Below are 55,172 nucleotides of genomic sequence, written 5' to 3' on the forward strand. Positions count from 1 at the left end.
GTGCTCGCGCAGGAAGCCGGCAAGTTCGCTCTCGGCGATCGCGAAAGCGAAACTGGCATCGCCTTCCTCCCCGCGGGTGATCGCCGAATTGACTCCCATCACGCGTCCGCAGCGGTCGAGCAGTGGCCCGCCCGAATTGCCACGCGAGATGCTCGCGCTGTGGAGCAGGACGTTGATGCCTTCGATATTGCGGCTGGCCGACAAGGATCCTTCGGAGCGCACCGGCGCCAGCGGCTTGATGTAATCCGCCGCCGATTGCGCGGTCGCCAGGTCGACATTGCCCGGATAGCCGAGCGAGACGAGGCCCATGCTGTCGTCGGGCGCGCCGGTGTACAGCGTCGCCACCGGCAGCGCGGCGCCGGTGATTTCAATCAGCGCCAGGTCGCGCTTGGCATCGATCGCGACGACGCGGCCCTGGTACGATTTGGATCCCTCAGAGGGCACCACACCGATGACGACATTGTCGGGATATTTCTGTGCGAGCTCGACGACATGCGCGTTGGTGACGATCCGATTGGGTCCGACCGCGAAGCCCGAACCATGGCCGAATCCAACCACTTCCTGATCGACGATCGCGATCGTCACGACGCGGACGACGCTACGCGAGGCCGCCGCGATGTCGTCGGCCATGGCGAGCGACGGAGCTGCAACCCAGCCAAAGGCCGTCAGAATTACCAGCAGACGAAGCAAACGAACCATAGGCCTGCCCTTCCACGAAACGCGCCGCGCTTCAATGCGCGATCGGCGGTTTGTTTTCCGGCGCTTCCGGCGATCTGTTCTCGTTCGCTAGCTCTGCGACGCCTCGCTCTTGTCGCTTTTGCTAGACTCCAGCGCTTTCAGCGCTTCGTCGATCTTGCCCGCGTCGATCGCCGTCACCGCGTCGAGCGCGGTGTTGACCGAGCCGGCGCGATGCGGGCTATAGGCCACCGGCAGCAGCGCCAGCCGGGCGCGCTCCTTCTCCCCGCGATGCAGCAGGATGATCGCCGCGTTCATCCGCAGCTCATAGGCATAAGGGGCGTCGGTATAGGCCGACAGCAGCCCGTCCTCGGCATTGCTGGTCGGCTTGGCGTGCGCCTGGAAGAAGCTCTGGTAATAGAGGGTCAGCGGCTCGGGATTATCGGGGTCGAGATGATTGGCTTCGATATAGCCGTGCCGTGCGGTGCGCCAATGCGATGGGTCGCGATCTTCGGTCTTGGCCAACTCGGCGCACATCACCATGCTCTTGTAGATCAGCGCGTGGATCGACTTGGGATCGGCGGCCAGCGCGCGCTCGACCGCCGCCTTGGCCGTCGGCAAATCTCCTGCGTCGAATGCGGCTTCGGCCAGCTCGTTCTGCGCGCCGGCGTCATTGGGGAATGGGGCCGCCAACTTGCTTGCCAGCGCGGCGACCTCGTCCGCGCTGGACGCGTCGACACCGCGGGTCGAGCGCAGGCGTGCCGGCATCACCGCTGCCTCGCCGGGGGAAAGGACGCGCAGCTTGATCTCGCCGATCGGCAGCGAACTCGCCTTCAGCGTAGCGACGGTGATCCTCGACCGCATGATATAGGCGGTCATATCGCTATCGAGTTTCTTCAAATCGCCGAACGCACCGGTCGCTTCCTCGACCTTCTTGCCGGCATTGATCGCGTCCATATACTTCGCCAGCTGTCCTTTGCGAGACTCGTCGAAGCTCAGATAATGCAGCAACAGCCAGCCGCGGCCGTAGAGCGCCTCGGTCTGATCCTCGCGCAGCTTGCCGGGGTCGAGCTGCAACATGCGACCCGCCGGCAATGCCGAACTGTCCCCCAGCGACCAGACGCGATAGACCGGAGGCTGGCCGATGGTCACACCGCCATCCTTGTTGAAGGACGCGGTCGCGTTGAATTCCGCAAAACCCTCCACGAACCATTCGGGAAAGACCGTGTTCGGCCAGTTCAGGAACATGAAATGATGGGCATATTCGTGCAGCAGAATGGCTTGGGCGCTGAGATCGAACACCGATCCGCTGGGCGCGTCGCGCGGAACGAAAGCCACCGGGCCGCCTATTCGCGTCTCGTAGAAGCCGGCGACATTGCTCATGCCCTTGCCGGCTAGGCGGCGAACGTCGCCGATGCTCCCCACCATATAGACTCGGACGCGGTCGGCGTCGGCCAACTTTTCGTCGGGGACGCCGCGCATCACCCGCATCGCTTTATCGAATTTCTCCAGTCGTTCGGTGAACGCCCTGATCCGCTCCGGTTTGTCGTCGGCATAGACGATGAAATGCGTGGAACTCGCTTCCTGCCACACGGCGTGCGCGGTGAATGGCCATGCCGACACGACAAGCACAGCTGACATCAACAACTTGCGTACCATCCCATCCCCCGGAGAACGCGTGACTTTGCCGCGGAGGCTAGGAGCCTGCATCAGACAAAGCTATATGGATCAACGTCCACAATGACGCGAACCTTGGACGGCCAGTCGAGCCCGCCGAGCCAGGCGCGGATCACATCCTGGACGTCGAGTCCGCGCCGCGCATGGATCAGCAGGCGATAGCGATGGCGGCCGCGCAGCATCGCCAGCGGGGCCGGGGCGGGGCCATAGACCTCCATCCCGTCGACCCGCGGGGCGGTTCGGCCCACCAGCTTGGCGACGTCATAGGCGGCAGACTGATCTTCCGAACTGACCACGATCGCGGCGTAGCGACCGAACGGCGGGGCGCCGGCCTCGCGCCGCGCCTCGGTCTCGGCCGCGGTGAACGCGTCGGCGTCGCCCGACACCAACGCTTCCATCACCGGCGCCTTGGGGTCGTGGGTCTGGATGAAGACATGGCCGGGCTTCTCGCCCCGCCCGGCGCGCCCCGCCACCTGCATGATCTGTTGGAAGGTGCGTTCCGCCGCGCGTAAATCGCCGCCGCCCAGGCCGAGATCGGCGTCGATCACCCCGACCAGGGTCAGATTGGGGAAGTGATAGCCCTTGGTGACGAGCTGGGTCCCGATGACGATGTCGATCTCGTGCGCTTCCATCCGGTTGACGAATTCGGCGGCCTTGGCCGGGGACCAGATCGTGTCGCTGGTGACGATGGCGGTACGCGCTTCGGGCCACAACGCCGCCACTTCATCGGCGATGCGTTCCACGCCTGGCCCGCAGGCGACCAGCGAATCCTCTTCCTTGCATTCAGGGCATGCGCGCGGCGTCGGCATGACATGGCCGCAATGATGGCAGCTCAGCCGCCGGACCAGCCGGTGCTCGACCATCCAGGCAGTGCAATTGGGGCATTGGAAGCGATGCCCGCAGGCGCGGCACAAAGTCAGCGGAGCATAACCTCTGCGATTCAGGAACATCAGCGCCTGCTCGCCGCGCGCCAGGGTCTCGTCGATCGCATTGACCAATTTGGGCGCGATCCAGCGGCCGCGCTCTGGCGGGTCCAGCAACAAGTCGATCGCCTCGATATCGGGCATTTCCGCGGCGCCATAGCGGCCGGGCAGCTTCACTTCGGCATAATTGCCGATCTCGACCTGCTGGCGCGTCTCGATCGCCGGGGTGGCAGTGGCGAGCACGACCGGAATGTCCTCGAACTTGCCGCGCATCACCGCGACATCGCGCGCATGGTAATGCACGCCCTCTTCCTGCTTGAAGCTGGTCTCGTGCGCCTCGTCGACAACGATCAGGCCGAGATTGGAATAAGGCAGGAACAATGCCGAGCGCGCGCCGACCGTGACCAGCGCCTGGCCGGTAGCGATTGCGCGCCAGGCGCGCCGCCGTTGCGACTGGCGCAGCCCCGAATGCCACGCCACCGGCTCGCACCCGAAGCGCGCGGTGAAGCGCTGCAGGAACGGTTCGGTCAACGCGATCTCGGGGAGCAACACCAGGGTCTGGCGCCCGGCGCGGATCGCGGAGGCGATCGCCTCGAAATAGACCTCGGTCTTGCCCGATCCGGTCACCCCGTCGAGCAAAGTCGGCTTGAAGGCATGCGCGGCGACGTCGGCGGTCAGCGCGTCGGCGGCGCGCTGCTGCTCTTCGGACAGAACCGGGACGTCGTGGCCGGGATTGGGGAGCGGAAAGGGGCTGTCGATATCGACCTCAACCGCCTCGATCGCGCCGACCTTGACCAGGCCTCGAATCACGCCGTCGGATACGTCGGCGATCGTCGCCAGCTCGCGGACGAGACCCTGGCGGTCGCCGATCCGCTCCAATGCCTGGGCGCGTTGCGGCGTCAGCCGGTCGGGGACATGCCCGGTCGGGCGATATTCGGTAACGGTCCGCGCGCCTTCGAGCGCGGAGGAGGAGGGCAGCGCCATCCGCGCCACCGAGACCGGGGAAGCGAGATAATAATCCGCCGTCCACTCGATCAGCCGCCGCATCGCATCGGTCAGCGGCGGTACCGGCAGCACGTCGATCAGGTTGCGTAACCGATTGTCGCCGACCTCGGCGTCCGACGGCATCCGCTCGGGCTCCCACACCACGCCGAGCAGCTGGCGCGGACCCAAAGGCGCGACCACCAGCGACCCCGGCTCGACCGTCATGCCATGCGGCACGCGATAATCGAGCGGACCCAGAGCGGAGTTCATGACGAGGACGCGAGCGCGGGACATTGCCGCTCATATGGCGATTCCGTCGGCCCGGGGAAACCTCATGCTCGGCTCGCGACGGCCGCATGTATTTCCGGCAGGTTGCCGCGATGCGGCGATTTCATCGCTTTGTCATCGTGGAGTCCCCGATCCGACGCCGGAATGACCTGCGTCTGACCCGAATCAGCGCCATCGGCCACGAGACTCGATCCATTTTGGGGGAAATGCTCGTGAAGCCGATCCTGCTCGCCGCTACCACTGTCATCGCGATAGGAACCGCCACTGCCGCGCATGCGCAATCGGCTCCGGACGACACGCCGGCGTCACCGGGGTCGGGGTCGGAAACCGCATCCGCCGGGACGCCAAATGATATCGTCGTCACCGGCCAGCGCGCGCAACAGATCCGTTCGATCGAGGCCAAGCGCAATGCGATCGGCGTGGTCGACGTCTCGGCGGCCGACGAGATCGGTCGCTTGCCCGATCGCAACGTCGCCGAAGTGGTCGAGCATCTCGCCGGTGTCGGCGTTACCTACGACCAGGGCGAAGGGCGCTATGTCGCGATCCGCGGCGTGCCGTCGAACCTCAACCACTATACGCTGAACGGCCTCGAGGTCGGCAATCCTGACGGCACCACGCGCTCGCTTCCGCTCGACATCCTGTCGGGCCAGTTGCTCAATCGGGTCGAGGTCGCCAAGGTCAAGACCGCCGATATGGACGGGCAGGGGATTGGCGGCACGATCAACCTGGTTCCGCAGACCGCGTTCGACTTCAAGAAGGCGTTCAACGTCGTCGGCAGCTTCAAGGGCGGGTATCAGACGCTCAACAAGAAGGTACCGATTGCCGGCGATCTCTCGGTCGCCGGCCGGTTCGGCGCCGATGGGCAGTTCGGCCTCGCGCTCGGGATCAGCTATTCGGATCGCGACTTCAATTCCGAGGGCTTCTATCCCGACAATTGGAAGCCCAATTCGGCGCTCAACGGCAAGAATTTCGCCCGCGGCGGGGTGCCCGACAATATCAAATATACCGAATATTCGCTCGACCGCCGTCGCATCGGTGCGACCGGATCGTTCGACTGGCGGCCCAGCGAGCATCAGAGCTTCTACATCCGCGGCGTCTATTCCAAGTTCACCGAGAATGAGATCCGTCCGCGCTACCGTCTCGATTTCGCCACTGCCGCGCTGGTCAACAGTCCGGCCTTTACGCTGAACCCCGACGGCGAAACCGGCACGGTCACCGGATCGGGTGCCGAGCGGCGCGAGGATTTACGGCTCGACTATAAGGCGAAATGGCTGTTCACCACCATGGCCGGCGGGGCCAGCGAGTTCGGCCGGCTCAAGCTCGATTACGTCGCGGCCTATTCGAAGAACGAGACGCTGGACCAGTTCCCGATCTGGCAGTTTCGCTGCAATCCCGGCACGGTCAATTTCGATTTTTCGGACAAGGTTTACACTGCGGCGCCTGTGACCGAATGCACGGCGAACCAGATGCAATTCCGCCAGTATACTTACTCGCATCAGCTCAACACCGAGAAGATCTGGCAGGGCAAGATCGACGGCACCTGGGACCTGGGCGATCGCGGCTTCGTCAAGTTCGGCGCCAAATATCGCAACAGCGATCGCGATTTCGACCAGAACAACCCGACCTATGTGCGCGCGTCGGCCAGCGCCAACCGCTGGACGCTCGGCCAGTATAATCTCGGCGCGCCGGGAATCTGCGTCTATCCGAACAGCGCCGACACCAACCAATGCTTCCGCAACAGCCCGGTGTTCGACATCGCCGCGCTGAACGCCTTCACCAACCAGCATCTCGGCGACGCATTGATGCCGCTCGATGCCACGACCACGCTGATCAACAACACCGCCGCCGATTTCAGCCTGAGCGAAAAAGTGTGGGGCGGCTATGTCATGGCGAGCCTCAAGTTCGGCGCGATCACCGTGACCCCCGGCTTGCGCTACGAACGCACCGACCTCGATATCCTCGGCTTCCAGCTGCAGAACAACGCGACGGTGATTCCGGCGAGCCGCAGCAGTTCGTACGGCGATTGGCTGCCTTCGCTGATCCTACGGATCGATCCGTCGCCCAAGACGGTGTTTCGCCTGGCCTATACCAAGAGCATCGGCCGCCCCGAATATTCATTGCTGTCGCCCGGCGGCTCGGTCGACACGATCAATCTGCCGCCGTCGATGTCGCTCGGCAACCCCGACCTGAAGCCGTATGTCGCGCACAATTTCGATGCGACCGGCGAATGGTATTTCGCCAAGGGCGGCCTGTTGAGCGTCGGCGTATTCGCCAAGGTCATCAAGAACCCGATCTTCAGCAAGGCGACATTGCTGACCAACTACACGTTCAACGGCGTGACCTATCCGACGTTCGGCGTCAGCCAGCCGTTCAATGCCGACAAAGGCGACATCATCGGCATCGAGGCGCAATATCAGCAGCAACTGACGTTCCTGCCGGGTTTCCTGTCGGGCTTCGGCATCTCGATCAACGGCACACTGACCGACTCGACGCTGACACTCCCGAGCGGCCGCACCTCGAGCTTCCCGAGCCAGTCGAAATATCTCTACGGCGCCGAACTCTTCTATCAGAAGGGGCCGTTCGAGGCGTCGGTGGCGTTCCACAATACCGGCAAATCGCTGATCGCGGTCGGCGACCCGGCGTATAACGACCAATGTAATGACGACCTTCGCCGCCTCGACGCCAAGGCGAGCTTGCAGCTGACAAAATTCGCCCGCCTCTTTTTCGAGGCGCAAAACCTGACCGACGAACCGACCCGCCAATATCAGGGCGGGAATACCGATTGGCTGATCCAGAACGAGCGCTATGGCCGGACCTTCTACGGCGGTGTGTCGGTGAAGTTCTGATGCTGTTGCCGCTTCTCTTCTGGCTGGGCGCGACGAGCGAACTCGTCGCCCAGCCAGTACGCCGCATCGACGCGGTCGAGGCGACCCAGGGCGCCGCCGCCGACCGCGATGCCGTTTATGCCATCTCCAATGCCGATATCGGCAAATACGACCGCGCGACCGGGCGCAAGATCGGCGCGTGGCACGGCGACAGGGCGGTGTTCAAGCATATCAATTCCTGCACCGTGATCGGCCGTGAATTGATGTGCGCAGCCTCCAATTACCCTGGCGTGCCGATGTCGAGCCAGATCCACTGGTTCGATACGCGCACGATGACCCTGTTGCGGTCGAAATCGCTGGGGCATGGTTATGGCTCGCTGACCTGGGTCGTACCTCATAGCGGGCACTATTGGGCATGCTTCGCCAATTACGGCGGCAAGGGCGGCGAGCCCGGACGCGACAGCAGCTTCACCACGTTGGTGCGCTATGACCGGCGATGGCGCGAGACCGGCCACTGGTCGTTCCCGGCAGAGGCGATCGCGCGGATGACGCCCAAGAGCGCGTCGGGCGGTGACTGGGGCGAGGACGGGCTGCTCTACGTATCGGGTCATGACCGCCCCGAACTCTATGCCTTTCGCGTTCCGCCCAACGGTGGCGTGCTCGAACTCGTCGCGACGATCGCGATGCCGACCGGTGGCCAGGCGATTGGCTGGGACCGCCGCGAGCCCCGTTTGATCTGGTCGATCGGTCGCGGCACCGCACAAGTCGTCGGCAGCCGCGTTCCACCTGTTCGCATCCGGTAGGTCGCGCTAGAACTGGGGGGTGACCCCGCAGGAACAACTCGACGGTTTCATCGACAAGTTCACGCCCGATATCGCGATGACGATCCGGCGCGCGGTGGCGATGGTGTCGGCGCGGCTGCCGGGCGCGACGATCCTGGTCTATGACAATTACAACGCGCTCGCGATCGCGTTTGGGGCGAGCGAGAAGCGCCAGTCGATCATCTGCTCGGTCGCTGGCTATCCGCGTTGGGTCAGCCTGTTCCTGTCCAACGGCCCGACATTGCCCGATCCCGAAGCACTGCTGGAAGGCGAGGGCAATACCGTTCGCCACGTCAAGCTGGTCGGCGACCGCATGAACAGCCCGGCGGTCGCCGCGCTGATCGATGCCGCCCTAGCCAGCGTTGCAACGCCGATCGATCCGGCGGGCGAGGGGCGGCTGGTAATCAAATCGGTCTCGGCCAAGCAACGGGCGCGGCGCCCGTGACGGCGCTGCCGTTCGAGTTCGGCCAGCATCTGTCGCGCGACCGGCGGCGCTCGGCGCATACCGTCCGCGCCTACGAGGCGACTGCTGTCCGCCTGGTCCAGTTTCTCGGCGAACATTGGGGCGAGGAGGCGGATCGCGCGGCACTCGGCCGCGTGACGGCGGCCGATTTGCGCGCCTATCTCGCGCGGCGGCGTGGACAGGGCCTGGGCAATTCCTCGGCTGCCCGCGAGCTGTCGGCGGTCAAGACCTTCCTCAAATGGGCGGCGGGGGACGAGGCGTCGCCGCGGATGCGCGGGCCGCGCGTCAAGAAAGGCGTGCCGCGTCCGGTCTCGCCCGCCGATGCAATCGCATTGGCCGAAGAAGTCGCCGAGGACGCCGCCGAACCCTGGATTGCCGCGCGCGATTGGGCGGTGCTGCTGCTGCTTTATGGCGCAGGGCTGCGCATCGGCGAGGCGGTCGGGCTGACCGGCGCGATATTGCCGCTGGGCGAGGCGATGGCGGTCACCGGCAAGCGCGACAAGACGCGGATCGTGCCGTTACTGCCCCAGGTGCGCGAGGCGATCGACACCTATGTCGCGGCGTCGCCTTGGCCGGTGGTGCGCAGCGAGCCCTTGTTTCGAGGGGCGAAGGGCGGGCCGCTATCGGCCGGCGTGGTCAGGAAATCGGTTCAGGCGGCGCGGATCCGTCTCGGACTGGCCGATCGCACCACGCCACATGCGCTGCGGCACAGTTTCGCGACGCATCTGTTGGGGCGCGGTGCCGACCTCCGCCAGCTTCAGGAATTGCTCGGTCATGCCAGCCTGAGCTCGACCCAGATCTACACCGCAGTCGACGCCGCGCATTTGCTCGACGTGTACCGGAACGCGCATCCGCGGGCTTGAGGGAAGCAGTTTTCCCCTCCCTGCAAGGGAGGAGATCAAGGGGTGGGTGTTGCGCCGGGCGAGGCTCGATGCCTCGTCCGGCGCTTTTTGGTGAGCGATGAGTGAGTCTTTATAGGCGCGCAGACGCGCGCACCCACCCCTAGCCCCTCCCTATCAGGGAGGGGAATTTCAGGCGTCGAGAGTCTAAGCCCGCGGCTTCCACGTCACGACCCGCCATGCATACCATGCCGCGATCGCCACGCAGATCACCACCGCCGCCGGCCCGGTCCAGCCTTCGGCTTCGCGGAAATTGGCGCCGAGATACCAGCCCGCCCCGGTCAGAAACGCGTTCCAGATCGTCGTTCCGGCCAATGTCCAGACGATGAACTTCCACCGCGGCATTTTCGAGATGCCGGCCGGCAGCGACACGATCGACCGTCCGAACGGTGCGAAGCGGAGCGCGAACACCAGCCATTGGCCGTGGCGAAAGAAGAAATTGTCGATTCGCTCGACGTCCGACCAACTGACCGTCAGCCAGCGCCCGTTGCGGTCGACGAATGGCTTGAGCTTCTGCAACGGTACGTTGCGGCCGATCCAGTACCAGAAATAATTGCCCATCGTGGAGCCCAGGGTGCCGGCGATCATCACCCCGGCGAAGCTGAGCTTGCCATGCGCGACCGCGATCCCGGCGAAGCCCATGATGACCTCGGACGGGATCGGCGGGATGATGTTCTCCAGCGCCATCCACAGGAAGATCGCCGCATAGCCCCATTGTTCGAGGCCATCGAGGAACCACTCGGTCACTTGTTCCCCTCCCGCTTGCGGGAGGGGCTAGGGGAGGGCGTGTCGGGATAAGTAGATCGGCCGGCGGAGTAGACAGGCCCTCCCCCGACCCCTCCCATGAATGGGAGGGGAGAATTAGCCATTCGCCGCGACCTTCTTCTCGATCGCGTCCCAGATCATTGCCGAGACATCCACACCGTCGAGCCGCTCGATAGCGACGATGCCGGTGGGGGAAGTGACGTTGATCTCGGTCAGCCATTCGCCGCCGATCACGTCGATTCCGACGAACAGCAGCCCGCGCTTCTGGAGCTCGGGACCGAGCGCCGCGCAAATCTCGCGTTCCTTCGCGGTCAATTCGGTCTTCGCCGCCGACCCGCCGACCGCGAGGTTGGAGCGGAATTCGCCTTCGCCCGGAATGCGGTTGATCGCGCCGGCGATCTCGCCATCGACCAACACGATGCGCTTGTCGCCGCTCGCCACGCCGGGCAGGAACGCCTGGAGCATGTGCGGCTCGCGCCAGGTCATGTTGAACACCTCGATCAGCGCCGACAAATTGGTGCCCTCGCGGTCGACCTTGAACACCGCCTTGCCGCCATTGCCATGGATCGGCTTGACGACGATCTCGCCATGTTCGTGGAGGAATTTGCGCGCTTCCTCCAGGCTGCGCGTGACCAAGGTCGGCGGCATGAAGCGCGCGAAATCGAGTACGAACACCTTTTCCGGCGCGTTGCGGACGTTGGCGGGATCGTTGACCACCAGCGTCTTGTCCGCGATCCGCTCGAGCAGGTGGGTCGCGGTGATATAGCCCAGGTCGAACGGGGGATCCTGGCGCATCAGCACGACATCGGCCTCGTCGCCCAAATCCAGGTTCACCGGCTCGCCAAAGCTGAAATGCTTGCCGGCGGCGCGCTCGACGGTGACCGGATGCGCCTTCACCCAGACACGGCCATCGCGATAATTGAGCGCATCGGCGGTGTAATGGAACAGCCGGTGCCCGCGCGCCTGCGCCGTCAGCATCAGCGCAAAGCTCGAATCGCCGGCGATGTTGATCGACTCCATGGGATCCATCTGGACGGCGACATTCAGCGGCATGCGATTCTCTTTCCTTACTCGTCACCCCAGCGAACGCTGGGGTCTCGTCGGGCTTTTACCGCCAGAGATGCCAGCTTTCGCTGGCATGACGGTTGATGCTTTAGCGTATTAGTCGGCTATGTCACCCGATCCACGCATTCTCGATATGGCGAGGCCTGGTGCCGGGCGCCAGCAGGATAACGTCGACACGGATATCGTCGCCCGGCCCGGCATAACGCGGCATCAATACTTCGGCTGCCGCCGCTACCCGAGCGAGCCGCCGTTCGTCGATCGCGAAATCGAGTTCGGCCGCGGTCGCGCGCATCTTCACTTCGACGAACGCGATCAAATTGCCCTTGCGCGCGACGAGGTCGACTTCGCCCGCCGGCGTGCGGACGCGCTTGTCGAGGATGCGCCAGCCCTTGAGCCGAAGCCACCAGGCAGCGATCCGTTCCCCGCGCCGGCCCGAGGCTTCGGCGGCGCGCCTGTCTCTATTCCCCTCCCGCTTGCGGGAGGGGTTAGGGGAGGGTCTGTCAGTCCGTGGTTTATCGATCACACGCCCTCCCCCGACCCCTCCCGTAAACGGGAGGGGAGATCACTTCTTCATCTCCATCGCCCGCGCGTAGAGTTCGCGGCGATCGAGGTTCAGCCGCTTGGCCACCTCTCCCGCCGCCTTACTCGCGGGCAGCCGCGTCAATGCTTCGGCCAGCGCGGTATCGGCATCCTCCACGCTCGCCGGTGCCGCCTCGCCCGGTGGCGCGACCACCACGACGATCTCCCCCTTGGGTGCTGCTTCGGCATAACGCGCGGCGAGCATCGACAATGTTCCCGTCACCGCTTCCTCGAACTTCTTGGTGATTTCGCGCGTCACCGCCGCTTCGCGGTCGCCGAGCTTCTCCGCCAGCAGCGCCAAAGTCGCCGCCAGCCGCGGGCCTGATTCGTACAGCACCAAAGTCGCGCGAATCGCCGCCACTTCGGCGATCGCCTCCGCCTTGGCACCTGCTTTGGCCGGCAGGAAGCCGATGAACAGGAACCGATCGGTCGGCAGCCCGGCCAGGGTCAGCGCTGCGATCGCCGCGCACGGCCCGGGGATCGTCACCACTGCGTGCCCAGCCGCCCGCGCGTCGCGGACCAGTTTATAGCCGGGGTCGGAAATCAGCGGCGTCCCCGCGTCGCTGACCAACGCTACCGCCTCACGCCCCATCCGCTCGATCAGTCCGGGGCGAACGCGGTCGGCATTATGGTCGTGATAGGCGATCATCGGCCGTTTTATGCCGATGTGGCGGAACAGTCCCGCCGTCACGCGCGTATCCTCGACCGCGACCAAGGCGGCATTCGACAGTACGTGCGCCGCGCGCGGCGACAGGTCACCGAGATTGCCGATCGGGGTGGCGACGATATAGAGACCGGGCATAAGAACATCAGACATCAGGGGACCGTCATGGCAGAGGCAGCAACCGCACCGCAACGACTGACGCAATTAAAGCGGGCGGTTTTCCTGTTCGGACTGCTGGTGCTCAGCGCCTGTTCGACCGTCGTGCCGCGCTCCGGACCGCCGGTAGAGCGCGGTCCTGCGGTCGTCGCCCCGCCGGTCGCCCCGCCGGTGATGCCCGGCTTGCCGACCGATAACGAGCATCACATGGTCGCCTTGCTGGTCCCGCTGACCGGCAACAATGCCGGCGTCGGCAAGAGCATCGCCAACGCGACCCAGCTCGCCTTGCTCGATACCAACAACAGCTCGCTGCGCATCACCACTTACGATACCGCGACCGGCGCCGCCGCGGCGGCGCAGCGCGCGATCGACGAAGGCGCGCGGGTGATTCTCGGGCCCTTGCTCGCCGAAGACGTTCGCGCGGTCGGTCCGATCGCCAAGCGCGCCGGGGTTCCGGTGATCAGTTTCTCCAACGATTCGAGCCTGGCCGGATCGGGCGCCTATCTAATGGGCTATTCGCCGGGCCAGTCGATCGAGCGTGTCGTCGATTATGCCCGCGACCAGGGAATCACCACTTATGGCGGCCTGGTGGCCAACGGCGTCTACGGCCAGCGCGCGTCGACCGCGTTTCTGCGCGCGGTCGAATCCGCCAAGGGCCAGGTGATCTCGCTGCAGAATTACGATCACACCAACCCGTCGATCACCGGCGCGACATTGCGCCTCGGCAAGGCCGGTTCGGTCGGCGCGGTCCTGGTCGTCGATGACGGGGCGACGGCAGCGGGGATCGTTCCGCTGCTGCGCCGTAATGGCGAAGCCGGCGCGCGCGTGCTCGGCACCGAGCGCTGGAATACCGAGGCATCGATCGCCGCCAAGCCTGCGCTCAACGGCGCGTGGTTCGCCAGCGTGCCCGACACTCTCTACCGCCAATATGCAGTCAAATATCGCGCGCGGTTCGGCGCCGCGCCCTATCGCCTGTCGAGCATGGGCTATGACGCGGTGCTGCTGACCATCCGCATCGCGCGCGATTGGCGGATCGGCGCTCCGTTCCCCGAAGATCGCTTGCGCGACAAGGACGGCTTTTCGGGCATTGACGGCGCGTTCCGGTTCAGCCGCGACGGCATCGCCGAACGTGCGTTGGAGGTGCAGGAAATTCGTGGTGGCACGACGGTGACGATCTCGCCCGCGCCGGCGGGGTTCTAACAGCTAGAAAATCCTCCCCGTTTACGGGGAGGGGGACCGACGCGCAGCGGCGGTGGAGGGGTGGGCCACATATGTCATCGCTCGCGGCCCACCACTCCCTCCACCGCGCTATCGCGCGGTCCCCCTCCCACAAGTGGGGGAGGATTTTTAGTTTGCCAAACGGCTAAGTTTTGCCCATGGTTATCCATATGGATAACCATCAACTCGCGCTCGACTCCGCTTTTCATGCGCTCGCCGATCCGACCAGAAGGGCGGTCGTCGGCCGGCTCGTCAGGGGGCCGGCGGCGGTGACGGAGTTGGCTTCGCCCTTCGCCATGGCGCTGCCGTCGTTCATGAAGCACCTGCGCGTGCTGGAAAAAGACGGGCTGATCCGCTCCGAGAAGATCGGCCGCGTCCGCACCTGCCGGATCAATGCCGAGCGGCTCGCCGCCGCTGAATCCTGGCTGTCCGAGCAACGCGAGATCTGGCGATCCAGAGCCGATCGTCTCGCCGACTTTGTCGAAACCCAACTGCCCGAGGAGCAATGACCATGCCCATCGACTCGTCCGAACTCACGATCGATCGCTTCATCGCGGCACCGCCCGCCCGGGTGTGGAAAGCGTGGAGCACGCCCGATCATCTGGCGAAATGGTGGATACCGGCGCCGATCGAATGCCAGGTGGTCAAGCTAGACTTGCGCCCCGGCGGCGGGTTCGAGACGCTAATGCGCGAAGGCGACGGGGATTTCCAGCCGCATGTCGAAGCCTGTTTCCTGGAGGTCGTTCCCAAATCACGCCTGGTCTTCACCACCGTGCTCAGGGAAGGCTGGCATCCGCTCGAGCCGTGGCTCGCGCTGACCGCGATCATCACCTTCGAAGCGGAAGGCGACGGCACCCGCTACGCCTCCCGCGTGCTGCACAAGACTACGGCCGATGCGCGCAAGCATGAGGAGATGGGATTCGAGGAAGGCTGGGGAACGGCGATCGGTCAACTCGCGGCTTTCGTCGCGGGCCACGCCTGAGCAGCCCGAGTCGTCGCCTGCGTTAGGCCGTCAGATTCTCCGGCGACCGTACGATCTCGCCCAGGATGGCATTGAGTACCGGCATACCCGCGTCGGTGGCGGCGAGGCGCGATGCATCGCGTGCCAGCAGGCCCTGCGCGACCAGTCGTTCGATCGCGGCCAGGTCGGCAAGCGCGTCGATTGGCCGCTCGCCCAGCGTCGCGATCCGATCCAGGTCGATCCCTTCGGCCAGCCGCAGGCCCATCAGCGTCGCTTCGACCGCACGTTCTCGCGGTGTGAGTGGTTCTTCCTGCTCGATGCCGTGGCCATTGCGCGCGACCGCCTCGATCCAATTCTCCGGTTTGCGCCGCCGCTGCGTCGCGACGCCGGTGCGCCGGCCATGCGCGCCCGGTCCGATCCCGGCATAATCCTGGTAGCGCCAATAGGTCAGGTTGTGGCGGCTTTCCGCGCCTGCCCGCGCATGGTTGGAAATCTCGTACGCGGGCATTCCAGCGCTCGCGGTTAAGGCGCGGGTCAGTTCGAACAGATCGGCGGCGCGGTCATCGTCGGGCAGCACCAGCCGCCCGGCCAGCGCCTCGGTCTGGAACCGTGTGCCCGGCTCGATCGTCAGCTGATAGAGCGACAGATGCTCGGTGCCGAACGACAGCGCGCGCGCGAGTTCGGCGTGCCAGTCGGCCAATCCCTGGTCGGGCCGCGCATAGATCAGGTCGAAGCTGACCCGGTCGAACACGCGCTGTGCGGTGTCGAGCGCGGCCAGCCCTTCTGTCACGTCATGGGCGCGGCCCAGAAAGGCCAAGGTCTTATTGTCGAGCGCCTGCAGCCCCAGGCTCACCCGGTTGACGCCAGCCGCGGCAAGATCGGCGAACCGTGCCGCCTCGACTGACGATGGGTTGGCCTCCAGTGTGATTTCGATCCCCGGCTCGAATCCCCAGGCGCGTTCGGCGGCATCGAGCACTGCCGCCACCGTCGCCGGGGGCATCAGCGACGGCGTGCCGCCGCCAAAGAAGATCGATCCCAGTCGCCGCCCGGGCAACACCGACGCCTCGTGCGCCAGGTCGGCGAGCAACGCGTCGCGCCACCTCTCCTGGTCGACGCTCTCGCGGACATGGCTGTTGAAGTCGCAATAGGGACATTTCGACACGCAGAACGGCCAATGGACGTATAAGGCGAAGGGCTCGAACATCAGACCCGTGCATATGGAGACGCGCGCATGATCAGGAAAGCAGGGATCGCGCTACTGGCGATGGCGCTGACCGCGTGCGGGGCGCCAAGCGGCCCGGAGCGAGTGGTCGAGCCGCGCAACGATACCGCGCCCGCGCAGCGCGGCGGCGCCTTGCTTCGCCAGGTCATGCTTGCCAGGCACAATGATGCGCGCCGTGCAGTCGGCGCCCCGCCGCTCGTCTGGGACGATAGCCTTGCCGCGCATGCTATGGATTATGCCCGGGAGCTCGCCCGCACCCGCCGCTTTCAGCACGCGCCGCAGCCGATGGGGCCGGGGCGCGAGGGCGAGAACCTCTTCACCGGCACGCGCGACGCTTATTCCTTTGCCGAGATGATCCAGTACTGGATCGACGAGCGGAAGTGGTTCGTGAACGCCCCCGCGCCCGATTTCTGCACCACCGGCAACGGCGAGGCGGTGGCGCATTACACCCAGATCATCTGGCGCACGACGACGCGGGTCGGCTGCGCGGTCGCGAGCAACGATCGCGACGATTACCTCGTCTGCCGCTACGCGCCGCCGGGCAACGTGATAGGGTTGAGGGCGCTTTAAGCCTTCGTGCCGAGCCTTAATTAACGCGCCGCGCGCATTACGTGCGGCAATGATCCGCTTTCGTTTCCTCGCCGCGATCGCGCTGCTGCCGCTGACCGCGAACGCGCCGATGCCGCGTCCGGGTGGCGTCGCCTTCATCCGCGCGATGCTCGACAGCCAGAATGAGGCGCGGCGCGCCGCGGGTGTGCCCGAGATCAGCTGGGACGACAATCTCGCCATCGATGCGAAGCAATGGGCCGACCATCTCGCCGGCACCAGCAGCTTCTATCATTCTGACAATGATCGCGGCAGCGATCCCGATGGAGAGGGCGAGAACCTCTTCATGGGCACCCAGGACGCGTACAGCTACCAGCAGATGGTCGGCATGTGGGTCGATGAGAAGAAGTTCTATCGCGACGGCGTGATGCCCAATCTCTCGACCACCGGGAATTGGGACGATGTCGGGCATTACACCCAGATCATCTGGAGCTCGACCCGCCGCGTCGGCTGCGCGCTGGCGAACAATGGCGAGGACGATTATCTCGTCTGTCGCTATTCCGAGCCGGGCAATTTCTACGGCGAGAGCCCGCGCTGACCCCGGCTTAGAGAACCGCGTCGACTAACTGCCTGAACGCCGCGGCGCGGTGCGTCAGCGGGGTTTTTTCGTCGTGCGTCATCTCGCCGAACGTACGGTCATGGCCGTTAGGCACGAACATCGGATCGTAGCCGAAGCCATGCTCGCCGCGCGGCGGCCAGACCAGCAGGCCGTCGACCCGCCCTTCGAACCATTCGACATGGCCGTCGGGCCAGGCCAGCGCCAGCGCGCAGACGAAATGGGCGTCGCGAACCGCATCGGGTCCGGCCGCGGCGAGCCTGTCCTCGACCAGCTTCATCGCCACGCCAAAATCCTTGCCCGACCCCGCCCAGCGTGCCGAGAAGATGCCCGGATCGCTGTTCAGCGCCTCGACGCACAGCCCGCTATCGTCGGCCAGCGCCGGCAAGCCCGACAGATCGGCCGCCTGCAGCGCCTTCAATTCGGCATTGGCGACGAAGGTCGTGCCGGTTTCCTCGGGTTCGGGCAGGTCGAGCGATTTCGCCGAGACGGGCTGGATTCCGTAGGGCCCGAGCAGCGCCTCGATCTCGCGCACCTTGCCTTCATTGTGGCTGGCGATGACCAATTTGCCCGGCGCCAGCTTGCGGATCGCCTGGGGCGCGTCGCCGCCAATTCCCTCGTCCGGTCCGCTCATGCCGATCCAACCGCTTTTGCCTGTGCCGCGAAAATCTCGTTACAGCCGATCCGCGCGAGCCGAAGCAGCCTCAACAACGCTTCCTCGTCATAAGTTGCATGTTCGGCGGTCGCTTGCGCCTCGGCGATATGGCCGTTTTCGAGCAGGACGAAATTGGCGTCGGCATCGGCGTTCGAATCCTCGTCATAATCGAGGTCGAGCACCGGCGTGCCCTGAAAGATGCCGCAGCTGACCGCCGCGACTTTCTGGGTCAGCGGATCGCTGGTCAGCTTGCCGTCGCGCATCAGTCCGTTGATCGCCAGCCTGAGCGCGACCCAGGCGCCCGAGATCGACGCGGTGCGCGTGCCGCCATCGGCCTGGATGACGTCGCAATCGAGCGTGATCTGGTGCTCGCCAAGCAGCGACAGGTCGGTCACCGCGCGCAAGCTGCGCCCGATCAGCCGCTGGATTTCCTGCGTCCGTCCCGATTGCTTGCCGCGCGCCGCCTCGCGCGCGCCGCGAGTGTGCGTCGCGCGCGGCAGCATGCCATATTCGGCAGTGACCCAGCCCGACCCCTTGCCGCGCAGCCAGGGTGGCAGGCGGTCCTCGACCGAGGCGGTGACCAGCACCTTGGTGTCGCCGAACCCGACCAGTACCGATCCCTCGGCATGTTTGGTGAAATGGGGTTCGATGGTGATCGCACGCATTTGATCGGGGGCGCGGCCGCTGGGGCGCATGAAAGTCTCCTGAAACTGGTGGCGATGGCCCTAGGGCCTCAAACCACGGGCGGCAATCACCTCGATGCGGAGCGTTTGCGGCGAGGGGTGGGATTGAGCCGCGGGCCCACCCCGCCTAGATCAACGGGATGACCGCTCCCGCCGTCACCGAATTGTCCGATCGCGCGCGCGACATTTTTCGCGCGGTGGTGGAAGGCTATCTCGATACCGGCCAGCCGGTGGGGTCGCGCACGCTTGCCGATGCCGGGGCGTTCAGCCTGTCGCCCGCGTCGATCCGTAACGTCATGGCGGAGCTCGAAGCGCTCGGGCTGCTCAGCCATCCGCATACCAGCGCCGGGCGGATGCCGACCGATACCGGGCTACGCCTGTTCGTCGACGGGATGATGCGTGTTGCCGAACCGAGTCTGGAAGAACGCGCGGCGATCGAGGGCAGGGCGGTGCGCTCGGGCCCGGTCGAAGAGGCGCTGGCCGCGACCACGGCGGCGCTCAGCGGCCTGTCGGCCTGCGCCGGCCTGGTGCTGGTACCGCGGAGCGAATTGGTGCTGCGTCAGATCAGCTTCGTGCCGCTGTCGCCGGATCGTGCGCTCGCGGTGATCGTCGGCGATGACGGCCAGGTCGAGAACCGCGTCGTCGATCTCGCGCCCGGCACCAGCCAGGCGGCCTTGGTCGAGGCCGGCAATTACATGTCGGCGACCCTGGCCGGGTTGACCTTGGCCGAGGCGCGCATCCGGCTCGACCGCCAGCTCGCTGCTGACCGCGCCGCGCTCGACAAGGCGGCGGCGACCTTGGTCGAACAGGGCATCGCGGTGTGGAGCGAGGATTCGGATCGCCGCCCGGTGCTGATCGTGCGCGGGCAGGGGCGGCTGATCGACGCCGCCGCGGCTGAGGACCTTGAGCGCATCCGCGACCTGCTCGACGATCTCGAGGGCAAGCAGGAAATCGCCGGGCTGCTCGACAGCGCGCGCACTGCCGAATCGACCCGCATCTTCATCGGCGCGGAGAACAAATTGTTCGCGCTGTCGGGCTCGTCGGTGATCGCCCGACCGTTCCGCGGGATCGACGGACGCGTGGTCGGCGTGGTGGGTGTTATCGGGCCGACCCGGTTGAACTATGCGCGAGTCGTGCCCATGGTGGATTTCACCGCCGCAACCCTCTCCCGTTTGATCGGTTGAGAGGCAGCAATTTTCCAGGGCCAAGACGAAGAGAATGATGACCGAAGACGAAAAAATCGACACCGCGACCGCCAACAGCGCCGAGGACCTTCGCGCCGAAACCGCGGAGGCCGCACCCGAACTGGCCGAGCATGACCGTGTCGCCCAATTGGAAGCCGAACTCGCCGAGGCCAAGGCCGCGGTGATGTACGCGCATGCCGAGGCGCAGAACGTCCGCCGCCGTGCCGAAAAGGAAGCCGCCGACACGCGCGCTTATGCCGTGACTAGCTTCGCGCGCGAGATCTTGTCGGTCGCCGACAATCTGGCCCGCGGCCTGTCGGCGATCCCAGTGGACCTGCGCGACGACGACCGGCTGAAAGGCCTGATCGCCGGGCTCGAAGCGACCCAGCGCGAGCTCGACGCGGTATTCCAGCGCAACGGCGTCACCAAGATCGCCGCGATGGGCCTGCCGCTCGATCCCAACCAGCACCAGGCGATGCTCGAAATCCCGTCGGACCAGTCGCCCGGCACGATCGTCCAGGAAATGCAGGCGGGATACATGCTCCGCGACCGATTGCTGCGTCCGTCGCTGGTGGGCGTCGCGAAGAAGCCGGATTAAAAATCCTCCCCGGTACGGGGAGGGGGACCGCTCGCGTAGCGAGTGGTGAAGGGGGCCCTCCACGCCTACGTCGCTTGGGGCCCGCCCCCTCCACCAAGCCGCTTCGCGTCTTGGTCCCCCTTCCCGTGCCGGGGAGGAATTTACAGGAATTTCCGCCGCTCCCGCTTCAACCCCTCCCGCAAGAGGGATCGGGTTGATATGGCATGAGAATGAACCCAAACCTCACCGCCGAGCGTCCGACCTTCGTTACGCATCTCGAATGCTCGCTGACCGGCGAGCACTATGAGGCGGACCAGTTGCACGGCCTGTCGCGCGCCGGGCGACCGCTCCTGGTGCGCTACGATCTCGGCGCGGTGCGCGGGTTCGTGCCGCGGGCGATGATCGAGGCGCGCCCGACTGATCTGTGGCGCTGGCGCGAATTGCTGCCCGTTCGCCACACCGAAAACATCGTCAGCCTGGGCGAGATCGAGACACCTTTGGTGTCAATCGCCAAATCGGGCGGCCCTAACGTGCTGGTCAAGGACGAAGGCCGGTTGCCGACCGGATCGTTCAAGGCGCGCGGGCTGGTGATGGCGGTGGCGATGGCCAAGGAATTGGGCGTCACCAGGATCGCGATGCCGACCAACGGCAATGCCGGCGCCGCGCTGGCGGCCTATGCCAGTCGCGTCGGCATCGAGACGATCGTGCTGTGCCCCGACGACACGCCTGAGATCAACGTGCGCGAGATCGCGGCGCAGGGTGCGCGCGTCTATCGCGTCAACGGGCTGATCGACGAATGCGGCGCGATCGTCGGCAAGGGCGCTGCCGAGGGCCTCTGGTTCGATTTCTCGACGCTCAAGGAGCCGTATCGGATCGAGGGCAAGAAGACGATGGGCCTCGAACTCGCCGCCCAATTGGGCTGGCGCCTGCCCAAGGCGATCTTCTATCCGACCGGCGGCGGCACCGGCCTGATCGGTATGTGGAAAGCGTTCGACGAACTCGAACAACTCGGCTGGATCGGCCCGGAGCGGCCCAAGATGTTCGCGGTCCAGGCCTCGGGCTGCGCTCCGATCGTGCGCGCGTTCGAAGCGGGCGAAGTGCATGCCGAACGCTGGGAGGATGCGCACACCATCGCCGCCGGTATCCGCGTCCCCAAGGCGATCGGCGATTTCCTGATCCTGCGCGCCGTGCGCCAGAGCGGTGGCAAGGCCGTCGCGGTCGGCGACCCCGCGATCCTGCGCGCGGCGGACGATTGCGCGAAGAAGGACGGCCTGCTGCTTTGCCCCGAAGGCGGCGCGACGCTTGCTGCATATCGTCAGGCGCTGGCCGACGGCCTAGTCGATGAAGAGGACGAGGTGGTGCTGTTCAATTGCGCGACCGGCCTCAAATATCCGATGCCCGATGCGGCGGAGGCGCTCGACAAGAACGGGGCGATTGATCTCGCGGCGCTCTAGCTACCCGACCGAAGCTTTTGGTCTGATAGTTCTTTGCGGTTCTTCTTGAGTCGGCTGAGCAGGCTTCGCCCGTCGTCAGGAGTCAGCCAGAAGCGTCCGTCGCACGATGGCGGCCCATCCGCCCCAGGCAGGTCGAATGCATAGATCTCGGCAGTGCCCTCTCCCGTGACCGTCATAGTGGCATGGGCAAGGTGCGACCTCAGGTCGATATAAGCCTGCAATCTGGCCAGCAGTTCACGGACCCGCGTCGGCTTGGCGAATATCGTGTCGTCCGAGGCGAGTTCGGCGACCAGTTTCAGTTTCTGACCGAGCAGATGTGGCATCTTGCGCGGCGCACTGGCGCTTGTCTCCGCGTTGCGGATTACTTCCACTGCCCAGCGTTCGATCTGGGCACAGACATCGATATATTCGCCGCGAAAGGCATGCGCGTCGTGAATCATGGCACGGCCTTTAAGCAGCGCTGGTTGAAATCGCGCTAATCCCTGTCCCGGCTGCGGTCCCGATCCTCAGGATCGTCCTTGAGCGGGTTCACCCAGGTGTGGTTCTCGACGATGATCGAGCGGATCGGCGTCCCGTTCTCGTCGAGCGAGGGCCGGTAGCGGAAGCGTTGCTCGATCAGCCGGCAGGTGGTGGTGTCGAGCAGCGCATAGCCGCTCGATCGCGTTACTCGGCAGTCGCTGACGCTGCCGTCGACATTGACGAAATAGCGCACCGATACCCGGCCTTCGACGCCGGATTCCCAGGCCGATTCGGGGATATCCGACGATTTGAGGCGGCCGCTCTTGTAGCGCGGCGCGATCTCGCGACCGTCGCCATCGCCGCCCCCGTCGCCGTCGCCCGCGCCGCCGCTCCCGGTGCCGTTGCCGATCCCGCCCGCGCCGGTGCCTGGCCCCGCGATCGGTGCTGCGCCCTGGGTCGATTGGTTGCCCTGGAACGGCTTGGTCGCCGCTGGTAGCGGCGGGGGAGGGACGGGGGGCGTCGGCACCGGCGGCGCGGTGACTTCGGTCGCCTTCGACTTGATATTGGGCGGCGCGGCCTTGCCTTCGGTCTTGTGGCTTGGCTTGGGCTGGGTCTCGACCTTGATCTCGGGCGGAGGCGGTGGCGGCACGAACGCAAGCAAGTCGTTTTCGACCGCCCCGATCGTCGGCAGGTTCACGACCAGCCCCGCGACTAACAGATACAGGATCGCCGCCTGCACCAGAGCGGCGCCGATCAGGCCCTTGAGGCGTTCGGGAGTTATCGCTGTCGTCATTATCGAGCGGGCCTATGCACGCGACCAACTGAACGCGCGCTGTCCGCTCCCGGTTGCCTGAATGCGTGCGCCTGTCAGGGCATGGTTGCTTCTTGCACCATGTCGAACTCGCGCACGCCCCGCGCGCGCCGGGCGGCATTGACGAGGTCGCGCAATTTCTCGCGCCGCGGCTGCGCCTGTTCGACATAGCGGATCACGAACGGGCGGCCGGCGGTGGTCTCGTCGCTCGACAGCAAGGTAACGGTACCGATCCCCGCCCATTGGTTGATCAGCGAAAAGTCGATCCGGATATCCTTGATTCGATAGAGCTCGATCTCGTCGATCGATTTTCGGAGGATGCCGCGGTGCAGGATCAGCCGGTCTTCGGTCACTTCGTACGTGGTGGCGAGATTCTGGACCCATTTCGCCGCTGCGATCAGCGCCGCTAGGGCGACGAAGCCGAGCGGAAATGGCGTGCCCGTCACCAGGGTACCCACCACGCCGATCGGCACGAGCAACAGCGTTCCCCAACCAGCCAGCGTGCCGCGCAGCCAGCCCCAGGTCGAAGAACGGAAACGATCAAGCGTCTGTGACATTGGCATCTCCCTGGGCGGAGTAGTTTAGCGCAGCCGAAGGGATAGGCCAGACCCACCGACGTCATGCCGGCCTTGTGCCGGCATCCACCGGGCGTCGAGCCCAGTCTATGGAGTCTCTTGCTTCGGACGTGCCTCCCGGTGGCGTTCGAGCGAGATCGTGTCCCCCGGACACGATCTTGGCTTGCCGGGGGCAAGCCAAAGCTCGAACGGGCACCAGGCCGGGGTGACGGAGTATCAGTGGTGCGCATCCTCATGCACCGCCCGAAACGGCAAGATCGTCTTCAACTGCTGCAACGGCGGCGCGCCCGGGATCAGTGCGTTATGGCCCAACAGAAACGCGTGCCGCACGATCTCGGCTTGTTGCTCGATTCCGTATTTGCGCAGCTCCCAGCCGGGCTTCACGGCGTAGTCGTACCTTGCCCACGGCACGCGGCGGAGTGGCAGGAAGATGCCCGATTGGTGCTGCCAGATATGCACCATTTCGTGCACGAACAGCCCTTGTTCGCCCAATTCGGCATGGCTGAAATCGTCGCGATAGGCCGTGCCGTGCGGATGGAAATGGATCCGGCCGCGCGGGCTCATCACCACGCTCCTGGGCTGGAAGAACGCCCATTTGCCAAGCACCACGCGTACCGGCGTGAAGTCGATCGCGTCGCCAAACACCGACCGTGCCAGATCGATCTCGCCGGTGGTCAGCGGGCGGAGTTCCTGCCTCACGCCAAGTTACTCATTCCGGCGCTGGGTCGCCCGCGCCAACCACCTTTGCGGGTGCGGTCAGGCTATGGCCGTCGGCGAAAGTGAAGGTCAGCGGCACGGTTCCGCCGGCGGTCGCCTTGAGACCATAGAGCATGACGTGCTTGCCGCCGGGTGCGAACGTGACCTCGCCGGCGGCGCGCAGCGCGACGAGCTTGAGCGGGGCCATCGACATCATGCCCCCGGCGTTCATGCTCTCGTGCATCTCGCTGCGGACCGCGGCGGTCGTCGAGACGCCGGTCAGCGTTGCGTCCTTGGGACCGCCTTTCAGCGTGAAATAGGCCGCGGACGGGTTCGATGGCACCGCGGCGAGCCGGATCCAGGCCTTGCCGACGGACACCTCCTTGGGCTGTTGGCAGGCCGACAAAGCGACGATCGCGGGAACCAGCAGCAGCGCGGACTTCATTCCTTCTCCTTCCCACTTTGGGAACACTTGAAATCCCTAGGCACGACGCAATCTTGCGGCAAGCGAATCCCCCCCTATATCGCCGGGGTATTTGGTGCTTGCGTCGCCTCTCGTGAGGGGCGCGGGCTGGGTTTTATTTTGATTGAGGGGCCACAGAGGACCAATGGCAAAAGTAATCGGTATCGACCTGGGTACGACCAACAGCTGCGTTGCCGTAATGGAAGGCGGCAAGCCCAAGGTGATCGAAAATGCGGAAGGCGCGCGTACCACGCCCTCCATCGTCGCCTTCGCCAAGGATGGCGAGCGCCTGATCGGCCAGCCGGCCAAGCGCCAGGCGGTGACCAATCCCGACAATACGGTATTCGCGGTGAAGCGCCTGATCGGCCGCCGCTTCGACGACCCGGTGACCAAGAAGGACACCGAACTGGTCCCGTATCATATCGTCAAGGGCGCCAATGGCGACGCTTGGGTCCAGGCCGGCGGCCAGGATTACAGCCCCTCGCAGATTTCGGCCTTCATCCTGCAGAAGATGAAGGAAACCGCCGAATCGTATCTCGGTGAGACGGTGACCCAGGCGGTCATCACCGTGCCGGCCTATTTCAACGACGCGCAGCGCCAGGCGACCAAGGACGCCGGCCAGATTGCGGGTCTCGAAGTGCTGCGTATCATCAACGAGCCGACCGCGGCCGCCCTGGCCTATGGCCTGGAGAAGCAGGACGGCAAGACGATCGCGGTCTATGACCTTGGCGGCGGCACGTTCGACATTTCGGTCCTCGAGATCGGCGACGGCGTGTTCGAAGTGAAGGCGACCAATGGCGACACTTTCCTGGGCGGTGAGGATTTCGACAACAAGCTGGTCGAATTCCTGGCCAACCAGTTCAAGAAGAAGGAAGGTCTCGACCTCCGCACCGACAAGCTCGCGCTGCAGCGGCTGAAGGAAGCCGCCGAGAAGGCGAAGATCGAGCTGTCGTCGGCCGCGACGACCGAGGTCAACCTGCCCTTCATCACCGCGCGCATGGAAGGCGGTTCGTCGACCCCGCTGCATCTGGTGGAGACGATCACTCGCGCCGATCTCGAAAAGCTGGTCGAGGATTTGATCAAGCGCACGCTCGATCCGTGCAAGAAGGCGCTGGCCGATGCCGGCGTCAAGGCGTCGGACATCAGCGAAGTCGTGCTGGTCGGCGGCATGACCCGCATGCCGCGCGTCCGTGAGGTCGTGAAGGACTTTTTCGGCAAGGAGCCGCACACCGGCGTCAACCCGGACGAGGTTGTCGCGATGGGCGCCGCGATCCAGGCCGGCGTGCTGCAAGGCGACGTCAAGGACGTGCTGCTGCTCGACGTGACTCCGCTGTCGCTTGGCATCGAGACTTTGGGTGGCGTGTTCACCCGGATGATCGACCGCAACACCACGATCCCGACCAAGAAGGCGCAGACCTATTCGACTGCCGACGACAATCAGCAGGCGGTGACGATCCGCGTGTTCCAGGGCGAGCGCGAAATGGCGGCGGACAACAAGCTGCTGGGTCAGTTCGACCTGGTCGGCATTCCGCCGGCGCCGCGCGGCGTGCCGCAGATCGAGGTCACGTTCGACATCGACGCCAACGGCCTGGTCAATGTCAGTGCCAAGGACAAGGGCACCGGCAAGGAGCAGCAGATCCGCATCCAGGCCTCGGGCGGCCTGTCGGACGCCGACATCGAACAGATGGTCAAGGACGCCGAGCGCTTCGCCGACGAGGACAAGAAGCGGCGTGAAGGCGCCGAGGCGAAGAACAATGCCGAGAGCCTGATCCACACCACCGAGCGTCAGCTGGCCGATAATGGCGACAAGGTCGACGAGGCCCTGAAGTCCGAGATCGAGGCGGCGATCGCCGAGGCCAAGACCGCGGTCGAGGGCGGCGATCCCGAGGCAATGAAGGAAAAGGCCAGCGCGCTTGCCCAGGTCGCGATGAAGCTCGGCCAGGCGATCTACGAGAAGCAGGCGGCGTCCGAAGCCTCGCCCGCTGCCGATGGTGCTGCCGCGGGCAGCGAAGCCGGCGGCGAGGATGTGGTCGACGCCGAATTCTCCGAAGTGGACGACCACAAGGCGTAAGTGATGGACTTTACCCGTCATTCCCGCGAAAGCGGGAACCCATCTCCCTCGCTTCGACCGAGGCAGGATCAGGAGATGGGCTCCCGCCTTGGTGGGGGTGGCGGGGAAAGTCGGCGGGGGCCGGGTAAATGACCACCGAAGTTGATTTTTACGAGCTGCTCGAAGTCGAGCGCGACGCCGACGACGCGACGATCAAGTCGGCGTACCGCAAGCTCGCGATGAAATACCACCCCGACAAGAACGGGGGCTGCAAAGACCACGAAGCGAAGTTCAAGGCGGTCAGTCAGGCGTATGAATGCCTGAAGGACCCGCAGAAGCGTGCCGCGTACGATCGCTTCGGCCATGCCGCGTTCCAGCAGGGCGGCGGACCCGGCGGGTTCGGCGGGGGTAACGATTTCTCGGGCTTTTCCGACATTTTCGAAAGTGTGTTCGGCGAGTTCATGGGCGGTGGCCGTGGCGGCCAGCGCCGGCCGCAGCGCGGCGCCGATCTGCGCTACGATATGGAAATCAGCCTGGAGGAAGCCTTTCACGGCAAGTCCGAGCCGATCACCATCGACGTCGCCGCTTTGTGCGAGGCGTGCGACGGTTCGGGCGCCAAGCCCGGTACCTCGGCCAAGACCTGCGGCACGTGCGCCGGCCATGGCAAGGTGCGCGCGCAACAGGGCTTCTTCGTTGTAGAACGCACCTGTCCGTCCTGCCACGGCGCCGGCCAGGTGATCGCCGATCCGTGCTCGTCATGCCGCGGCGAAGGCCGCGTCGAAAAGACGAAGACGCTGACCGTCAACATTCCCGCCGGGGTCGACGAAGGCACGCGCGTGCGCCTGACCGGCGAAGGCGAGGCCGGACCGCGCGGCGCGCCCGCGGGCGACCTCTACATCTTCCTCCATGTGAAACGGCACGCGATCTTCGAGCGCGAGGGGACGACCCTGTTCGCGCACGCGCCGATCAGCTTCACCACCGCGGCGCTCGGCGGATCGATCACCATTCCCGGGCTCGATGGCGAGCAGCACGACGTCAAGGTCGCCGCCGGGACGCAATCGGGCCGCGAAGTCCGCCAGCGCGGCGCCGGCATGCCGGTGCTCCAGGGCAAGGGCCGTGGCGACCTGGTGGTCCGCATCTCGGTCGAGACGCCGACCAGGCTGACCGCCAAGCAGCGCGAACTGCTCGAGGAATTCCGCTGCACCGAGACCGGAGATGAATGTCCCCAGACGCAGGGTTTCTTCCAGAAGGTGAAGAAGGCGGTCGGGGGGTAACCTCTCTCCCTCTCCCCTTGTGGGAGAGGGAAGGGGCCCGCTCGCGTTAGCGAGTGGGAAGGGTGAGGGGGGCGACCGCAAAGCGGTCGCGCGGCGCCGAAGCGCCGCTCCCCTCATCCAAGCTGCGCTAGGCAGCAAGCTGCCAAGCTTCGCTATCCTTCTCCCACAAGGGGAGAAGAAGGGGAGTCACTTCGGAACGATCGGCCCCCATAGTTCGCTGTGATCCTCATCGAACCCCGGCATCCCCGCCTTGGTCAGATACCCGCGCGCGTCCGGGATATGGCTGTAGATCATCCGTAGCGGCCGCTCGTGCCATTGCAGGTTGAACGCCCAGCGGATGGGGAAGAATTCCATCGTCGAATAAGGCAAATGGTCGTGCACCCACCAGGCGATGCGCTTCCAGTCGTCGGGGCCGGTCCATTCGTTGGCGAAGCGCGGGACGACGATGCACGCGGTGGCGCCCATCTGGCCCTGGGCGTCACGCTGGTCCCAGATATGGCCGGCGGCGCTGCGTTCGTTCGACGCGCAATTATAGCCTTTGACGTTGCCCAGCCGATTGACCTCGGCCGAGCGATAGGCCGATCGGATCGCGATCCGCCCGAATACGTCCTGCAGCGGCTCGAGCAAATCCTCGCATAGCCGCGTTCCTGCCGCGATCGCCAGATCGGGATCGTCGGGAATGTTCGACAGGCCATGGATCTCGGCAATGTCCGAATAGAGGAAATCGCGCATGAAAAAGGTTCGCGACAACTGGACACGGCCCAGTTCGGTCAGCTTGGCGACCGTTTGCGGTTTCTTCACGCGTGCCTCCCACGAAAAGACCGGCATAGCTCGCCGGCGCGTATGCGGAAATATATCCGAATTGGGGATAGTCTCCGGAGGAGTCCGGCTCGTCTTAAACGAAGCCGATATTCCAGCTCGATGGCGCATAATTGCCGATATTGGGGAGCACGGTCGCCATGTCGCCGCCGCTGACGCCGAACCAGTTCGCCAAGGTCGCCGCATATTGGTCGACCGCGATCGCCGGAAGCAGGCGGCCCTGGCCGACATCGTCGGGCGTGTTGCTGCCGATAGCGGGCGGCGTGCCGTAGATCGTCCGGCCGCGCACCGCGCCGCCGATCACGAAATGCATCGATCCCCAGCCATGGTCGGCGCCATCGCTGTTCGACGTCAGCGTGCGGCCGAAATCGGACGCGGTGAACGTCGTCACCTTGTCGGCGACGCCCATCGCGCCGGTCGTGTCGTAAAACGCCTTCAGCGCGTCGGCGACCAGCCCGATCTGGCGCGGATGATCGGTCGCGAGATTGTCGTGCATGTCGAACCCGCCGAGCGAGACGAAGAACACCTGCCGCCGCGCCCCGAGCGTGGCCGAGACCGAGATCATCCGCGCCACGATCTTCAACTGGTCGGCCAGGCTGTTGCCGCTGGGGAATAAGGGAAAATTGGCCGCCGGAGCTCCCGCCAGCGCGGCACTCAGCTGGGTATAGGTGTCGAGCGACCGCTGGCTGACCCGGGCATGTTCGTTGGCCAGGATGTTGGCGCTGCCGCCAGTCATCAGCGCCTTGAGCGTCGCCATCGCGGTCGAGGACGAATAGAGCGACGCCGCATTGTTGAGCAACGCGATCGGGCCGCCCGAACCGACCGCATATTGCACCGCGCTGCGCCCGGTGAGGTAGACCGCATTGCCGCTGGCGTTGACGCAGGTCAGTGTCGCCGATCCGTTGCCGCTCTGGAACAGATCGCCGATCCGGCCGCCCCAGCCGCTCGTCGCGCCTTCGGGATTCGACGCCTGGAAATAGCTTTGCTGGTCGTTGTGGCTGAACAATTTGGGCGGCAGCCGCACCGCGTTCGACTGATATTGCGCCTTGGTCGTCGGCATCACCAAGGTGCCGACGTTGAGCACCACCGCCATCCGCCCGGCGTCGAACACCGGCAGCAGCGATGCCATGGCGGGAGCAAGCGCATATTGCCGTCCGCCGAGGCTGTTGGCCGGGTTGAGCGCGGTGGCGGTCAGAGCGTCGCGCGGCAAGGCGATATTCGACCGCGCCGCCTGATAGAGCGCGTAGCTGGCGGCATCGTAAGGCGGCAGCGTGTTGGCGTAATCGTTGCCGCCGTACAGGAACACGCACACCAGCGCCTTGTAATCGCTCGAGACCGCGGCGGCCGCCTCGCCGATCGCGGCCAGGCTGGTGACGAAGGGCGCCGCGACGCCGGCCATGCCGAGCGCGGCACTCCGCTTCAGGAAGGCGCGGCGCGATTGATCGTGCTCGAAACAGCTCATCACTTCACCGTCAGATAGTCGGGCGACGCCAGCGTCAGCAGGATGGCGATCTTCGCGCGATTGGTGGGGCCGTTGGTCGCCGTCGCCGACACGCTGTCGACGGCGGCGCGGATCGATGACAGCGTCGCGGTCGACAGCTGGCCGGCGGCCAGCACGACGTTCACTTCGTCGACCAGAGCGGCGCTGTCCGCTGCCTTGGTCAGGATGTCGGCATAATCGGGCTTTGCATCGCCGCTGCCATTGTTGACCAGGGCGTTGATGAAATTGACATAGCCGACCACCGATTGCTCGTTGGTGATCTGGAATTCGGGGGCGACCAGTCCGGCATTGGAGATCGCAGTGCTTGGCGGCGTGTAGCCGGGCCGGAAGAAATTGAACACCGAGGGAGCCCGGCCCATCGACTGGCCTAGCCGGGTCGACGGGCTGCTGGTGTCGCCGATCGGCCAGGTGTTGGCGGGCGAGGTCATGTTGAACGCGCGCGCCCAGCCGGTCAGCCGCATCACCGGTTCGCGCAATTTGCCGAAGGTCGCATCGGCCATCATGCTGTCGGCGCGCGCTTCGCTGTCGGTTAGGATCGCGCGGATCACCGCCTTCATGTCGCCGCGTATACCCGCGCCGTTATCGGCGAATGCGCTGGCGACGCGGCCGACATAACCGGGGGTCGGGTTGCTGGTGACCATCCGCTGGATCAATTGCTTCGAGACGAAGGGCGGTACGTTGGGGTGCGCGAAGATGGCGTCCAGCGCGGTCTTGATCGCCGCCATGCCGCCCCCGGTCGTGCTCGCGTTGAGAAAGCTCGACGGTCCGGTCTCGTTGATCGCCGCATTGATCACCAGCGGCAGGCGGTAGCGATCGGGCGTCGTGCTCGTATTGTTCGCCAGCACCAGGCCGGTGAACACGCGCGCCAGGCCGGTGACGTCGAGCTGAGTATAGGTTTCGGTCGGGGTCGCGCCGCCGACCAAGGTGCCGTCGGTGTTGAGCCGGTAGAGGCCCAAAGTGAACAGCTGCATCAGCTCGCGCGCGTAATTCTCGTCGGGTTGGGCGCCGGTCGAGGCGTTCGCCTTGCGGTTGCCCAGGAAAGTCAGGAACGACGCCATCGCCGCGTTGGTGGTGATCTTGTCGAGGATGTCGCGGAAATTGCCGAACGCATTGTCGAGCAGCACGTCGACATAGGCGGCCATCGCGAATTGTTTCCAATTGAGGTTGAGCCCGTCGATCCCGACCACCAACATGTCGAGCAGCGCCATGCCGACGCGCTGGCGCAATTGATCGGGCTCGACGATCATCTGACGCCACATCGTCGCGTCGAACCCTGCTTCGTTGTTGATATTGGTCGCGGCCGAATAGCCGTTGGCGACCAGCCAGTCCCAATGCGTGGTCGCACGCGGCATCGCGAACTGATCGTTCAGCCAACCAGTGATGCCACGGGTGACCAGTGCGTTGATCGTGCTGCGCGTCGCGCCCATCGTGGCCTGGCCGAGGAAACGGCTCGCCTGGATGTCGCTCAGCGGAATGACCGGGGGCGGGGCGGGCGGGGGCGGCGAACCGCCGGAGGCGCCGCCGCCATCGCTGCCGCCACCGCAGGCGGCGAGCGCCAGCGCCGAACCGACCACCGTGATGGTCGGCAAAGCGGGGCCGGTCGCGCTCGACCGCTCCGGTTCGGGCGTAGCACGCCCGTCAAAATCGATATTGTCCACTGGTCCCCGCCGTGCCCCTTTAGGGTCACAACGTAGATCGGCGGGATTCCCTTCGCCAATCGTCGCTGCGATCGCCCTGCCGCCAGGAATACCCGGTACGACGTACCGGAGTCGCAACAGACGTCGCTAAAATTTCGGTAGGCTAAAATTTCGGTAGGGATGTGAGGTGGGTCGTCCACCCAACCCGCCCTGACCGCCCCCGACTTTCACGGGGTGCGGTTGGGCCGATGGTTTAGAGGGAAAGGACCCCCGCCACCAGCGCCAGGCTGCCGACACTCACCATCGCGGTGGCCAGCATTTCCATGATACGCATGGTTGCTTCTCCTTAGAGCCGGATCAGTCCGGCTGGGAGGCATATGGAAATAGTTGCGCTAACACGCAATATTGTTTCAATCCTTCGCAGTTGCAGCATTTGCACTTGTGTTGCCATGTTGCATCCGGATGTGCCTAAAAGGGCACAGTCGGCCCATGCTCAGGCGTCCGCGAACACCCGCGCGAAGATCGTGTCGACATGCTTGAGGTGGTAATCGAGGTCGAACTTCTCCTCGATCTCGGCCGGCGACAGCGCCGCGGTCACTTCGGGATCGGCCTTGAGCAATTCGAGCAACGAGAGCTCGCCGTCCGATTCCCACACTTTCATCGCGTTGCGCTGGACCAGCCGGTACGAATCCTCGCGGCTGACCCCAGCCTGGGTCAGCGCCAGCAGCACTCGCTGCGAATGGACCAGGCCACCCATTTTGTTGAGGTTCTTCTCCATCCGCGCCGGATAGATCAGCAATTTGTCGATCACCCCGGTCAGCCGTGCCAGCGCGAAGTCGAGCGTGATCGTGGCGTCGGGGGCGATATAGCGCTCGACCGAGGAATGGCTGATATCGCGCTCGTGCCACAGGGCGACATTCTCCATCGCCGGGATCGCCGCGCTGCGCACCATGCGGGCGAGCCCGGTCAGATTCTCGGTCAGCACCGGGTTGCGCTTGTGCGGCATTGCCGACGAGCCCTTTTGCCCGGGCGAGAAATATTCCTCCGCCTCGAGCACTTCGGTGCGCTGGAGGTGACGGATCTCGACCGCCAGTCGCTCGATCGACGAGGCGATCACGCCCAGGGTCGCGAAGAACATCGCATGGCGGTCGCGCGGGATCACCTGGGTCGAGACCGGCTCGACCGCCAGGCCGAGCTTCTCGGCGACATGCGCTTCGACGCGCGGGTCGATATTGGCGAAGGTGCCGACCGCGCCTGAAATCGCGCAGGTGGCGATATCCTTGCGCGCCGCGACCAGCCGCTCGCGATTGCGCGCGAATTCGGCATAAGCCTCTGCCAGCTTGAGCCCGAACGTCACCGGCTCGGCATGGATGCCGTGGCTGCGCCCGATCGTCGGGGTCAGCTTGTGCTCCTCGGCACGGCGCTTGAGCACCACCAGCAGCGCATCGATATCGGTCAGCAGGATATCCGACGCGCGCGCCAATTGCACCGCCAGGCAGGTGTCGAGCACGTCGGACGAGGTCATGCCCTGGTGCATGAACCGCGCCTCATCGCCGACATTCTCGGCGACCCAGGTCAGGAAGGCGATGACGTCGTGCTTGGTCACTGCTTCGATCGCATCGATCGCTGCGACGTCGATCTTGGGATTGGTTGCCCACCACGCCCATAGAGCGGCGGCGGCTTGCTTGGGCACCACGCCGAGCTCGGCCAGCGCGTCGGTGGCGTGCGCCTCGATCTCGAACCAGATCTTGAAGCGCTCCTCCGGGGCCCAGATCGCGGTCATGTCGGGACGGGAATAGCGCGGGACCATGAAGGGCCTTTCGAAAACGGGATGCCGGGAATGTCCGCGCCGATAGCAAGCGCGGTCCCGACCCTCAATCGCCTTTACGGGCCAACCGGGGAAAGGGGTTCCCGGTTGCCCACTGTGGTGCCGAAGTGACGGTTCCCTAAAATCGTGAGTCAGCTCGTCGCAACCAAAGCACAAGTCCACGACGACCTGCGCCAATCGCGGGACAAATCGGCCTTCCATATTGGAAATTTCGGACCCATATCGAAAGTCGAATGTTCTACTAGAGCAATTCGCATGGGGTGGTGAACAACCGCTTCGCAGAAACAGGTCCAAATTGCAAGGAGATTTGCCATGCTGAAGCATGTATTATTAGCTAGTGCCTTTCTGATTTCTACGCCTGTATTGGCGCAGAACCAGCCGCAGACTGCAACACCGCAGCCGGATACTAACGCTGCACCTGCGCAGCCGCAGACCGCGCCGGTGCCGGAGACACCGACCGCGACCAATCCGGCGCCACAGACCACGTCGGCACCAACCACCGCGGCTCCGACGACGCCGCCGGCGCCGACCACTGCCGATGCTCAGCCGCAAACGGCACCCGCGCCGACTGCGCCCCCAGCCGACGCTCAGGCGGCCAATCCGGCGCCGTCCGGCCAGGGCGCGCAGGTCGCCGATGTCGTCAACGGCGAGTTCGGCACCTACGACAAGAACAAGAACGGCTCGCTGAGCAAGACCGAGTTCGGCGCGTGGATGACCGCGCTGCGCACCAAGGCCGATCCGTCGGTGAAGGACGATGCCGCGAACAAGGGCTGGGTCGCCCAGGCCTTTACCCAGGCCGACACCGACAAGTCCAAGTCGGTATCGAAGGATGAGCTGACCAATTTCCTCTCACAGGCTTCGGGTCAAAAGGCGTCGTAATCTAACTCCCACGACGCCCACGCAGAGGGCCGCCGCGTTTTCCCCTTGGCGCGGCGGCCCTTTTTCATGCGCATCTATCTCCGCCGCGAGCGGATGAAACATTAGTATTTACTAATTGATTAGTATTGGCTAATCGATTCGCATGTTTCCTGCCTTGCCCGTCGACGCCGTCATGCGCGCCCTGGCCGACCCGACCCGCCGGGCCGTGTTCGAGCAACTCGCGCGCGGCGGAGAGGTCAATGTCGCCGAACTGACCCGCGCGAGCGGCGTCACCCAGGGCGCGATTTCGCAACACCTCAAATCGCTGAAGCTGGCCGGGCTCGTCGCCGAACGCCCGCAAGGGCGGAACGTCTTCTATCGCGCGACGCCCGATGGGCTCGCGCCGCTGTTCGACTGGCTGAGCCATTACGACGCCTTCTGGCGCAACCGCTTCGCCAATCTGCGTGATTTGCTCAAGGAGATCGATTCGTGACCGACGCCATCTTGCACGCCGACACGCGAGACATCGTGATCGACGAAGTGTTCCCGCATGCGCCGGCCACGGTGTGGAAGACGCTGGCCACCAGCGACCTGATGGGGCGCTGGCTCAACATGACGCCCAATGGCTACGAGCCGGTGGTCGGCAATCGTTTCACCTACAAGACCTCGCCCGCGGGCGCCTGGGACGGGACGATCCAGTGTGAAGTGATCGAGGTCGTGCCGGGCGAGCGCCTATCCTATTCGTGGAAGGGCGGCGACGAGGCCAATGTCGGCTACGGATCGCGGCTCGACACGATCGTGACCTTCACGCTGGAGGAAGTCGCTGGCGGCACCCGGCTGCGCGTCGTCCATTCGGGCTTCGTCCTGCCGAAGAACGAGACTGCCTATCGCAACATGAGCGGCGGTTGGACCCAAGTCATTGGCCGGATCGGCGCGGTGACCGAGGAAGAGGCGTCGACCAAGACGCAGTGATCGCAAGCCTTTCTGATCAGGAGGAATGTCATGCAAGACAGCAAACTCGAGAACCGCCCACCGACGGTGCCGGCATCCGACTGGACCGCGGCGTGGGAGCGCATGCTGGTCAAGGAGAAGGTCTTCTCCCGCGCCCGCGACGCGCTCGCCGCCGAGCGTCGGCGGATGCCGTGGATGCTGGTCGACAAGGACTATCGGTTCGAGGGGCCGGATGGCGCAGTGAGCCTGCTCGATCTGTTCGAGGGCCGGCGCCAGCTCATCGTCTATCGCGCCTTTTTCGAACCCGGCGTGTTCGGCTGGCCCGATCATGGTTGTCGCGGCTGCTCGTTCGGTGCCGATCAGGTCGCGCATCTCGCGCATCTCAATGCCCGCGACACCACGCTGGCCTACGCCTCGCGCGCGCCGCAAGCCGATATCGCGCGGCTGAAGGCGCGGATGGGCTGGGACATGCCCTGGTACACGATCACCGACAGCTTCGATGCCGATTTCGGGGTGGACGAATGGCATGGCCATAACGTCTTCATCCGGGAGGACGGGCAGATCTATCGCACCTATTACATCAACAATCGCGGCGACGAGGCGATGGGCTCGACCTGGAACTTTCTCGACATCACCCCGCTCGGTCGCCAGGAAGCGTGGGAGGATTCGCCCGAGGGCTATCCCCAGACGCCGCCCTATAAATGGTGGAACTGGCACGACAATTACGAGGCCGAGCAAGCCGCGCCCGATCCCAAATGGGTCGAAGTGTCCGATTCCGGCGAGGCCGCGCTCCGCAACGGGGATAAGGCATGATCACCGCGGGCGCAGCCGGCAGCGCGGGGCTCGCCAAATGGCTGGGCCTGGCGGCATCGCCGACCTTCGCGGCGATGGCCGTGCTGACGAGCCTGGGCAGCGGCCCGATGGTGTTATGCTCGGGCACGACGGGCTTTCCCCTGGGCGGCATGGTGCCAATGTACCTGCTGATGAGCGTCTTCCATGCGGCGCCCTGGCTGAAGGTGATCGCTGGGCGATCGGTGGCTGGCTAGGCCTTAGGCCATGCGGTCACCGGGCTTTTGTTGCGAGTCCATTCGTGGCGTTGTCTGTTCTTCGTTGATTGCCCTCTCCCGCAAGCGGGAGAGGGTTGGGTGAGGGTCTTCTTTCTTCTTTTTCAGCCCTTCCGCTTGGAAAAAGAAAAAAGACCCTCACCCTCCCGCCGCTTCGCGGCGGGCCCCTCCCTCTCCCGCAAGCGGGAGAGGGCTCGCGATCCACCACGTTGGTTTGTTGCATTTAACCCTTGGCGCGAGCCCGCTTGCGCGGCAAAATGTAATGTGATCTCATATCTACATGAAGTGCTCCCTCCTCCTTGTCCTGCTCGCCGCAGCCGCATGTTCGCAGCCCCAGCCCTTAGCATCGCTGGGGCCGGAGACTCGGAAGGCGCTGGCGTCGGCCCAATTGTTCGCACGCAAGATCGGGATGGCCGGTGACTGCCTAACGCCCGGACCCCGCGAACATTATTCGATCAAGGATACCGCGGACACCTGGGTGGTCGAAGTCGAACCCCCACCAAGACCAGGACCAGTGCTGCGTCTGACCATCAGCAAGGACAATTTCAACGTCATCCGGGCGCAGAAGATCGCCTAGCCACCCAGCCCGGCGGCAGGATCGGCACGGTGGCGCAGGCGGGACTGCCGTCGCGCGCGGTGCCGTTGAAATGCGCGGTCAGGCGCTCGCCCGGCGCCAGCGCCTCGATCTTTTGCCAGTCGATCGCGCCAAGCGGCACCTTGGCGCGGCGCTGCCACGGCGAGCCGATCTGGCCGGCGCTTGCACCGATACTGAGATAGACGAACCGCGCGGTCGGCGGTCCCTGGACGAACGGGCCGAGCAAGCGCGGCCCGCAGGCGGCAGTGCTGCCGTCCAGCGCGACGTCGAACTCGAACACGAGCGCGTTGGTCGAGCGATGAACCGGCGCGACCAACGTCGCCTTGCCGCTGGCGCCGCGCTGAAGCGCCAACGCGACACCCGGCACGGGTCGGTCGACCACGATACGCAGCGGGAGCGCCGATCGTTCAGCCGTCATGACGCCAGCCCTCCATCAAATCCGCCGCTTCGTCGAGATCGCGCCGCCGTGCCGCGTCGATCGCGGTATGGCCGCTCTTGTTACGCATCCGCGGATCGGCGCCATGGCGCAGCAGGATGCGCGCGACCTCGACCGCTTTGTCTTCGTCGTCGGGCAGGAAGAAAAGCGGCGTCGGGGTATCTTTGTTCACCCGCGCTCGATTGGCGAGATCGGGATCGGCGCTCAGCAGGGCATCGAGCCGCTCGGTCAGGCCGAGATGCACCAGCGGCCACATATCGCGGCTCAACGGTGCGAGCAGATCCACCATCTGCGGTTGCCCGAGCACGACTGCCCAACTGAGCGGCGTCCCGTTCCATTTGCGCTCGCGGCGATCGATCTCGGCACCCGCGGCGATCAACAGATTCGCCGCCTCCAGCGATCCCGACTGCACCGCGCGGTGTAGCGGGCTGATCCCCTCATGATCGCCTCCGCCGACATCGGCACCCAGCGATAGCAACAACGCGATGGCGGGCGCATTGCCGAACTCGGCGGCCGCCAGCAGCAGGGCGGGATTGGTCACCAATTGCGGATCGCTCGCGAGCAGTGCCCGCGCGCTCGCTTCGTCACCGCGCAGGCATGCGGCCCGGAACGCCTGCGCACCACTCAGCGCCACGGGCGTGGCGCCGTGGCGCTCGAGCAAGGCGGCCATGTCGACGAACCCGGAAAGCTGCGCCAGCGCATGGACCGGCTGGCCGGTATAGGCATGCGGCGTATCGGCGTTGGCGCCCCGCTCCAGCAGCCATTCGGCGCGCTCCAGATGGTTCTGCCCGACCGCATTGCCGAGCAGATAGTCGAGCGGATTGAGCGGCCGGTTCCCGCCGATGCGATAGCTGACCGCATCGCGCCAGCGCTCGGTCACCCCTTGCGCCTCGCAATGCCGCCACAGCAGATCGTACCAATAGACGTCGTGGCCGACGATCGAGATGTTGTAGAGCGCCTGGGTATCGAACGGCGACGCGCCGGCGGCGACCAGCAGGTCGACCAACTCGGTCGCCTGGGGATGGCTCGATTTGGCGCCTTCGCCCAGGCCAATCGCGCCGGTCACCAGGGTGAAGGAATTGTCCCAGCCATCGTTGAACGAGAAGTTCGGATCCGCGCCCGCCGCCAGCAACAGCCGCGCGATCGCCATGCCGTTCGTGGGATCGAGCCGGCCGTAAGCGACATAAGCGAGCGCGGTCCAATTCTTCGGGCCGCCCACTGCGAGCGCGGCACCGGGGTCGCGCGCCAATCGCCGCTCGACCTCGCCGATATCGCCGCACGTAGCAGCAGTGAACACGCTGTCGCGCGCGATGACCGGATGGCGATCGACGATCCGCCGAGCGACGGCGGGATCGCCGTCCCAGCCGTGCAGCAACACCTGGTCGAGTCGTTCGGCATAGCTTTGGCGATCGAGCGCGAGATCGGCGATCGCCGCCTTGAGCGCGACCCAGCTTTCGTAGCCATATTCGAGCGCGAGCGCTTGGTGCACGTCGCGCAGTCCGGGATCGCCGGACGGTTTCGCGCCGGCGTCGCGCAGCCGCGCGATCGCGGCGACATCGCCCGCGCGAATGGCTTTCAGCCAGCGTTTGGCGTCCTTGCGCAGGGTATCGAGATTGGTCTTGGGCGTGAGCGTACGACGCATCGGAAACCTTCCTTCCAAATGCCAGACGTCCGCTTACGAAAGGCCGGAAGAAGGGTTCGTAAGTATCGTTTTTAGCTGGATGGGAGAAGCTCCCTTGCCGCGGACAGGTGGCGCTCCAGATGCGCTCTGGGCGGGAGTATCGGGGATACGGTTGGGACTGTCAACGGAGCGATGTGCCGGCCCGGCCGCCGCGGAACATCGAAAACCAGCTCGGGGGATTCCACGTTGCGCGTCCATTGAGCGAGTAGGTGACGAACTCGGCTCTTCCTCCGATATTCTCGATCGGCACGGCGCCGCCCAGACCGTTCAGCTCGGTCGGCACTCGGCTGTCCGCGCTCATGTCCCGGTTGTCGCCCATCAGAAAGACGTGTCCCTCCGGTACTTTATAGGCCGGGAAATCGTCTCCGGCGCTGGGTCCAAAATCGATTGTGTCATAGGATCGGCGATTGGGCAGCGTTTCCCGGATGATATGGAGCCGGCAATAGGGCTGTCCGTCGGCGCCGGTGATCCGCGCCATCGCGAAGCCGGGGAACGCTCGCTCCGGATCCGCATCGTGCGCATCGCAGCGAAAGTTTCCGTCGACGGGCATCAGTAGATAGCCTTCATCGCGAACGGCGACCGGCTGTCCATTGAGCCAAAGGCGACCACCGGTTACCCGGACGACGTCTCCAGGCAGGCCGATCACCCGTTTGATCAAGTCCTCCCCGCGTCGACCAGCGTCCGGCGGCGTCACGATGACGACGTCGCCGCGACCGGGCAGCCCGCCCAGAAGCCGCCCATGCACGAACGGGAGCAGGTGCAGGATCGGAGAGGTGTAGGACCAGCCATATGGCCATTTGCTGACCACGAGCCGATCTCCGACCAGCAGGGTGGGCATCATGGATTCGGAAGGGATATAAAAGGGCTTGGCGATGAGGCTCTGAACGGCCGCAACAAGGAGCACCAGGCCTGCGAGGCTGCGGATTTCCCTGAACCAGTGGATGCGGCGGGACTGTGCGGAGGCGGCTTTTGTCATGCCCCGAGAAGGCCGCAAGATGGCCCTCAGCTCCAGCAATGTCGTGTCCGGACACGCCCGAATTATGGTCCGGACAGAAAGCTCAGTGCCTCAACGGGCGCTGAATTCGCCGTAATTCAACACCCCGTCATGGTTGCGATCAAGCTGATCGAAAGCGGCATGGCTGGTCTGGTTTCCATGCGCCAGGGCAGGGACAGCCACACCCGCGCCAAGCACCATCCCGGCGATGATCGCGGCGATGGTGCGCCGATGCGCCCGGCGTACGACCGTCCTATCGTCGCGATCCGCCATCCTGCCGTCGATCATCGTCCTGATCGCTTCGCTGGCCGAAACCCCATCCTCGTGGCAGCGGCGGACAAAGGCGGATTTGGCGTCGTAAGACAGCCGGATTTCGATCGTCTCGCTCTTTTTCGGCGTCCGCATATCCGTCACCTTGCATGCTCCGTTGCGCGATGGCCCTTGCGGGTCTGCAGCTTCTTACAGCCTAGCATATCGAACACGCCGCTGCGACTGCGCAACGGAATGGTCGCCGCTCCTAAATCAACCCCTGACCCCGCAGACTCACAAATCCCTTCGTCCCGACGATGATATGATCGTGCACTGCGATCCCCATCTTCTTGCCCGCCTCGACCACCGCACGCGTCAGGTCGATATCGGCACGGCTCGGGGATGGATCGCCCGAGGGGTGGTTGTGCACCAGGATGATCGACGCGGACTTGAGGTCGATCGCGCGGCGGATGACTTCGCGGACATAGACCGGGGCCTCGTCGATCGAGCCTTCGTTCATCAGCTCGTCGCGGATCAGCATGTTGCGCGTGTTCAGGTGCAGCACGCGGACCCGCTCGTTGCCGTGATGCGCCATGTCGGCGCGGAGGTAATCGAGCACCGCTTGCCAATTGGACAGTAAGGGCTTCTCCGCCACTTCCGCTCTCAGCAGGCGCAACGCGGTCGCCTGCACGATCTTGAGCGCGGCGACCGACGTCTCGCCCATGCCCTTGACCCGCGCCAGTTCCTCGGGCGCGGCGGTCAGCAGGCCGGCGATCCCGCCGAACTCGCGCAGCAAGGCATAAGCCAGCGGCTTGGTGTCGCGCCGCGGGATGGCGAGCGCGAGCAGATATTCGATCAATTCGTGGTCGAGCAGGCCGTCGGCATCGGCGAGCAGCCGTTGCCGCAACCGCGCGCGGTGACCAAGATGATCCGGTTCCGGAACGTCCCCCATCTGTCACGGGTTAATCGGCGATCCGGGGCGACGCAATTGCCCCGGTGCCGTTGCGGCGTGTAGCGTGGTGGTTAATGACAACAAGCAAGGGCCCGATGACCGAGAGCGAGCCGGATATTGCCCGCCCGTCGCGCGCCCGTCGTATCCGGTTTCGGCTCGGCGTCGCGCTCGGGCTGCTGCTGGTCGTGCTCGCCGGACTGTGGCTGGCGCGCAAGCCGGTCGCCGAGCATTTCATCGACGATGTCTTGTCGCAGGCAAAGGTCCCGGCGCGCTATACGATCGAGGACCTTGCGCTCGGCCATCAGCGCCTCACCAATATCGTCATCGGCGATCCCGCGCATCCCGACCTCATCGCCGATTGGGTGGAAGTGCAGACCTCGGTCGATTTCGGCGGCGCGCATGTCACCGGGGTCCGCGCCGGGCATGTGCGGACGCGCGCGCGGACCGTTGACGGCGCGCTGTCGCTGGGGGCGCTCGACCGGCTGATTCCCAAGGGGGCAGGCGGCGCCTTTCGATTGCCCGCGATCCAGCTCGACCTTCAGGACGGCCGCATGCGATTGGAGGCGCCGCAGGGCGTGGTGGGCCTGAAGGCGTCAGGCAGCGGTCGGCTCGACGGCGGGTTCCAGGGGCAAGTGGCGGCGATCAGCGCGCGGATCGCGAGCGGCGCCTGCGCGGCCGACAAGGCAGTCGCCGCGCTCAGGATCGATATCCGCTCGGACGCGATCCATCTCCGCGGTCCGGTGCGCGCGGGCGAAGCGGGCTGCAATGGCAACGGCGCGACCCGGTTTCGCGCCGATATCGACGCGGCGGTCGCGCAGACGTTCGATCGCTGGAACGGCCATGCCAATCTCGTCGCCGATCGGGTGACCGCGCCGTCGCTGAACGCCGAAGCGATCGCCGGATCGCTCGGCTTTGCCGGCACTGCGCATGGAATCCAGGGCACGGCCCGGCTCACTGCCGACCGGTTGACCGGCGGCGGCATTGCCGGTCAGGCGGCGGCGATCGACGGCGCTTATCGCTATGCCGATGCAAAAAGCGCGTTCACCGGCAAGGCGCAGCTGGGACGTGCCGCCTTGCCCGACGCGATCCGTGCCAACTTCCGGTCATGGGGATCGTCCGGCGCGGGCACGCCGCTCGCGCCGCTGGGCGCCCAGCTTGCCCGCGCGCTGGACGATGCGGCGCGCGAGTTCGCCTTGTCCGCCGAACTGTCGGCGGCAACCGATGGCGGGCGGGGCGCGGTCAAGCTGTCGCGTCTGCTCGCGGTCGCCGATAGCGGCGCGAGCATCACGCTGACCAGCCGCGACGGCGCGCAGATCGTCTGGCCCAACGGTGGCGTCATCCTGCGCGGCGATCTCGTCGCCGGCGGCGGCGGATTGCCCGATCTCAGCGCGCATCTCGATCAGCAGCGCGCCGGCGCGCCGATCACCGGCACCGCGACGATGGAGCCCTACGAGGCCGGCAATGCGCGCCTCGCGCTCGCGCCGGTCCGGTTCAGCGCCGGGCTCGACGGGCGGACGCGGATCGAGAGCGAAGCGACAGTGTCCGGCCCGCTCCCCGGCGGCGCGGTGGACGGGCTGCGGCTGCCGCTGCTCGCGCAATGGGATGGGCGCGGGAGCCTCGCGGTCAACCCGGCCTGCGCGCCGGTGGCGATCGCGCGGCTGCGCCTCTCCGGATTGGATGCGCGCGGGTTCCGGACGCAGCTTTGCCCGGTCGACGGCGCGATGCTGCGGATCGCGGGCGGGCGGATCGGCGGCGGCGCGGTGGCGCGCGACCTTCGGCTCAACGGTGCACTTGGCAGCAGCCCGCTTGCGCTCGCTGTAGCACAGGCGACCTTGCGGCTCGGCGACCGCCATTTCGTCCTCGATCGCCTGGCGGTGCGGCTCGGCGCGCCTGAGCGACTGACCCGGCTCGATATCGCGACGCTCGACGGCAGCTTCGGCCAATCGATCGGCGGCAAGTTCGACGATGCCGGCGGCCAAATCGGCGCGGTGCCGCTGATCCTGTCGCAAGCGGCGGGGACGTGGCGGATGGAGAACGGGCGGTTGCTGGTCGGCGGCGCGCTGACGGTGGCGGATGCCGCGCACGATCCGCGCTTCAGGCAGTTGGCTGGCCGCGACGTGTCGCTGACGCTCGCCGACAATCGCCTCGCCGCGACCGGCAAGCTGACCACGACCAACGGCGCGGTGAAGGTCGCCGACGTCGCGATCGCCCACGATTTGTCGAGCGGCTCGGGCTCGGCCGATATCGACGTCACCGGCCTGACCTTCACCAAAGGATTCCAGCCCGAAGCGCTGACGCCAGTGACAGAAGGCGTAATCGCCGATGTCGCGGGCACGGTGACCGGCCACGGCCATATCGCCTGGATCCCGCAGGCGGTGACCAGCAATGGCGTGTTCCGCACGCAGAACGCCAATCTTGCCGCCGCGTTCGGCCCGGTCGCCGGCTTGTCGGGCGAAATCCGCTTCACCGATTTGCTGGGGATGGTGTCCGCGCCCGATCAGGTCGCGACGGTCAAGACGATCGATACCGGCATCACCGTCAGTGACGGAGTGGTCCATTATCAGTTGCTCGGCCCGCAGCGCATCCAGGTCACCGACGCGCGCTGGCCGTTTGCCGGCGGGCGGCTCGATCTCGCCCCGACCTTGCTCGATTTCGCGGATCCCGGCGGCCGGCATTTGACCTTCCGCCTGACCGCGGTCGATGCCGCGCAATTCCTGCAGCAATTCAACTTCAAGAATCTGAACGCGACCGGCGTGTTCGACGGCACGCTGCCGATGACTTTCGACATCACCGGCGGGCGGATCGAAAAGGGCGAATTGCACGTGCGTCCCGGCGGCGGCACTTTGGCTTATGTCGGTCAGGTCACCAAGGAGGATGTCGGCGTGTGGGGCAATCTGGCGTTCCAGGCCCTGAAGTCGCTGCGCTATCGCAACCTCGATTTGACCTTGAACGGCCCGCTGGCGGGCGAAGTCATCACCGAGGCGCATTTCGCCGGGGTCAGTCAGGGGGAAGGGACCAAGTCCAACTTCCTGATCCGCCGGTTGCAGCGGCTGCCATTCGTGTTCAACGTCAAGATCCGCGCGCCTTTCCGCTCGCTGCTCGATTCGGCGCAGAGCTTCTACGACCCCACGCTGCTGATAAAGCGCAACCTGCCCGCGCTGATCCGCGAGCAGAACAAGATCCAGCCGGGTGTGCGACCCGTTCAGCCTCCCGCAAGCGAGACCAAGCCATGATACGAACAGGATTGACGATGGAGCGATTGAGCCTGACCACCAGGAAGATGCGACGGATGGTATTGATCGGCGCGACCTGCGCCACCGGATTGCTGGGCGGTTGCGTCAACGTGACCGCGCCGGACAAGCCGATCGAGATCAATCTGAACATCAACATCACTCAGCAAGTGGTGTATAAACTGGACGGCCAGGCCAAGGCGCTGATCGACGAGAATCCGGGGATATTCTGACGATGAAACGGACCATGACTGCTTCCGCCCTGCTGCTGGGCACCCTGATCGCGATCGCGCTGCCGGCGACGGCGCAGGAGCGCGACCCCGCTTATGCCGCGGCGCGCGCCGCGGGACAGATCGGCGAACTGCCCGATGGCTATATCGGCGCGGTCGGTGCCCCGACCAAGGACCTGTCCGCGCTGGTCAACAAGATCAACATCCAGCGCAAGGCGGTCTATACCCAGAAGAGCGCGGCGAGCGGCTCGACGGTCGAGGAAATGGCCTTCACCACCGGGTGCAACCTGATCCTCAAGACCGCGCCGGGCGAGAAATATCGCGATCCCGCGGGTAATTGGCAGACGCGCACTGCCGCCGCGCCGAAGCGCGATCCGCGCTGCATCTAGAGTATCGCGCGGAAAAGTGGGTGCCGGTTTTCCGCAAACAGCGATGCGATCACAAATAACTAGAGCGGAGTGCCTGATTCAGAAATCAGGCACTCCGCTTTTGCTTATCCCTTCGGACGGTTGACTCGGTCCGGCCGCTTTCCTAAACGCGCGCTCAGCAAACGGGGGCTGTGGCCTTTCCGCTGCCCCGATCGTCGCCCGCTTGCCAGAGCGTGGCGGCGTTTCTTTATCAGGATGTTTCAGCGCCTTGGCCGACGATCGCCAGAATACTGACCTCGACAGCCGGATCGCCGCAGCGCGCGCCGCTGAAGAGGCGCGTTCGGGCGCCGGGCCGCAACCCTCCAAGGGGTACGGCCAGGGCTCGCGCGTCCTGATGGAACTGATCGGCGCCCCGCTCGGCGGCGGCATCGTCGGCTGGGCGCTCGATTACTGGCTCGGGACCAGCCCCTGGCTGCTGCTGACCTTCCTCGCGCTCGCGATCATCGTCGCGTTCCGCAACATCTACCGCATTTCTAAGGAGCGAGCCGAATAATGGCCGGCGACATCAACCCGATGGAACAGTTCGAGGTCGGTCACCTGATCGATCTCAAGCTTTTCGGCTACGACGTCTCGTTCACCAACTCGGCGCTGTTCATGGTCGTCGTGTTCGTGCTGCTGGCCGTCTTCATGGCAGGCGGGCTGAAGCGTCAGCTGATCCCCGGCCGTTGGCAAGTCGCGGCCGAAAGCGCGGTGTCGTTCATCGATTCGATGGTCAATGTGAACATCGGCAAGGGCGGCAAGAAGTTCGCGCCGTACGTGTTCTCGCTGTTCTTCTTCATCCTGTTCGCCAATCTGGTCGGCGTGCTGCCGCTGGCGATCATTCCGCACCTCCATACCTTCGCCGTCACCAGCCACATCACGGTGACCGCGGTGCTGGCGTTCTTCTCGTTCGGGATCGTGCTGGCGGTCGGCTTCTGGAAGCATGGCCTGAAATTCTTCTCGCTGTTCGTGCCGCACGGCGCGCCTTTGGTGCTGCTGCCGGTGATCGTCCCGGTCGAGCTGATCTCGTTCCTGGTGCGCCCGTTCTCGCTGGGTCTGCGGCTGTTCGTCGCGATGACCGCGGGGCACATCCTGCTCGAAGTGTTCGGCAGTTTCGCGGTCCAGGGGCTCAATGCCGGCCTCAGCGGCAGCCCGATCGGCTTCGTCGTGTGGATCGGCAGCTTCCTGATGATCCTGGGCGTTTCGGCGCTCGAACTGCTGGTCTGCGCGATCCAGGCCTATGTGTTCGCGCTGCTCACCTCGCTGTATCTCCACGACGCGGTGCACCTGCACTAAGTCCCGTTTTCAATGCTGTAGATTATTCTGGGAGTTTAAAATGACTGATCATGGTTTGATGTACATCGGTGCCGGTCTCGCGGCGATCGGCGTCGGCGCGGCCGCGCTCGGCGTGGGCAACGTGTTCGGCTCGTTCCTCGAAGGCGCGCTGCGCAACCCGTCGGCCGCCGACGGCCAGCAGGGGCGCCTGTTCATCGGCTTCGCGGCCGCCGAGCTTCTGGGTCTGATCGCGTTCGTCGTCGCGATCCTGATCCTGTTCGTCGTCAAGTAAGCAGCAAAACGAGCGCTTCCGATGCCTCAGATATCCCAAGCAGCCTCCATCTACGCGTCGCAGCTGTTCTGGCTCGCGATCGTGTTCGCGGCGGTCTATTTCGGGATCGGCCGGGCGATGGTGCCGAAGATCGAGCGGACGATCGACGATCGTAACGCTCGCGTCTCGGCCGACATCGCCGCGGCGGAGGAAGCGCGCGACACCGCGCGCGCAGCCGAGGAAGGCTATACCGCCAGCCTCGACGGCGCGCGCAGCCAGGCCCTGAAGCTGGTCGGCGAGGCCAAGGCGAAAGCCACCGCATCGACCGAACAGGCGATCAAGGCGGGCAATGCCGACCAGGAAAAGGCGCTGGCCGAGGCCACCGCGCGCATCAATACGGCCAAGGCGACCGCGTTCGCCGGGATCGAGGATGCCACGGTGGATGCGGTCGAGGCGATCGTCGCCAAGCTGTCGGGCGTCACGCCCGACCGCGCGACGGTGGCGGCACGAGTGAAAGCGGAACTGGCCAATGGCTAATCTCCAGGAGACCACGCTGGCCAAGGAAACCGGCACCACCGAGCTTCACCATGAGCCGTCGGCATTGGGCTTGACCCCGCCGGCCTGGGTGGCGCTGGCGATGCTGTGCGTGATCGGCATCATGCTCTGGCAGAAAGTGCCGGCGCTGATCGGCCGCATCCTGGACGGCAAGATCGCGACGATCCGCCAGCAACTCGATGAGGCCGCCGCGTTGCGCGCCGAGGCCGAGGCATTGCTTGTCGAAGCGAAGAAGCGCGATGCGTCGTCGGCGTCCGATGCCGCGGCGATCGTCGCCCATGCCGAACAGGAAGCCGCCGCTCTAGTCGCCAAGGCGCAAACCGACGCGACCGAATTGGTCGCGCGCCGCGGCAAGATGGCCGAGGACAAGATCGGCGCCGCCGAGCGCGCCGCGGTCGCCGAGGTTCGTGCCAAGGCCGCCGATGTCGCGACCCGCGCCGCCACGTCGATCATCGCCGACAGCCATGGCGCCGCCGCCGACGCCAAGCTGGTCGACAAGACCATCGCCGGACTGTCGCGGCTCAACTGAGCTTTCCCGGCCCGTTAAGACGGGCTGCGATACTTCCACCTCCGTCGTCATCCCGGCCTTGTGCCGGGATCCAAGGTGCCGCAAGCCCTGGACGAGAGGCTCCAGCTTCCAGCTCGCGGCCCGTTGGATCCCGGCACAAGGCCGGGATGACGGAGGAAGAGAGGCGCGGTCATCCCGAACCATTGCCGCTGACTGCCTTACCCCTTAGGGGACGCCGTCATGATTTCCCCCGAAGACTGCCAGACGATGACCGACGTCCGTGCCGGCGTCGATGCGGTGGACCGACAGATCGTCGACCTGCTGGCGATCCGGTTCCGCTTCATGACCGCTGCCGCGCGGATCAAGCAAGATCGCGGCACGGTCCGCGACGAAGGCCGCAAGGCGCAAGTCATCGCCAACGCCAAAGCCGCCGCCGAAACCGCGGGCGTGCCGTCCCAGCTCGTCGGCGACTTGTGGGAACGGCTGGTCGAAGGCTCGATCGCCTATGAATTCGATCGCTGGGATCAGCATCGCGCCTGATGGCAGGGTGGCTGCCATAATTCCGACGCCAATCGCCGCCACACCGGCCCAACCTTTAGGGGAGAACGAAAACATGATGTCGCTGATCGCTATCGCTCTGCTCGCCGGTCAGACCGCGCCGGCTCCTACCGCTACGCCCGCGCCCGCGCCGGTCGCGCCCGCGGCCGCTGCTCCGGCCGCCGCCGGCAAGTTCACCCTCGACACTCCGATCGAGACGATCGAAGCCGACGCCAAGGCCAAGGAAGTGCTCACTGCCGATCTCGGCGGCGACGTCTCGCAGCATCCGATGTATGAGAGCTTCAAGTCGATGAGCCTCAACCAGGTCGCGCCGATGTCGGGTGGCAAGATCACCGACGACGTGCTCAAGAAGATCGCCACCGACCTCGCCGCGATCCAGTAACATGGGGTAGCTTCACGCCCGGCGAGTCCCTAGATTCGCCGGGCATGTCCGACCCCAATTCGCCGACCCGATTCAACGAAGACAAAGCCACCTACACCGTCCGCGGCGGTGGTGAGGTGCCCGACCTTGCCGCCGGCGTGGCGGCGATCCGCAATGTGTTGAAGACCCTGCCGGCTCGCCCGGGCGTCTATCGCATGCAGGATGCGCGCGGCGACGTGCTCTATGTCGGCAAGGCGCGCGCGCTCAAGAACCGCGTCACCAATTACACCCAGGTCGACCGGCTGCCCAAGCGCCTGCAGCGGATGGTCGCGCAGACGCGGTCGATGACGATCGTCACGACCAACAACGAGGCCGAGGCGTTGCTGCTCGAAGCGCAGCTGATCAAGCGTTTCCGTCCCGCCTACAATGTGCTGTTGCGCGACGACAAAAGCTTCCCGTTCATCCTGCTGCGCGCCGACCACGACTTTCCGCGCATCCAGAAGCATCGCGGTGCGCGCCGCGCCAAGGGCAATTACTACGGCCCCTTCGCCAGCGCCGGATCGGTCAACAACACGCTCAACGCGCTGCAGAAACTGTTCCTGCTACGCTCGTGCACCGACGGCTTCTTCAAGACGCGCGACCGGCCGTGCCTGCTCTATCAGATCAAGCGTTGCTCGGCGCCGTGCGTCGGGCGGATCGGGGTCGATGACTATGCCGAGCTGGTCGGCGACGCGAAGGACTTCCTCGCGGGCAAGTCGACCAAGGTGCAGACCAAGCTCGGCGCGCAGATGACCGCCGCGGCCGAAGCGATGGACTTCGAGCTCGCCGCGGTGCTGCGCGACCGGTTGAAGGCGCTGACCTTCATCCAAGGGACGCAGGCAATCAACGCTGAAGGGGTCGGAGACGCCGATGTCTTCGCGCTCGCCTGCCGCGACGGGGTGATGGGCATCCAGGCCTTCTTCATCCGCGGCGGGCAGAATTGGGGGCATCGCAGCTTTTTCCCCGCGCATACCAACGAGGTGCCCGAGGACGAGGTGCTGACCAGTTTCCTCACCCAATTCTACGAAGAAGTGCCGCCTGCGCGGAACGTGCTGCTCGACCGCGAACTGGTTGAAGGCGCGCTGCTGAGCGAGGCGCTCGCCGAGCGCGCGGGCTACAAGGTCGCCCTGTCGGTACCGCAACGTGGCGACCGCCGCCGACTGATGGAACAGGCCAAGCGCAACGCGGTGGAAGCGCTCGATCGGCGGCTGGCGGAAAGCACGACCCAGGCGAAATTGCTGCGCGAAGTCGCCGACCTGTTCGAGCTGGCCGAGCCGCCCAACCGCATCGAAATCTACGACAACAGCCATATCCAGGGGACCAACGCGCTCGGCGCGATGGTCGTCGCGGGGCCGGAGGGCTTCCGCAAGGGCCAGTATCGCAAGTTCAATATCAAACATGCTGCGACTGACGACGATTTCGCCATGATGCGCGAGGTGTTCGGCCGCCGCTTCGCGCGTGCCCAGGCCGAGGATCCCGACCGCGACGCAGGCGACTGGCCCGATCTCGTGTTGATCGACGGCGGCCGCGGGCAATTGAACGCGGCCAAAGGCGTGCTCGAGGAAATGGGGATCGAGGACGTCTGCCTGGTCGGCGTTGCCAAGGGGCCGCATCACGGCCGCGACGGGCGCGAGGTTTTCCATCTGATGGACGGCCGCGAGCTGATGCTGCCGGTCAATTCGCCCGTCCTGTTCTACCTCCAGCGCCTGCGCGACGAGGTCCACCGCTTCGCGATCGGCGCGCATCGCGCGAAACGCGCCAAGGCGATCGGCGCGTCACCGCTCGACGAGGTTCCGGGCATCGGTCCGGCGCGCAAGAAGGCGCTGCTGATGCATTTCGGCACCGCGCGGTCGGTGCGAGGGGCGAGTCTCGACGATCTCAAGAAGGCGCCCGGCGTGTCTGCCGCGGTCGCGCAGCAGGTCTACGACTTCTACCATTCGCGGTAGCCTAGGAGACTCCCCTCCCTGCAAGGGAGGGGTTTGGGGGTGGGTTGGCGAGCGCAGCGAGCCACGATACGCTCGCGACATGCGCCGCCGCATCGATCCGGAACTGACGCGAAGAGCGCGCGAGTTGCGCAACAATCCCACGCCGGCTGAACTCGTGATCTGGCATCGCGTCTCGCGGCATCGTCCGGCCTTCACACGGCAGCTCGTTGTTGCACCTTTCATCATCGACCTAGCGTGCCGCAGCGCCCGATTGGCCGTCGAGTTCGACGGGAGTCAGCACGTTGATCGAGCGCCCTATGATGAGAGGCGGTCGGCCTACCTCGCCGAACACGATTGGCGTGTCATTCGTCTCTGGAATTCTGACGTGCTCGGCAATCCCGACGGAGCCGCCGAGTATATTCTGTTGCAGGCCGCCGAGTGCCTCGGCGGCACCCACCCCCAGCCCCTCCCTTGCAGGGAGGGGAGAATCAGGGTGCCACGCACACGTAGCGTTGAACGATGAGTTTAGCCCCGCTTCAGGCGGCTGATGCAACCTTAGAATAATCCATCCGCCTCAAGTCATCGAGCAGCCCCGGCCCGGTTGGCTCCCAGCCGAGCAGCCCACGAGTCCTGGCGCTGGACGCCGGCATGTCGAGCCCCATGAACATCGCCAGCCAGCCGAAATGCGCCGGCGCTTCCCCGGGCGTCAGCGAAACCACCGGCATGCCGAGCCCAGCGCCAATGACCTGGGCGATGTCGCGGGCGCGGATGCCTTCTTCGGCCACGGCGTGGTAGCGCGCGCCGGGCGTCGTGCGCTCGATCGCCAGCGCGTAAAGCTTGGCCACATCGAGGACAGGCGCGGCTGGCCAGCGGTTGAGACCCTCGCCGATATAAGCAACGACGCCCTTGCCGCGCGCATGCTCGATATATGGCGAGACCAAGCCCTGCCTCACCGTGTCGTGGACCTGCGGCAGCCGTACCACCGAGACATTCACCCCGGCATCGAGCAACGCCATGCCCGCGAATTCCGACGCCGCGCGCGGATTGGGGTGGTTGGTGTTGAACATATCTTCGGTCGCGGGCTCGCCTGAATCGTGGCTGCCCATGCCGGTGCCCGAGGTGATCAATAGCGGTCGGTTCGATCCCTTGAGCGCGGCGCCCATTGCCTCGATGACGCGGCGGTCCTTGTCGCAATTCGCCACGAAATTCGAGAAATCGTGATCGAACGCAGTGTGGATCACGGCATCGGCCTGGTCCGCGCCGGCGCGCAGCGTGTCGGGCTGTTCCAGATCGCCGCGATGCACGTGCGCGCCGGCCGCTTCGAGCGCGCGCGCGCCGGCATCGGATCGCGTCAGGCCAAGCACCTCATGCCCCGCCGCGAGCAGCGCGGGGACGATGCGGGAGCCGATGAAACCGGTGGCGCCGGTGAGGAAGACACGCATGGAACAGCCTTTCGATATTGTTCGATGGGCTATGTCGGTTTATCCTCCATCCTGTAAAAGTAGTGACCTTATCATGGTATAATCATCAACAGGATCGCCCGTCACTTGCCTGCCGAACCCGCCAATCCGCTCGGCACCTTCCTGCGCGATCGTCGTACCCGGCTCGATCCGGCGGCGTTCGGTTTCGGCGGAGGGCGCCGCCGCACTCCGGGTCTGCGCCGTGAGGAAGTCGCGCAGCGCGCCAATATCAGCCCGACCTGGTACACCTGGCTCGAACAGGGCAGGGGCGGCGCGCCGTCCGCCGACGTGCTCAACCGCATCGCCGCCGGACTGATGCTGACCGAGCCCGAGCGCGAGCATCTGTTCATCCTCGGCCTCGGCCGCCCGCCGGAGGCGCGATACCGCGGCGCCGAGGGTGTGACGCCGCGGTTGCAACGCGTGCTCGATGCCTTGTCGCCCAGCCCCACGCTGATCAAGACCGCGACCTGGGACGTCGTGGCATGGAACGACGCGGCGGCCGCGTTGCTGACCGATTATGCCAAGCTACCCCCGGATCGGCGCAATATCCTACGGATGATGTTTTCGGACGAACGGGTGCAGGCGGCGCAGGACGATTGGCTGGCCGTCGCGCGGTTCGTGGTGGCGTCGTTCCGCGCCGACGCGATGCGCGCCGGGGCGGGCGCGGAGATCGCGCAGTTGGTCGACGAGCTGTCGCAGACCAGCCCCCAATTCGCGGCTCTTTGGCGGGCCAACGACGTCGTCGGCCATGCGGAAGGCGTGAAGCGCATCCGGCATCCCAAAATCGGGCTGATCGAACTGGAATTCTCGATCTTCGCGGTGGATGGGCGCCCCGATCTGGGGATGATCGTCTACAATCCCGTCACGTCCGAGAGTGCGGACCGCATCCGATCGCTGATGGCCGCTCGATCGGGTGATGCGTAGCCAGGGTCACAGCCCGGCATAGACCCGATCGCGAAAATCCTTCACGCGCGCGTTCAGGTCGATGATCCCGGCGACCGGTGCACCCGATGCCTCGACCAGCCGTTCGGCCAGACACCCCGCTTCCGATCTGAGTTTTTCGCCCTCGGGCGTGGTCTCGATCAGCACTTCGCGCTCGTTCTTGGGGTTGCGGGTCCGCGTCACCAGCCCGGCCGCCTCCAGCCGCTTGAGCAACGGGGTCAGCGTGCTCGATTCGAGCGCGAGCTTGTCGGCCAATCCGCCGACATTCTGCCGCCCGTCATGCCATAACAGGTTTAGCACCAGGAATTGCGGATAGGTAATCCCCATGCGGTCGAGCAGCGGCTTGTACGCACGCTGCACCGCCATGCTCGCCGAATAGAGCGCGTAGCAGAGCTGGTCATCGAGCTTCATCACATCCATCGGTCGCGTCCGCCGTTAAATTTCTTTGCAGACGTATATCGCGATAAGTTTTATCTTGACAAGGGCAGGCCCGGCGCTATTTCGGCCATCGCGACAATAGTTATCGCGATATATATGTAAGGAGCCTCAGTCATGGACATTCTCTACCGCACCAGCGCCACCGTAACCGGCGGCCGCACCGGCCATGGCCGCAGCGAAGACGGCTTGCTCGACGTCGAGCTGCAGACCGCCAAGGAACTCGGCGGCGCCGGCGGCGGCACCAATCCCGAGCAATTGTTCGGTGTCGGCTATGCCGCGTGCTTCATCGGCGCGCTCCGCTTCGTCGCCGGCCAGCGCAAGATCCGCATCGCCGATGAGGCGACCGTCACCGCCAGCGTCGGCATCGGCAAACGCGACGATGGCCGCGGCTTCGGACTCGACGTGGCGCTCGCGGTCGACCTGCCGGGGATCGATGCCGACACCGCGCGGGAATTGGTCGACGCCGCGCACATCGTCTGCCCCTATTCGGAAGCGACTCGCGGCAATCTCGCGGTCCGGCTTTCGGTCGTCGAGCACGCCTGACCTGCCATCGGCCCCGGCTTACCCCGCCGGGGCCATGCAGCGGGATTGGCAAAATCTTCACCGTCTGCCGCTAATCCCCGGCGGCGTGACAGCCGTGTTCCTCACCATCGATACCGAGCTGATGTGGCGCCATCACGCCGCTGGCTGCGACCTTGCGACCCAAATCGCGCGCTCGCTCGAACCCGCCGGCGTGGGCATCCGCTATCAGCTCGATATGCTTGGCCGCCACGGCCTCAAGGGCACGTTCTTCGTCGACCCGATGCCGACCATGGTGTTCGGGCTCGACGCGATCCGCCCAGTGGTTGAAACGATCCTCGCAGCGGGGCAGGAGGTGCAACTGCACATGCACCCCAATTGGGCGGGCGCGAGAGCGGACGATGCCGGCAAGAGCTCGGGCCGGTTCGAGCTGATCGATTACAATCTCGACGAACAACGCGCGCTGATCGCGGGCGCGCGCGACTTGCTCAAGGCATGCGGCGCGTCCGATCCGGTCGCCTTCCGCGCCGGCAGCTATGCCGCCAATGACGACACGCTGGTCGCGCTCGCCGAGCTCGGCTTCCGCTACGACAGCAGCCATAATGGCGCCGACGCGCCGTGGCCCAGCCAGATCGGTCTGCCGCAGCGCCAAATCGCCCCC

61 protein-coding genes (2 of these 61 running past the window's edge) are annotated in these 55,172 nt (G+C 65.4%); 35 read left to right on the plus strand and 26 right to left on the minus strand.

All coding sequences use genetic code 11. The features are described from left to right. The 3 genes from AC1DRD_RS02025 to AC1DRD_RS02035 all read right to left on the minus strand — a co-directional run. Positions 1-699: the start of a S1C family serine protease gene (locus tag AC1DRD_RS02025; RefSeq protein ID WP_478039948.1), read on the minus strand. It extends 834 nt beyond the left edge of the window; 699 of the gene's 1,533 nt are visible here — the first part of the coding sequence; its start codon is at positions 697-699; its stop codon lies beyond the left edge, outside the window. 87 nt (positions 700-786) lie between these two features. Continuing rightward, positions 787-2,316 (minus strand): tetratricopeptide repeat protein, encoded by a 1,530-nt coding sequence (locus tag AC1DRD_RS02030; protein WP_478039950.1) that lies wholly within the window; start codon positions 2,314-2,316, stop codon positions 787-789. A 68-nt stretch (positions 2,317-2,384) separates the two neighbouring features. Next, positions 2,385-4,553, minus strand: a complete 2,169-nt coding sequence (locus tag AC1DRD_RS02035; RefSeq protein ID WP_478039951.1) for a primosomal protein N' — start codon at positions 4,551-4,553, stop codon at positions 2,385-2,387. Between the two features lie 200 nt (positions 4,554-4,753). On the opposite strand from AC1DRD_RS02035, the gene AC1DRD_RS02040 reads away from it, so the two are divergent. The 4 genes from AC1DRD_RS02040 to AC1DRD_RS02055 are packed head-to-tail and all read left to right on the plus strand — an operon-like array spanning position 4,754 to position 9,519. Further along, on the plus strand, positions 4,754-7,393 hold the full coding sequence (locus AC1DRD_RS02040; protein WP_478039953.1) for a TonB-dependent receptor: 2,640 nt from the start codon (positions 4,754-4,756) through the stop codon (positions 7,391-7,393). Next, positions 7,393-8,175 carry a hypothetical protein gene (locus AC1DRD_RS02045; protein ID WP_478039955.1) on the plus strand — a complete coding sequence of 261 codons (783 nt, stop codon included), beginning with the start codon at positions 7,393-7,395 and terminating at the stop codon, positions 8,173-8,175. The genes AC1DRD_RS02040 and AC1DRD_RS02045 overlap by 1 nt, the downstream gene beginning before the upstream one ends. 19 nt (positions 8,176-8,194) lie before the next feature. Further along, on the plus strand, positions 8,195-8,638 hold the full coding sequence (locus AC1DRD_RS02050) for a hypothetical protein (protein WP_478039956.1): 444 nt from the start codon (positions 8,195-8,197) through the stop codon (positions 8,636-8,638). Further along, on the plus strand, positions 8,635-9,519 hold the full coding sequence (locus AC1DRD_RS02055) for a tyrosine recombinase XerC (RefSeq protein WP_478039958.1): 885 nt from the start codon (positions 8,635-8,637) through the stop codon (positions 9,517-9,519). The genes AC1DRD_RS02050 and AC1DRD_RS02055 overlap by 4 nt, the downstream gene beginning before the upstream one ends. A gap of 183 nt (positions 9,520-9,702) precedes the next feature. Here AC1DRD_RS02055 and AC1DRD_RS02060 read toward each other — a convergent pair whose 3' ends face one another. The 4 genes from AC1DRD_RS02060 to rsmI form a co-directional block, all read right to left on the minus strand. Beyond that, complete coding sequence (locus AC1DRD_RS02060) at positions 9,703-10,302, minus strand: DedA family protein (protein ID WP_478039960.1); 600 nt, start codon at positions 10,300-10,302, stop codon at positions 9,703-9,705. A gap of 114 nt (positions 10,303-10,416) precedes the next feature. Next, positions 10,417-11,373 carry a glutathione synthase gene (gshB, locus tag AC1DRD_RS02065; RefSeq protein ID WP_478039962.1) on the minus strand — a complete coding sequence of 319 codons (957 nt, stop codon included), beginning with the start codon at positions 11,371-11,373 and terminating at the stop codon, positions 10,417-10,419. Positions 11,374-11,494: 121 nt separating this feature from the next. Beyond that, positions 11,495-11,800 (minus strand): YraN family protein, encoded by a 306-nt coding sequence (locus AC1DRD_RS02070; protein WP_478040602.1) that lies wholly within the window; start codon positions 11,798-11,800, stop codon positions 11,495-11,497. A gap of 147 nt (positions 11,801-11,947) precedes the next feature. After that, positions 11,948-12,781, minus strand: coding sequence for a 16S rRNA (cytidine(1402)-2'-O)-methyltransferase (gene rsmI / locus AC1DRD_RS02075; RefSeq protein ID WP_478039964.1), 834 nt, complete (start codon positions 12,779-12,781; stop codon positions 11,948-11,950). A 12-nt stretch (positions 12,782-12,793) separates the two neighbouring features. On the opposite strand from rsmI, the gene AC1DRD_RS02080 reads away from it, so the two are divergent. The 3 genes from AC1DRD_RS02080 to AC1DRD_RS02090 all read left to right on the plus strand — a co-directional run bounded on the left by AC1DRD_RS02080 (position 12,794) and on the right by AC1DRD_RS02090 (position 14,984). Beyond that, the gene (locus AC1DRD_RS02080) at positions 12,794-13,984 is read left to right on the plus strand and encodes a penicillin-binding protein activator (RefSeq protein ID WP_478039966.1); all 1,191 of its coding nucleotides are present in this window, start codon (positions 12,794-12,796) and stop codon (positions 13,982-13,984) included. Positions 13,985-14,160: 176 nt separating this feature from the next. Then, positions 14,161-14,511 carry an ArsR/SmtB family transcription factor gene (locus AC1DRD_RS02085; protein WP_478027712.1) on the plus strand — a complete coding sequence of 117 codons (351 nt, stop codon included), beginning with the start codon at positions 14,161-14,163 and terminating at the stop codon, positions 14,509-14,511. A gap of 2 nt (positions 14,512-14,513) precedes the next feature. Beyond that, complete coding sequence (locus tag AC1DRD_RS02090) at positions 14,514-14,984, plus strand: SRPBCC family protein (RefSeq protein WP_478039968.1); 471 nt, start codon at positions 14,514-14,516, stop codon at positions 14,982-14,984. Positions 14,985-15,006: 22 nt separating this feature from the next. Here AC1DRD_RS02090 and hemW read toward each other — a convergent pair whose 3' ends face one another. Further along, positions 15,007-16,167 carry a radical SAM family heme chaperone HemW gene (gene hemW / locus AC1DRD_RS02095; protein ID WP_478039970.1) on the minus strand — a complete coding sequence of 387 codons (1,161 nt, stop codon included), beginning with the start codon at positions 16,165-16,167 and terminating at the stop codon, positions 15,007-15,009. A gap of 27 nt (positions 16,168-16,194) precedes the next feature. Between hemW and AC1DRD_RS02100 the strand changes: the two genes are divergently transcribed. Continuing rightward, positions 16,195-16,755 carry a CAP domain-containing protein gene (locus AC1DRD_RS02100; protein WP_478039972.1) on the plus strand — a complete coding sequence of 187 codons (561 nt, stop codon included), beginning with the start codon at positions 16,195-16,197 and terminating at the stop codon, positions 16,753-16,755. A gap of 49 nt (positions 16,756-16,804) precedes the next feature. Beyond that, positions 16,805-17,329, plus strand: coding sequence for a CAP domain-containing protein (locus AC1DRD_RS02105; RefSeq protein ID WP_478027716.1), 525 nt, complete (start codon positions 16,805-16,807; stop codon positions 17,327-17,329). 7 nt (positions 17,330-17,336) lie between these two features. Here the strand turns inward: AC1DRD_RS02105 and rdgB are convergent, their stop codons facing one another. After that, the gene (gene rdgB, locus AC1DRD_RS02110) at positions 17,337-17,981 is read right to left on the minus strand and encodes an RdgB/HAM1 family non-canonical purine NTP pyrophosphatase (RefSeq protein ID WP_478039974.1); all 645 of its coding nucleotides are present in this window, start codon (positions 17,979-17,981) and stop codon (positions 17,337-17,339) included. Continuing rightward, a complete protein-coding gene (gene rph / locus AC1DRD_RS02115; RefSeq protein WP_478027718.1) occupies positions 17,978-18,697 on the minus strand; it encodes a ribonuclease PH in 720 nt (239 codons plus the stop codon). The genes rdgB and rph overlap by 4 nt, the downstream gene beginning before the upstream one ends. A 128-nt stretch (positions 18,698-18,825) precedes the next feature. On the opposite strand from rph, the gene hrcA reads away from it, so the two are divergent. The 3 genes from hrcA to AC1DRD_RS02130 all read left to right on the plus strand — a co-directional run bounded on the left by hrcA (position 18,826) and on the right by AC1DRD_RS02130 (position 21,900). After that, positions 18,826-19,869, plus strand: a complete 1,044-nt coding sequence (gene hrcA, locus AC1DRD_RS02120; protein ID WP_478039975.1) for a heat-inducible transcriptional repressor HrcA — start codon at positions 18,826-18,828, stop codon at positions 19,867-19,869. A 37-nt stretch (positions 19,870-19,906) separates the two neighbouring features. Continuing rightward, positions 19,907-20,467, plus strand: coding sequence for a nucleotide exchange factor GrpE (locus tag AC1DRD_RS02125; RefSeq protein ID WP_478039977.1), 561 nt, complete (start codon positions 19,907-19,909; stop codon positions 20,465-20,467). Between the two features lie 209 nt (positions 20,468-20,676). Then, on the plus strand, positions 20,677-21,900 hold the full coding sequence (locus AC1DRD_RS02130; protein WP_478027721.1) for a threonine synthase: 1,224 nt from the start codon (positions 20,677-20,679) through the stop codon (positions 21,898-21,900). Here AC1DRD_RS02130 and AC1DRD_RS02135 read toward each other — a convergent pair. From AC1DRD_RS02135 to AC1DRD_RS02155, 5 genes are all read right to left on the minus strand, one after another. Beyond that, the gene (locus AC1DRD_RS02135) at positions 21,897-22,340 is read right to left on the minus strand and encodes a hypothetical protein (protein ID WP_478027722.1); all 444 of its coding nucleotides are present in this window, start codon (positions 22,338-22,340) and stop codon (positions 21,897-21,899) included. The two genes, AC1DRD_RS02130 and AC1DRD_RS02135, sit on opposite strands and share 4 nt — an antisense overlap. A gap of 35 nt (positions 22,341-22,375) precedes the next feature. Then, positions 22,376-23,152 (minus strand): energy transducer TonB, encoded by a 777-nt coding sequence (locus tag AC1DRD_RS02140; RefSeq protein WP_478039979.1) that lies wholly within the window; start codon positions 23,150-23,152, stop codon positions 22,376-22,378. A 74-nt stretch (positions 23,153-23,226) separates the two neighbouring features. After that, complete coding sequence (locus tag AC1DRD_RS02145; RefSeq protein WP_478039981.1) at positions 23,227-23,727, minus strand: PH domain-containing protein; 501 nt, start codon at positions 23,725-23,727, stop codon at positions 23,227-23,229. A 234-nt stretch (positions 23,728-23,961) separates the two neighbouring features. Continuing rightward, a complete protein-coding gene (locus tag AC1DRD_RS02150) occupies positions 23,962-24,444 on the minus strand; it encodes a vgr related protein (protein ID WP_478039983.1) in 483 nt (160 codons plus the stop codon). Between the two features lie 10 nt (positions 24,445-24,454). Beyond that, a complete protein-coding gene (locus AC1DRD_RS02155) occupies positions 24,455-24,886 on the minus strand; it encodes a copper chaperone PCu(A)C (RefSeq protein ID WP_478039985.1) in 432 nt (143 codons plus the stop codon). A gap of 163 nt (positions 24,887-25,049) precedes the next feature. Here AC1DRD_RS02155 and dnaK point away from each other — a divergent pair, with 163 nt between their 5' ends. Both dnaK and dnaJ read left to right on the plus strand, forming a co-directional pair. After that, positions 25,050-26,975: a molecular chaperone DnaK gene (dnaK, locus tag AC1DRD_RS02160; protein WP_478039987.1), complete on the plus strand. Its 1,926-nt coding sequence runs from the start codon at positions 25,050-25,052 to the stop codon at positions 26,973-26,975. A 128-nt stretch (positions 26,976-27,103) separates the two neighbouring features. Then, on the plus strand, positions 27,104-28,228 hold the full coding sequence (gene dnaJ, locus AC1DRD_RS02165; protein WP_478039989.1) for a molecular chaperone DnaJ: 1,125 nt from the start codon (positions 27,104-27,106) through the stop codon (positions 28,226-28,228). 186 nt (positions 28,229-28,414) lie between these two features. Here the strand turns inward: dnaJ and AC1DRD_RS02170 are convergent, their stop codons facing one another. From AC1DRD_RS02170 to purB, 4 genes are all read right to left on the minus strand, one after another. Beyond that, entirely contained in the window at positions 28,415-29,029 is a 615-nt protein-coding gene (locus tag AC1DRD_RS02170; RefSeq protein ID WP_478039990.1) for a hypothetical protein, read from the minus strand. A gap of 94 nt (positions 29,030-29,123) precedes the next feature. Then, the gene (locus AC1DRD_RS02175) at positions 29,124-30,509 is read right to left on the minus strand and encodes a DUF1501 domain-containing protein (protein ID WP_478039992.1); all 1,386 of its coding nucleotides are present in this window, start codon (positions 30,507-30,509) and stop codon (positions 29,124-29,126) included. Further along, on the minus strand, positions 30,509-32,206 hold the full coding sequence (locus AC1DRD_RS02180) for a DUF1800 domain-containing protein (RefSeq protein ID WP_478039994.1): 1,698 nt from the start codon (positions 32,204-32,206) through the stop codon (positions 30,509-30,511). The genes AC1DRD_RS02175 and AC1DRD_RS02180 overlap by 1 nt, the downstream gene beginning before the upstream one ends. Before the next feature lie 472 nt (positions 32,207-32,678). After that, a complete protein-coding gene (gene purB / locus AC1DRD_RS02185; protein ID WP_478039996.1) occupies positions 32,679-33,995 on the minus strand; it encodes an adenylosuccinate lyase in 1,317 nt (438 codons plus the stop codon). A 330-nt stretch (positions 33,996-34,325) separates the two neighbouring features. On the opposite strand from purB, the gene AC1DRD_RS02190 reads away from it, so the two are divergent. The 6 genes from AC1DRD_RS02190 to AC1DRD_RS02215 all read left to right on the plus strand — a co-directional run bounded on the left by AC1DRD_RS02190 (position 34,326) and on the right by AC1DRD_RS02215 (position 37,463). Then, positions 34,326-34,892, plus strand: a complete 567-nt coding sequence (locus AC1DRD_RS02190) for an EF-hand domain-containing protein (RefSeq protein WP_478039998.1) — start codon at positions 34,326-34,328, stop codon at positions 34,890-34,892. A 142-nt stretch (positions 34,893-35,034) separates the two neighbouring features. After that, positions 35,035-35,364, plus strand: coding sequence for an ArsR/SmtB family transcription factor (locus tag AC1DRD_RS02195; protein ID WP_478040000.1), 330 nt, complete (start codon positions 35,035-35,037; stop codon positions 35,362-35,364). After that, positions 35,361-35,843 carry an SRPBCC family protein gene (locus AC1DRD_RS02200; protein ID WP_478040002.1) on the plus strand — a complete coding sequence of 161 codons (483 nt, stop codon included), beginning with the start codon at positions 35,361-35,363 and terminating at the stop codon, positions 35,841-35,843. The genes AC1DRD_RS02195 and AC1DRD_RS02200 overlap by 4 nt, the downstream gene beginning before the upstream one ends. 30 nt (positions 35,844-35,873) lie before the next feature. Next, on the plus strand, positions 35,874-36,635 hold the full coding sequence (locus tag AC1DRD_RS02205; RefSeq protein ID WP_478040004.1) for a DUF899 domain-containing protein: 762 nt from the start codon (positions 35,874-35,876) through the stop codon (positions 36,633-36,635). Then, on the plus strand, positions 36,632-36,868 hold the full coding sequence (locus AC1DRD_RS02210; protein ID WP_478027737.1) for a hypothetical protein: 237 nt from the start codon (positions 36,632-36,634) through the stop codon (positions 36,866-36,868). Before AC1DRD_RS02205 ends, AC1DRD_RS02210 begins: the two co-directional genes overlap by 4 nt. 406 nt (positions 36,869-37,274) lie before the next feature. Continuing rightward, the gene (locus AC1DRD_RS02215; RefSeq protein WP_478040006.1) at positions 37,275-37,463 is read left to right on the plus strand and encodes a hypothetical protein; all 189 of its coding nucleotides are present in this window, start codon (positions 37,275-37,277) and stop codon (positions 37,461-37,463) included. Here AC1DRD_RS02215 and AC1DRD_RS02220 read toward each other — a convergent pair. From AC1DRD_RS02220 to radC, 5 genes are all read right to left on the minus strand, one after another. Then, positions 37,438-37,899, minus strand: a complete 462-nt coding sequence (locus AC1DRD_RS02220; RefSeq protein ID WP_478040008.1) for a DUF5990 family protein — start codon at positions 37,897-37,899, stop codon at positions 37,438-37,440. The genes AC1DRD_RS02215 and AC1DRD_RS02220 overlap by 26 nt on opposite strands. Continuing rightward, complete coding sequence (locus tag AC1DRD_RS02225) at positions 37,889-39,559, minus strand: ankyrin repeat domain-containing protein (protein WP_478040010.1); 1,671 nt, start codon at positions 39,557-39,559, stop codon at positions 37,889-37,891. The genes AC1DRD_RS02220 and AC1DRD_RS02225 overlap by 11 nt, the downstream gene beginning before the upstream one ends. Before the next feature lie 160 nt (positions 39,560-39,719). Further along, positions 39,720-40,574 carry a signal peptidase I gene (gene lepB / locus AC1DRD_RS02230; RefSeq protein ID WP_478040012.1) on the minus strand — a complete coding sequence of 285 codons (855 nt, stop codon included), beginning with the start codon at positions 40,572-40,574 and terminating at the stop codon, positions 39,720-39,722. A 90-nt stretch (positions 40,575-40,664) separates the two neighbouring features. Further along, entirely contained in the window at positions 40,665-40,997 is a 333-nt protein-coding gene (locus AC1DRD_RS02235) for a hypothetical protein (RefSeq protein WP_478040014.1), read from the minus strand. Positions 40,998-41,109: 112 nt separating this feature from the next. After that, positions 41,110-41,793 carry a RadC family protein gene (gene radC / locus AC1DRD_RS02240; RefSeq protein WP_478040016.1) on the minus strand — a complete coding sequence of 228 codons (684 nt, stop codon included), beginning with the start codon at positions 41,791-41,793 and terminating at the stop codon, positions 41,110-41,112. A gap of 95 nt (positions 41,794-41,888) precedes the next feature. Between radC and AC1DRD_RS02245 the strand changes: the two genes are divergently transcribed. The 12 genes from AC1DRD_RS02245 (at position 41,889) to AC1DRD_RS02300 (ending at position 51,675) form a co-directional block, all read left to right on the plus strand. Next, complete coding sequence (locus tag AC1DRD_RS02245) at positions 41,889-45,026, plus strand: intermembrane phospholipid transport protein YdbH family protein (protein ID WP_478040018.1); 3,138 nt, start codon at positions 41,889-41,891, stop codon at positions 45,024-45,026. Between the two features lie 47 nt (positions 45,027-45,073). Then, positions 45,074-45,256 (plus strand): YnbE family lipoprotein, encoded by a 183-nt coding sequence (locus AC1DRD_RS02250; RefSeq protein ID WP_478028232.1) that lies wholly within the window; start codon positions 45,074-45,076, stop codon positions 45,254-45,256. Between the two features lie 14 nt (positions 45,257-45,270). Continuing rightward, on the plus strand, positions 45,271-45,642 hold the full coding sequence (locus tag AC1DRD_RS02255) for a YdbL family probable chaperone protein (RefSeq protein ID WP_478027743.1): 372 nt from the start codon (positions 45,271-45,273) through the stop codon (positions 45,640-45,642). A 247-nt stretch (positions 45,643-45,889) separates the two neighbouring features. Beyond that, positions 45,890-46,174, plus strand: a complete 285-nt coding sequence (locus AC1DRD_RS02260) for an AtpZ/AtpI family protein (RefSeq protein WP_478040020.1) — start codon at positions 45,890-45,892, stop codon at positions 46,172-46,174. After that, positions 46,171-46,956 carry a F0F1 ATP synthase subunit A gene (locus tag AC1DRD_RS02265; RefSeq protein ID WP_478028233.1) on the plus strand — a complete coding sequence of 262 codons (786 nt, stop codon included), beginning with the start codon at positions 46,171-46,173 and terminating at the stop codon, positions 46,954-46,956. Before AC1DRD_RS02260 ends, AC1DRD_RS02265 begins: the two co-directional genes overlap by 4 nt. 58 nt (positions 46,957-47,014) lie before the next feature. Next, a complete protein-coding gene (locus AC1DRD_RS02270) occupies positions 47,015-47,227 on the plus strand; it encodes a F0F1 ATP synthase subunit C (RefSeq protein WP_066586696.1) in 213 nt (70 codons plus the stop codon). Positions 47,228-47,248: 21 nt separating this feature from the next. After that, positions 47,249-47,743 carry a F0F1 ATP synthase subunit B family protein gene (locus AC1DRD_RS02275; protein WP_478040022.1) on the plus strand — a complete coding sequence of 165 codons (495 nt, stop codon included), beginning with the start codon at positions 47,249-47,251 and terminating at the stop codon, positions 47,741-47,743. Next, on the plus strand, positions 47,736-48,290 hold the full coding sequence (locus AC1DRD_RS02280) for a F0F1 ATP synthase subunit B family protein (RefSeq protein WP_478040024.1): 555 nt from the start codon (positions 47,736-47,738) through the stop codon (positions 48,288-48,290). The genes AC1DRD_RS02275 and AC1DRD_RS02280 overlap by 8 nt, the downstream gene beginning before the upstream one ends. Positions 48,291-48,509: 219 nt before the next feature. Then, a complete protein-coding gene (locus tag AC1DRD_RS02285; RefSeq protein ID WP_478027747.1) occupies positions 48,510-48,809 on the plus strand; it encodes a chorismate mutase in 300 nt (99 codons plus the stop codon). A gap of 76 nt (positions 48,810-48,885) precedes the next feature. Further along, positions 48,886-49,209 carry a hypothetical protein gene (locus tag AC1DRD_RS02290; RefSeq protein WP_478040026.1) on the plus strand — a complete coding sequence of 108 codons (324 nt, stop codon included), beginning with the start codon at positions 48,886-48,888 and terminating at the stop codon, positions 49,207-49,209. Positions 49,210-49,253: 44 nt separating this feature from the next. Next, on the plus strand, positions 49,254-51,173 hold the full coding sequence (gene uvrC / locus AC1DRD_RS02295; protein ID WP_478040028.1) for an excinuclease ABC subunit UvrC: 1,920 nt from the start codon (positions 49,254-49,256) through the stop codon (positions 51,171-51,173). A gap of 79 nt (positions 51,174-51,252) precedes the next feature. Further along, positions 51,253-51,675: an endonuclease domain-containing protein gene (locus AC1DRD_RS02300; RefSeq protein ID WP_478040030.1), complete on the plus strand. Its 423-nt coding sequence runs from the start codon at positions 51,253-51,255 to the stop codon at positions 51,673-51,675. Positions 51,676-51,688: 13 nt separating this feature from the next. On the opposite strand, the gene AC1DRD_RS02305 is transcribed toward AC1DRD_RS02300, so the two are convergent. Then, on the minus strand, positions 51,689-52,594 hold the full coding sequence (locus AC1DRD_RS02305) for an SDR family oxidoreductase (protein ID WP_478040032.1): 906 nt from the start codon (positions 52,592-52,594) through the stop codon (positions 51,689-51,691). Positions 52,595-52,699: 105 nt separating this feature from the next. On the opposite strand from AC1DRD_RS02305, the gene AC1DRD_RS02310 reads away from it, so the two are divergent. Continuing rightward, positions 52,700-53,536: a helix-turn-helix transcriptional regulator gene (locus tag AC1DRD_RS02310; protein WP_478040034.1), complete on the plus strand. Its 837-nt coding sequence runs from the start codon at positions 52,700-52,702 to the stop codon at positions 53,534-53,536. A 6-nt stretch (positions 53,537-53,542) separates the two neighbouring features. Here AC1DRD_RS02310 and AC1DRD_RS02315 read toward each other — a convergent pair whose 3' ends face one another. Further along, complete coding sequence (locus tag AC1DRD_RS02315) at positions 53,543-53,965, minus strand: MarR family winged helix-turn-helix transcriptional regulator (protein ID WP_478027753.1); 423 nt, start codon at positions 53,963-53,965, stop codon at positions 53,543-53,545. Positions 53,966-54,106: 141 nt separating this feature from the next. Between AC1DRD_RS02315 and AC1DRD_RS02320 the strand changes: the two genes are divergently transcribed. Beyond that, on the plus strand, positions 54,107-54,535 hold the full coding sequence (locus AC1DRD_RS02320; RefSeq protein WP_478040036.1) for an organic hydroperoxide resistance protein: 429 nt from the start codon (positions 54,107-54,109) through the stop codon (positions 54,533-54,535). A gap of 94 nt (positions 54,536-54,629) precedes the next feature. After that, on the plus strand, positions 54,630-55,172 hold the 5' portion of the coding sequence (locus AC1DRD_RS02325) for a polysaccharide deacetylase family protein (RefSeq protein ID WP_478040038.1). The gene runs 402 nt beyond the window's last position; only the first 543 of its 945 coding nucleotides appear in the window; its start codon is at positions 54,630-54,632; the stop codon falls past the right edge of the window.

The sequence above is a fragment of the Sphingomonas sp. P4_G2 genome (assembly GCF_056401155.1).

Bases quoted from the DNA above. Each gene is read 5' to 3' on its own strand.
- AC1DRD_RS02190 (WP_478039998.1), top strand. From the start codon at position 34,326: ATGCTGAAGCATGTATTATTAGCTAGTGCCTTTCTGATTTCTACGCCT.
- AC1DRD_RS02205 (WP_478040004.1), top strand. From the start codon at position 35,874: ATGCAAGACAGCAAACTCGAGAACCGCCCACCGACGGTGCCGGCATCC.
- AC1DRD_RS02145 (WP_478039981.1), bottom strand. From the start codon at position 23,727: ATGTCACAGACGCTTGATCGTTTCCGTTCTTCGACCTGGGGCTGGCTG.
- AC1DRD_RS02030 (WP_478039950.1), bottom strand. From the start codon at position 2,316: ATGTCAGCTGTGCTTGTCGTGTCGGCATGGCCATTCACCGCGCACGCC.
- AC1DRD_RS02220 (WP_478040008.1), bottom strand. From the start codon at position 37,899: ATGACGGCTGAACGATCGGCGCTCCCGCTGCGTATCGTGGTCGACCGA.
- radC (WP_478040016.1), bottom strand. From the start codon at position 41,793: ATGGGGGACGTTCCGGAACCGGATCATCTTGGTCACCGCGCGCGGTTG.
- hrcA (WP_478039975.1), top strand. From the start codon at position 18,826: ATGACCGCTCCCGCCGTCACCGAATTGTCCGATCGCGCGCGCGACATT.
- AC1DRD_RS02300 (WP_478040030.1), top strand. From the start codon at position 51,253: ATGCGCCGCCGCATCGATCCGGAACTGACGCGAAGAGCGCGCGAGTTG.
- AC1DRD_RS02045 (WP_478039955.1), top strand. From the start codon at position 7,393: ATGCTGTTGCCGCTTCTCTTCTGGCTGGGCGCGACGAGCGAACTCGTC.
- dnaK (WP_478039987.1), top strand. From the start codon at position 25,050: ATGGCAAAAGTAATCGGTATCGACCTGGGTACGACCAACAGCTGCGTT.
- rsmI (WP_478039964.1), bottom strand. From the start codon at position 12,781: ATGTCTGATGTTCTTATGCCCGGTCTCTATATCGTCGCCACCCCGATC.
- AC1DRD_RS02175 (WP_478039992.1), bottom strand. From the start codon at position 30,509: ATGAGCTGTTTCGAGCACGATCAATCGCGCCGCGCCTTCCTGAAGCGG.
- AC1DRD_RS02250 (WP_478028232.1), top strand. From the start codon at position 45,074: ATGCGACGGATGGTATTGATCGGCGCGACCTGCGCCACCGGATTGCTG.
- AC1DRD_RS02280 (WP_478040024.1), top strand. From the start codon at position 47,736: ATGGCTAATCTCCAGGAGACCACGCTGGCCAAGGAAACCGGCACCACC.
- dnaJ (WP_478039989.1), top strand. From the start codon at position 27,104: ATGACCACCGAAGTTGATTTTTACGAGCTGCTCGAAGTCGAGCGCGAC.
- AC1DRD_RS02155 (WP_478039985.1), bottom strand. From the start codon at position 24,886: ATGAAGTCCGCGCTGCTGCTGGTTCCCGCGATCGTCGCTTTGTCGGCC.
- hemW (WP_478039970.1), bottom strand. From the start codon at position 16,167: ATGTTCGAGCCCTTCGCCTTATACGTCCATTGGCCGTTCTGCGTGTCG.
- AC1DRD_RS02195 (WP_478040000.1), top strand. From the start codon at position 35,035: ATGTTTCCTGCCTTGCCCGTCGACGCCGTCATGCGCGCCCTGGCCGAC.
- AC1DRD_RS02140 (WP_478039979.1), bottom strand. From the start codon at position 23,152: ATGACGACAGCGATAACTCCCGAACGCCTCAAGGGCCTGATCGGCGCC.
- lepB (WP_478040012.1), bottom strand. From the start codon at position 40,574: ATGACAAAAGCCGCCTCCGCACAGTCCCGCCGCATCCACTGGTTCAGG.
- AC1DRD_RS02090 (WP_478039968.1), top strand. From the start codon at position 14,514: ATGCCCATCGACTCGTCCGAACTCACGATCGATCGCTTCATCGCGGCA.
- gshB (WP_478039962.1), bottom strand. From the start codon at position 11,373: ATGCCGCTGAATGTCGCCGTCCAGATGGATCCCATGGAGTCGATCAAC.
- AC1DRD_RS02210 (WP_478027737.1), top strand. From the start codon at position 36,632: ATGATCACCGCGGGCGCAGCCGGCAGCGCGGGGCTCGCCAAATGGCTG.
- AC1DRD_RS02135 (WP_478027722.1), bottom strand. From the start codon at position 22,340: ATGATTCACGACGCGCATGCCTTTCGCGGCGAATATATCGATGTCTGT.
- AC1DRD_RS02035 (WP_478039951.1), bottom strand. From the start codon at position 4,553: ATGTCCCGCGCTCGCGTCCTCGTCATGAACTCCGCTCTGGGTCCGCTC.
- AC1DRD_RS02225 (WP_478040010.1), bottom strand. From the start codon at position 39,559: ATGCGTCGTACGCTCACGCCCAAGACCAATCTCGATACCCTGCGCAAG.
- AC1DRD_RS02320 (WP_478040036.1), top strand. From the start codon at position 54,107: ATGGACATTCTCTACCGCACCAGCGCCACCGTAACCGGCGGCCGCACC.
- AC1DRD_RS02040 (WP_478039953.1), top strand. From the start codon at position 4,754: ATGCTCGTGAAGCCGATCCTGCTCGCCGCTACCACTGTCATCGCGATA.
- AC1DRD_RS02255 (WP_478027743.1), top strand. From the start codon at position 45,271: ATGACTGCTTCCGCCCTGCTGCTGGGCACCCTGATCGCGATCGCGCTG.
- AC1DRD_RS02245 (WP_478040018.1), top strand. From the start codon at position 41,889: ATGACCGAGAGCGAGCCGGATATTGCCCGCCCGTCGCGCGCCCGTCGT.
- AC1DRD_RS02305 (WP_478040032.1), bottom strand. From the start codon at position 52,594: ATGCGTGTCTTCCTCACCGGCGCCACCGGTTTCATCGGCTCCCGCATC.
- rph (WP_478027718.1), bottom strand. From the start codon at position 18,697: ATGCGCCCCAGCGGCCGCGCCCCCGATCAAATGCGTGCGATCACCATC.
- AC1DRD_RS02270 (WP_066586696.1), top strand. From the start codon at position 47,015: ATGTACATCGGTGCCGGTCTCGCGGCGATCGGCGTCGGCGCGGCCGCG.
- rdgB (WP_478039974.1), bottom strand. From the start codon at position 17,981: ATGAGCGGACCGGACGAGGGAATTGGCGGCGACGCGCCCCAGGCGATC.
- AC1DRD_RS02100 (WP_478039972.1), top strand. From the start codon at position 16,195: ATGATCAGGAAAGCAGGGATCGCGCTACTGGCGATGGCGCTGACCGCG.
- purB (WP_478039996.1), bottom strand. From the start codon at position 33,995: ATGGTCCCGCGCTATTCCCGTCCCGACATGACCGCGATCTGGGCCCCG.
- AC1DRD_RS02285 (WP_478027747.1), top strand. From the start codon at position 48,510: ATGATTTCCCCCGAAGACTGCCAGACGATGACCGACGTCCGTGCCGGC.
- AC1DRD_RS02105 (WP_478027716.1), top strand. From the start codon at position 16,805: ATGATCCGCTTTCGTTTCCTCGCCGCGATCGCGCTGCTGCCGCTGACC.
- AC1DRD_RS02290 (WP_478040026.1), top strand. From the start codon at position 48,886: ATGTCGCTGATCGCTATCGCTCTGCTCGCCGGTCAGACCGCGCCGGCT.
- AC1DRD_RS02125 (WP_478039977.1), top strand. From the start codon at position 19,907: ATGACCGAAGACGAAAAAATCGACACCGCGACCGCCAACAGCGCCGAG.
- AC1DRD_RS02315 (WP_478027753.1), bottom strand. From the start codon at position 53,965: ATGAAGCTCGATGACCAGCTCTGCTACGCGCTCTATTCGGCGAGCATG.
- AC1DRD_RS02080 (WP_478039966.1), top strand. From the start codon at position 12,794: ATGGCAGAGGCAGCAACCGCACCGCAACGACTGACGCAATTAAAGCGG.
- AC1DRD_RS02235 (WP_478040014.1), bottom strand. From the start codon at position 40,997: ATGCGGACGCCGAAAAAGAGCGAGACGATCGAAATCCGGCTGTCTTAC.
- AC1DRD_RS02085 (WP_478027712.1), top strand. From the start codon at position 14,161: ATGGTTATCCATATGGATAACCATCAACTCGCGCTCGACTCCGCTTTT.
- uvrC (WP_478040028.1), top strand. From the start codon at position 49,254: ATGTCCGACCCCAATTCGCCGACCCGATTCAACGAAGACAAAGCCACC.
- AC1DRD_RS02275 (WP_478040022.1), top strand. From the start codon at position 47,249: ATGCCTCAGATATCCCAAGCAGCCTCCATCTACGCGTCGCAGCTGTTC.
- AC1DRD_RS02130 (WP_478027721.1), top strand. From the start codon at position 20,677: ATGAACCCAAACCTCACCGCCGAGCGTCCGACCTTCGTTACGCATCTC.